Here is a 57,671-nt window from a genome sequence, read left to right on the forward strand (position 1 = left end):
GTCAAGGTTTTTTCGAAAATCACCTCATCAGACCAGGCCGGAATTGAGTTTGCAGCCGGTATTGGTGTCGGTACGGTCACCTCAGTGGGACTCAGTATTCCTCCGGGTGAACCGGCCATTAATCCGACCCCAAGGGAGATGATTACCCGGGAGATTAAAACGGTTTTAGCTTCTGAAGCCGCACGTCAGATCACGGATTTACCCAAAGGTTGGCGGGTCGAGCTGTCCATTCCCCAGGGTGTGGAACTGGCCAAACGAACCTTTAATCCCAAGCTGGGGATTAAAGGCGGACTGTCGATTATCGGCACTTCCGGGATTGTTGAGCCGATGAGTGAAGATGCCCTTAAGGCGTCCCTGAAACTGGAACTCTCAGTGCTCCATGCCAAAGGCTTTAAAGAAATCATCTTTGTCCCCGGCAATTATGGGAAAGACTTTTCCGAGGAACTGGGACTTTCTGAGGAGGTACTGGTAAAAACCAGTAATTATATCGGTTTTATGCTGGATGAGGCTGAACGGATGGGTTTTGATAAGATTCTGCTGATTGGCCATCTGGGAAAACTGGTGAAGCTGGCTGGGGGGATTTTTAATACCCATAGCAGTGTTGCCGACGGACGGATGGAAATTCTAACCGCCCACGCCGGTTTGCTCGGCGCAACCCAGAAAACGATGGAAAAAATCATGACCTCTAAAACCACCGATGAAGCAACCGATTTAATTCTGAGCAAAAATTTGCCGGACTATTTTGATCATCTGGCCGAGGTCATAAAGAAAAAGGTCACCGATCGGGTTTATGGCACCATTGAAATGGAAGTGGTGTTGTTTTCCAAGATCCATGGCTTTTTAGGACAAAGCAAAGACGCAGAAGAGTTGAGGAAACGATTATGTACCCATTAAAAATTATTGGACTGGGACCGGGACATCCGGATTATATACTGCCGATCGCATTAAAAGAAATTGAAGCGGCAGAAGTGATTCTCTGTGGCACCCGCCATGCTGAAAGTTTTGATGCCAGTGGTAAAGAAATGCTTTTTATCGGCAAGGGAACCCCCCTAAGTGAGCTGATGGAAAAGGTTGCCCAGGTATACAAGACTAAGAAAACCGCGCTGGTTGTTTCCGGTGACTGCGGCTTTTATAGTCTGCTGACCTATGCCAAAAAAGTAGTACCGGAAAAGGACATTGTCTGCATCCCCGGGATTAGTTCGTTGCAGTATTTTTTTGCCAAACTGGCAATGTGTTGGGAAGATGCTAAGCTGATGAGCCTTCATGGCCGGGATCAGGATTTGGCGGCAGCTCTGGCAAAAAATAAAAAGCTGGGCATTCTTACTGACAAAAATAATAATACTGCGTTTATTGCCGGGATTCTTAAATCAGTCGGTTGTGAAAACAGCTTGCTTTATGTTGGTGAAGAGTTATCCTATCCTAATGAGAAAATAACCCGCTTAACCGTAACAGAAGCCCTGAGCTATCAGGAGGAAGGGCTGGCAGTCGTGGTGGTCATCAATGAGTAAGATAGCAGGATACAAGGACGAGGCCTATATTCGGGGTAAGGCACCGATGACTAAACGCGAAATCCGCATCCTCACCATTTCGTTGCTGGGGATAAACCCCGGCGATGTGGTCGTAGATATCGGCGCCGGCACCGGGGGTCTCACTATGGAAGCAGCTTATGCCGCCGACCATGGTAAGGTCTATGCTGTGGAAGCCAAAGAAACGGCGCTGGAACTGGTAAAAAAGAATAAAGAACATTTTAATGCCAACCATGTGGTCATTATCCCCGGTAAGGCGCCAGAAGTGCTGGCTGAAATTAAAGAGCCAGTGGATCGGGTCATCATTGGTGGTTCCGGCGGTAATATGGAAGGCCTGTTTCAGTGGTGTAAGGCCAATCTCCGGGCCAGTGGTCGGGTCATTGCCAATTTTGTCACCCTGGAGAACGCCGCCCAGGCCACCACCCTGATGAACCAGTATTTTGAAAATGTAGAACTGGTTCAAGTGGGCATCAGCCGGGGCGAAGGCATTGGTGGTTTAACGATGCTAAAGGCCGCCAACCCGATTTTTATTATCACTGGGGATGCTGAATTAAATTAACGACTCAAAGGTTCAAAATGCTATTGACAAGAAGTGCAACCTGGTGTAAAATAAACTTAATTAAATAGTGAACTTGTCCTATATTCAAGGGAAAAAGGTGTAAATCCTTTGCTGTAATCGCAGCTGTAAAACATGATGACCGTCTCATAACCACTGTTAAGAACTTAACGGGAAGGGAGATGGAAAGTTGATTGTTGAGCCAGAAGACCTGTTTGTAGTGATTTCTTAACAACCTCCGATTTAGAGGGCTGTAAGAGCATTATATTTAAATTTGTAAGTATGATTCTTTTATCCTTCTCCACTGGAGAAGGATTTTTTTTCGTCTTGTTGTCGACAACGATTGCAAGCGAACCCAGGAAGTGTGTGATTCTTGGGAGTTGGTTAATTTCTCCTAGCCAAAAGTAGAATCTCTTCGAATAGAAGGACATCTCCAAGTCAGTATTTAATTCCCTTCCTCGGGGATGGTGTGTGACATCCCCGAATTTACCTTGCTTTCATTAATTTACATTTTTGATAGAATATTATTCCTCATTTCTGCTTAGATTTTTCTGGCCAAAAATCTGAGTACCAATAAAAAAAGTGCATCCAGTTCTGGTTGTGCTTTTTTTATTTGCCTTTAAATAAAAAAATTTAAAAAATGCGTTTAAAATGGTATACTTGCATAAAAATAAGGATAATAATCAATAATCAGATAGGAAGGTCACAGATGAGAATTCACTATTTACAGCACGTACCCTTTGAAAATCCCGGCAGTATTCTAGTGTGGGCAAAAACCAATCAAAGTATTATTACCTCGACGCAATTGTATAACGATGAAGCACTGCCGGAGGTAAATGAATTTGACTGGCTGGTGGTGATGGGAGGTCCCATGAACATTTATGAAGAAGATCAATACCCCTGGCTGAAGGCCGAAAAAAAATTGATCAAAGCCGCCATAAAAGCTAACAAGGTGGTCCTTGGTATGTGTCTCGGCAGTCAGTTAATTGCTGATAGCATTGGCGGGAAGGTTGTTCAGAACAAGCAAAAAGAAATCGGCTGGCTCCCGATCACGTTTTCTAAAGAAGCCAAAGCGTCACCGCTGTTTGCATTTTTTCCGGACAACCCGGTGGTTTTTCACTGGCATGGTGATACCTTTGTCGAGCTGCCTGAGGCGGCCACGGTCATTGCCGCAAGCACCGCCTGCAAAAATCAGGCCTTCATTTATAACAAAAGAGTTTTTGGCTTTCAGTTTCACCTGGAAAACACCCTGCCGATTATTAATGATCTGATTGCAAATTGCGGCGATGAAATGGTTCCGGATGATTATGTCCAGTTGCCAAAAGAGGTCTTAGCCCATCCGGAATACATCCGTCAGGATAATCAGTGGATGGCCGCCTTTCTGACCCAACTAAAACAGATGGTTGAGGTTGACGATCTTTAATAAAAATTTTTGGCAAAAACAAATGACTGGTGAAAGAATGGGTAAATACCAAGCAAATGGTTTGCAAACATTTAGTTTTGAAAGGAATGTATGATGAAAAAGATAACATTGATACTGACAGCCCTTGGCTTAGCGCTATTGCTGTCAGGCTGCTCGCTGATTCCGAGCATTTTTGGCAATAAATCGGAGTCGGTAAAAAACCAGGAAATTACCTTAGCCTTATCATTTGGCGAAAAAACCGGCACCTATAACGGCCAATTGGTAAAAGGTTTGCCTCAGGGAACTGGCGTGTTTACGGTTTCCAATGATGCTGAAGTTGCCTGGACTTATGACGGTACATGGGAACAAGGCCATTTTCAGGGAATGGGAGAAACCGTTTGGGAAGATGGGTTCACACAGGAAGGTAATTATCAGAATGATCTTTTAAATGGGCCGGGACAAGAGTATCTTGATAAGAAGCTCTTATATGATGGCAATTACACCGATAATCGTTATGATGGACAGGGCACGCTTTACAATTATTATGGCGATATAATTTACGAGGGTAATTTTGACATGGGCTATTACGACGAGACGACTGTCCAGAGAAAGGCCCGATTGGATCCGTTTAAAGCTCAGACCACAGAGTTATCTTATGCCGATGTAGTTGAAACGGCTAAAAATGAAACCGGAAATAAGGTCAAGATGACGGGACGGGTTTATCAGGTTTATGAAAACTTTGAAAATCAACACTACTTCTGTGATTTTATCATGGATTTAAACGATGATCCTAATCAAATGGTACAGGTCTATTATCGCTTAAACTCTGGAGAATCCCCCTTTGTTGAAGGCCAAATGGTAACCGTATGGGGAACTGTTGAATACCTTTATACCGACACCACTGATGATGGTCAGCAATACTCCATCCCCAATGTGGAAGCCTGGAGTGTGGAATAAATTTTAGCGATACAAAAAAACTCCCCGTCATGCAATGGGGAGTTTTAACGTTATCGATAAGAACAAATCTGACAGTCGAATTTCAGATCGATTTTGAAATTGGGCTACTTTGATTTATAATGGGAGTTAAGCGGCAACAAAGCGGCAACAAAGCATCAGTGTTTTACTTTGCCCACGGTCAGAAAAGGATAGGATGGTTCGGTATGTATAAAATACTAATTGTAGAAGACGATCAGATTATAGCAAAAGCACTAAAAAATCATTTGGATAAATGGGAACTTGAAACCCAAATCGTTGCGGATTTCCATCATATTATGGATGAGTTTGTGGCCTATGATCCGCAGCTTGTCCTTTTGGATATCTCCCTGCCATTTTTTAACGGCTACCATTGGTGCAGCGAAATCCGCAAGCTTTCTAAGGTGCCGATTATTTTTATTTCGTCGACCAGTGATAACATGAATATTGTTATGGCAATGAACATGGGCGGCGATGACTTTATTGCCAAGCCCTTTGATCTGGCGGTGGTGGTGGCAAAGATTCAAGCTCTGCTTAGGCGGACCTACTCCTTTCAGGGCCAAGTAAGCCTACTGGAACATAAGGGCGCGATTCTAAATCTTAATGATGCCAGCATTATCTATGTGGATCAAAAAGTGGAACTAAGTAAAAATGAGTTTAAAACCCTTCAAATTTTACTGGAAAATAAGGGCAAGGTGGTCTCTCGGGATGTGATTATGAAACGGCTTTGGGACAGCGACTGCTTTGTGGACGATAACACCTTGACGGTAAATATTGCCAGGCTGCGCAAGAAATTGGAAACAGCCGGGCTGGCCGATTTTATTGCCACTAAAAAAGGCGTCGGCTATTTAATTGGGGATTAATCGAGGTGTAAAATGAAAATATTATTTGTATTGGGTGCTTACTTGAAAAGTCGGATTAGGGTAATGGTCGCCTTTGTCTTATTCATACTTGTCTTTGCCATGGTATATGCCCTGTATTATTTGCCGCTGGAGCCGATTGTTTATAGTACTGAACTGGTTATGGCTCTGGCCGTTGTTTTTGCCGGTCTGGATTTTGTGCAGTTTTATCAAAAGCATCAGCGCCTGACAGAGGGGATCAGTAGGGCCACCGCTGGGGTGGGGGAATTACCAAAGCCTCGGGATTTGCTGGAAGTAGACTATCAAACCCTGACCCGGGTATTGGCGGAGAATCGGGCTGAGCTGATCTCCCAGTTCGATAACCGGCAAACGGATATGATTGACTACTACACCTTATGGGCCCATCAGATTAAAACCCCTATCTCAGCAATGGGACTGTTACTTCAGACGGAGGAAGGTGATAGGGAACGCACCAGCACCTATGCCCAGGAACTTTTTAAAATTGAACAATACGTCGAGATGGTGCTCCAGTATTTAAGGCTTGAAAGTATGTCATCAGATTTGCTGTTGGTTGAGTATGATTTGGCAGACCTCATCAGACAGGCGGTGAAAAAATATAGCATTATTTTTATCAATAAAAAAATATCGTTGGAGTTGGAAGAAATGAATTGCCGTGTTCTAACCGACGAAAAATGGCTGATCTTTGTTCTGGAACAGATTATTTCAAACGCTCTGAAATACACCAATCAGGGGAAGATATCCATTTATTTGGATGAACATTCAGAAAAAACCCTAATTATTTCTGACACCGGTGTTGGAATCAGAGAAGAAGATATTAAACGGATTTTTGATCGGGGCTTTACCGGTTACAACGGCAGAATGGATAAAAAATCTACCGGCATCGGTCTTTACTTGAGTCAGCAAGTATTAAATAAGCTCTCCCACGTAATTACTGTAACCTCCCAGGTGGGAAAGGGCACCCGAGTCAGCATTGATCTGGCCACTAAGCGGTTTGAAGCCTTATAAGACAACCTTACAAAAGTGTAAGATTAGAAGTCGAAATGTAAGTCGAAGCGATGGCAGGGCAGCTGCGTTTCCTTTATACTTTAGTTGTCGATAAGAAAATTTCAAATCATAGAGGGAGAAAAATAATGCGATTACTCGAAGTAAAGAATTTAAAAAAGATCTATACCACCCGGTTTGGCGGGAATCAGGTACAGGCGCTGTCTAATGTTAGTTTCTCGGTGGAACAGGGCGAATACGTGGCCATCATGGGAGAATCCGGTTCAGGAAAAACAACCCTGCTCAATATTCTGGCATCGCTTGATAAACCCACCAGTGGGGAGGTGTTTCTGGACGGTAAAAATATTGTCACTATCAAAGACAGTGACATTTCGGCCTTTCGTCGGGATAATCTGGGTTTTGTCTTTCAGGACTTTAATCTTTTAGATACCTTTTCGATTCAGGATAATATCTTTTTGCCGCTGGTATTGGCTCAGAAAAAATTTGAAGAAATGAACAGCCGGATTAAGCCCCTTTCGCAGCGATTAGAAATCGAGGAACTGCTACAAAAATTCCCCTACGAGGTTTCCGGAGGGCAAAAACAGCGGGCCGCAGTGGCCCGGGCACTGATTACCGAGCCCAAACTGGTGCTCGCTGATGAACCCACCGGTGCCTTGGATTCCAAGGCGGCGATGAATCTGCTAAAGATCTTTTCAACCATCAATGACCTGGGTCAGACGATCCTGATGGTTACTCACTCAGTGGCAGCAGCCAGTCATGCCAACCGGGTGTTATTTATCAAAGATGGCGAAATATACAATCAGATCTATCGGGGTTCGATGAGTAACGACGACATGTATCAGAAAATATCCTTTACCTTGTCGATACTGGCAACCGGAGGTGAGAACCTTGAATAAGTTTTTTTATCCCAAGTTGGCGCTGGTCAATTTAAAGAAAAACGGGAACACCTACATCCCTTATATACTGACTTGTATCGGATCGATTATGGCTTTTTATACCATCGTTTCAATCCAAAGCAATAAGGGATTAGACGCAATGCAAGGTTCGGAAAGCTTGAAAATATTATTATTCCTCGGGATTATTGTTATTGGCATTTTTGCGGTGATCTTTCTCTTCTATACCAACAGTTTTTTGATTAAACGACGAAAAAAAGAACTGGGATTATACAGTATTCTGGGAATGGAAAAGAAGCATATTGCCAGAGTGTTATTCTATGAAACGCTATTTGTGACGGTAATCAGTTTGAGTTTAGGGCTCCTTGGTGGGGTCCTGATTGGGAAACTGATGTTTCTAATCCTTCTTAACCTTGCTCATATTAAAAGTCCACTTGCTTTTAAGATTGATCAAATGGGTTTGTTATATACGACGGTTGTATTTCTGGCTATTTTTGGCTTGACCCTATTAACTAATTTTTTGCAGGTAAAGCTTACCAACCCCATTGATTTATTAAGAGGTGGGGAGCATGGTGAAAAAGAACCAAAATCTTCATGGTTGATGACGCTCATCGGCGTGATTTCGCTGGGAATTGGCTATGCGATTGCTTTATCAGTGCAAGATCCCATTGAAGCGATACTGCTTTTCTTTGTGGCCGTTATTTTTGTCATCATCGGAACCTATGCTTTGTTTACAGCGGGGAGCGTCACACTGCTAAAATGCTTGAAGAAGAATAAAAAGTTCTATTACCAGTCCCGAAATTTTATTTCAGTTTCCGGGATGATTTATCGAATGAAACAAAATGCTGTCGGTCTGGCTAATATTTGTATTCTCAGCACCATGGTATTGGTCACGATCTCCACGACGGTATCCTTATACATCGGTCAGGAAAGTATGCGGCGGGATTACTATCCCATGGATGTGAGCTTTATTGGTGCGGCTGAAACCACCGATTTTTCGGAGATTGAAAAAATTGTTGTAGCCGAAAAGACCAGTGCCAAGGTAGAAACAACAAATGAACTGTCTTTTGATATGAGTACTTTTACGGCCTTTAAGGAGGGCAGCCATTTTCTGCCGGATATGGTAACGGATGAGAACTTGGATCTAACGTATTATAATACGATCAGTAAGATTACCACGGTACCGCTAGAAGATTACAACCGGATGACGAATCAAAACAAAACCCTGGCAGAAAATGAAGTAATGATTTTTTCAGCCGGTGAGAATTACCAGGAACAAACCGTGGTTTTTGGCGAAAATCTGTTTTTGGTGGTTGAACAGCTCGAATCAGTGCCGATGGACTTCAAAAAGAAATTGATTACCGGAAATAGCTATTATATCATTGTCAATGACGAACAGATGATGTCGACTATTTACACGGCCATGAATGCCAATAAAGACAATGCTGACAGTGAGTCACCAGCGATTCATCACGCCATGATGTTTAATCTCAGTGGCAGTGAAGATAATATTAACCATTTTTCAAAACAGGTGAGGGCTTCGGTTAGTCAGCTCAATCCGGATATTGAGATAAGAAATATTTATGAATCACTGGCAGAACTTTATGGAATATTTGGTGGTTTTTTATTCCTGGGTGTATTTCTGGGCTCCCTCTTTATGATGGCCACGGTGTTAATTATCTATTTTAAACAGATTTCTGAAGGTTATGAAGACAGCGAACGGTTTGTCATTATGCAGAAGGTGGGGATGGATAAAACCGAGGTTAAAAAAACTATTGGCAAGCAGATCTTAATGGTATTTTTTCTGCCCCTGGCCGGAGCCATCATCCACGTGGCTTTTGCCTTTCCGGTTATTACTAAAATGTTAGCCGCCTTCCGGCTGACCAATATACCCCTAATTCTTTTATGCACGCTTGTGGGGGTTGTTGTTTATGCTTTAGTGTATACTGGGGTTTATCTACTCACGGCCAGATCCTATTATAAGATGATTCATTAATAGTTACAACGATTGGTTAATAAGAATCCCTCCCAGTTCATTTAATTAAAAGATCAGTGTTGCCTATCGTAATAGGGGCAGTTAATGGGCCTTATTGAAGGTTTGTAAAAAAATAGAGAGAGGCATCAAAGCTACATGTAAAACTGCTTTTAGCCTTAATTCACTTAAAAAAAACTGTACATTTATCGTATCCATGTTATAATATAACCACAATTAAATAAAAATGTAAAAAATCATTTAGGATGAAAAATTTCATTGAGGGAATCTGGTTAGAATCCAGAACGATCCGGTCACTGTAATTAGTTATGTCTCCTTAAATTGGCCACTGGGCACGTTTTGTCTGGGAAGGCGAGGAGAATAAAAGCTATAAGTCAGGAAACCTACTAATATGATGTACTAAAGCGTCCTTCCAGGGAAAAGGGAAGTTAGTAACATTAACAAAAGTTGGTTCTTGGTGTGAATCATAGAATTGATGGATATGTGTAATGATAAAACCTTTTTTCCCATAGTTATTGTGGGGAAAAGGTTTTTTTTCGGTAAATTATCATAAAATGGAGGTTAGCATGGAGAAAATGAAAAAAACCATGACCGTTGTGGGAATCGCGTTTTTAATGGTTGTTTTGGCTGCCCAGCCTGTAAACGCTATGCATATTATGGAAGGCTTTTTACCCATTGGTTGGGCTGTTTTCTGGTGGGTGCTAGCCCTGCCGTTTATCGCCTTCGGACTCTATCAGGTTGGGAAGATATTCAAAGACAAACCTGAGCAAAAAGTTCTTTTAGCCATAGCAACGGCTTTTACCTTTGCCTTATCAGCGTTTAAACTGCCTTCGGTAACGGGGAGTTCTTCTCATATGACAGGGATCGGCTTGGGCGCGATCCTCTTGGGACCCTTTGCCACTGTAGTAGTTGGTACCATTGCGCTTTTGTTTCAGGCGCTGCTGCTGGCTCATGGCGGGCTGACAACTTTGGGTGCCAACGCCTTTTCGATGGCAATTGTCGGATCTTTTGTGGCTTACGGGATTTACAAAGGGCTGTCAAAAATCAATGTTCCCAAAGCCTTAACCGTTTTTTTAGCCGCCTTTATTGCCGATCTGGCAACCTATGTAACCACCTCCATCCAGTTGGGACTAGCCTTTCCGGACCCGGTCGGGGGGATTGTAGCTTCCGTTGTTAAGTTCTTAAGTATTTTTGCGATTACCCAGATACCACTGGCAATTATCGAAGGCATTTTAACCGTACTGGTGGTTAACGCCATTTACCAATATAAAGAAAAGGGGATTATTTCAAATGAAACTCTCACCGATAACTAAGGTTGTTCTGATTTTATTAATTGGCGCACTGATTATTATCCCTCAGATTGCTTTGCCGGACGCTGAGTTTTCAGGCGCAGATGATGCTGCTGGAACAGCCATCACCGCAATCGATGAAAATTATGTGCCCTGGTTTGAAAGCTTGTTTGATCCCGGCGAGATGGAAGAAAAGCTATTCCTCTTCCAACAGATTTTAGGTGTCGGCGGTCTGGGAATCTGCTTTTTCTACCTTTATAAAAAGTCGAAAAAAAATGAAAAAGCCGATAAATCAGTGTAAATAGTAAGATAAAGCAGCACCGACACTTGTTACATCATGTTGTGACCTAGGGGTCAGACCCTGTGCATCAAGGCGGACACGGCGGGAGCCTGTCCGAGCTTGCAGCATACATCAGATTAACAATTGGTCGGTACGGGAGTTTGTCACCAACCTGAAGTCCGGCGACTTATATAAATATTAACTGCATCTTAGAAGGAGACAACCATGATTGATCGTTTTGCCCATACCAATAAACTAAACAATGCCAATCCTACTGTGAAGGTAGTGGTTTCGTTAGTCATGCTCCTTTCGGTTTTCTTCATCAATGAACCCCTGTATATGGCAGGGGTTTTTGGTGTTATGGTGGGGTGTACCCTATTGTGGGCAAAAATTCCGGTGCGGATTTATCTGCATACCCTGATTTTTGACTCCCTCTTTATTATCCCCGGAGCCCTGGCGTTATTGTTTACCATCGCCAGCGGAAGTCGTGGTAGTGGTGATTATTTATTTGCATTTAACTTTTTTCAGTTTACCATCGGTATCACTGCCACCAATCTGGTGCTGGCCAGCCTGGTTTTCTGTCGAGCGATGGCAGGAGTTTCCTGTATGCTTTTTTTAATTTACACAACCCCGGTGATGCAGATCGCCGGAGTCATGAAAAAAGCCCATATCAGCAATACTTTTTTAGAAATATTTGTTTTAACCTACCGCTTCATCTTTGATTACTGGGATAAACTTAAAGTCATGGCAACTGCCCAGGAATTGCGGTTTGGCTATCGCAATTTTAAAGTTGCCATCCAATCCATTGCAATGATGTTAAGCAATTTGTTTCTCATGGCCATTCAGAGCTACGAGGAGATGACACAAACCCTGGAATTAAAGCAATATCAGGGAGATTTTCATGTAAGCTATCGGAAAGGTCTGAAAAATGATTAAAACTAATAATTTGACATATCAATATCCGGACGGCACTAAGGCCTTAAAAAGTGTCTCTATTGACGGAAGTAAAGGGAATTGCATCGCCCTGATCGGTGAAAACGGAGCTGGAAAATCGACCTTGATGTCGGCGCTGATTGGGTTGATCAAACCAACGGAAGGAACCGTTTTTTTTAAAGAAGAACCCTTATCCTATAAGAAAAAAAATCTCTATGAATTTCGCAAATCGATTGGGCTGGTGATTCAGGAATCGGATAAGCAGGTCTTTTATTCCGGCATATATGATGATGTGGCCTTTGCTCTGAGGAATATGGGCATGGCTAGTGCGGTCATCGATGAGCGGGTGAAGGCGGCGATGGAAGCCACCGGCATCACACTTTTGGCCGATCGGCCAGTGCATTATCTCAGTTATGGGCAAAAAAAACGGGTGGCGATGGCCGGGGTTTTAGCCGTCGAACCGGAGATCATCCTGATGGATGAACCCACCTTAGGGCTCGATCCTAAAAGCAAGGCTGGGGTCAAAGCGATCATCAAAGGGGCACTGGCTAAGGGCATCAAGATTATTTTATCCAGCCATGATATGGATTTTATTTATGAATTTTGTGATTACACCTATGTGCTCCATCATGGCGGCGTGCTGGTAGAAGGTGAAACCACTGCGGTTTTTAAAAATACTGAAGCCCTGGAAACCGCCAGTTTGGAACAGGCAACCATGACCCGGCTGGAACAGTGTCTGGGGATTAAAGGGTTTCGCAGCATTGCTGCCCTGGAAGAAGCAATCAGAAATCAGAAAAAGGAGGTTCAAGTGGATGAAACTGGTAGTAGCGGGAATTAATCATAAGGATACACCTTTGGAAATTCGGGAAAAAGGGGCTTTTCTTCATCGCACCTTGAATGAGGCCATCCAGACCCTTTTGAATGAAGCGGATATAGCCGAGGTGATAATTCTTTCAACTTGTAACCGCAGTGAGATCTACGTCTCGACCCGAGACCAGGATGCGGCTGGGGAAATTTTAACCGATTTTTATCTTCATGAAAAATCAGCGGAACTGGCACCCTATCTTTTTGTTAAAAAAGAGCGGGAAGCGATGGTCCATCTCTATGAGGTGGTTACCGGTTTGGACTCGATGATTTTGGGCGAAGATCAGATTTTGGGTCAGGTCAAGGATGCGTTGGAAAAATCCCAGGCCATCAAGGGCTGTGGTAAATACCTGACGAAAATGTTTCGGGAAGCGATAACCTTTACTAAAAAAGTGAAAACCGATTATAAAATATCCGAAACCCCCTTATCCTTAAGCTCAACCGCGGTAAAGCATATCAAACGGGCGTATCCCGAGGATTATGGCGATAAAAAAATACTCATCATCGGGTCCGGGAAAATGGGTGTGCTGGCACTGCGCTATATGAAGGCCGAAGGCTTTTGTAACCCCTACATGACTAACCGTACCTTTCATAATATGGATCAGTGCGAGGCCATTCATGAAAACGTCCAGATGATCCATTATGAAGACCGCTATCAAGTCATTCCCGACATGGATGTGATTATTACTGCCACCGCATCGCCTCATGTTGTTTTGAAGGCCGCGGAAATGAAATCGCTGCGTAAACCGCTAACCGTGATCGATTTAGCACTGCCCCGGGATGTCGAAGAAGCCGTTGGCAGCTTACCTCAGGTAAAACTGCTGACCATTGATGATTTTAAAAATATGATGGATGAAAAAATGGCTTATCGGGTCAAGATTGCAAAAAAAATAGCGGCCGAAATTCAGGATGAAATCGATGGTCTGTTGTCCTGGGTGACCCACGCCAAGGTCGATAATATGGTTCGTGATTTAAACGAAACCTCCCGGCAACTGGCTGAGGAAACCATTGAAACCCTCTGCGGCCGATTAACCTTAAGTGAAAAAGAAGCGGTTTATTTGGCTAAGGTGATCCGCTCCAAATTTCGGGAAATGGTGATGCCGCCGATTAAACAACTAAAGTCACTGGAGTGTGAAGAACAAATTATTGGCATTGAAAAAACCGTGACCTATCTGTTCCCGGGAATTCAAGACAAAAAAACACAGGAAGATCAACAAAATGATGACACCGCTATTATTTAACTTGGAAAGCAAAAAGGTTCTGGTTGTCGGCGGTGGCAAGGTTGCTGCCAGACGGATTGTCACCTTGTTGGAAAACGGCATGCAGGTTATCGCGGTGAGTCCTGTTTTTTTGGAGTCGATCATTAAAACTGAGAATGGTCAGCTAACCCGGATTGATTCCGGCTATCACAAAGAGCAGCTCATTGGTGTCGATTTGGTAGTAGCGGCAACTGACAATCATGAGCTCAATGGACAAATTAAAAGAGACTGTGCGTCCCAAAAAATATGGTGCAATCGGGTCGATGATCCGAAGGATTCGGATTTTATTTTTCCTTGCGTTATTCGCCGGGGTGATTTAACCCTGTCGGTCTGTACCGAAGGGGCCAGTCCTTCTTTAACGAAGCACATTATCGACGATCTGGCCGACCGCTACGATGAAAGCTATACCGAAAAAACAGCCTTACTGCGATTACTGCGACAGGCTGTTTTAGCGGGTGATGGTGCGCCGAATGAAAAAACTGAAAAACTTAAAGAATTGTCCCGATGTTCCAATGCAGAACTCAGGTCAAAACTAGGAAATAACTGACAATTGGAGATAAGAGAAATGAATATAAAAGTTGGAACAAGAGGCAGTACTCTGGCCCGAACCCAAAGCCAGTGGCTGATTGATGTCCTGGCCAAAGCCCATCCGCAAATAAACTTCGAGATGGTGATCATTAAAACAAAAGGCGATCTGGTTCAGGATAAACCGCTTGATAAAATCGGTGATAAGGGATTGTTTACCAAGGAGTTAGAAGATGCGCTGCTATCCGGCGACATCCATATGGCCATTCACAGCATGAAGGATATGCCCTCAAAACTGCCCGATGGCTTAGCTTTGACGGTTCCAACCGTTCGGGAAGATCCCCGGGATGTCCTGCTGACGCCCCATCAGATTTCTTCACTGGATGAGTTGCCAAAGGGTGCGGTCGTAGCAACCGGAAGCAAACGCCGGATCAGTCAACTACAAAAACTGCGGCCGGATGTAGAAATCGTTGGCATTCGCGGAAATATCGATACCCGGATTCGCAAAATGCAGGAACAGCAGTTAGATGGTATTATTCTGGCCGCGGCTGGTCTCAAGCGGATTGGTCGGCTTAATGATAGCACCTATCAGACGGTAGCCTTGCCGGAGAACACCTTTATTCCGGCACCGGCTCAGGGAATTCTGGCAGTCGAAGTCCGGGAAGATAATGAGACGGTCAAAGAATTGATGGCTGCCATTAGTGATCACAACACGATCATTCAGATGAGTGCCGAACGCAGTTTTTTAAAGGCCTTAAACGGCAGCTGTCATATTCCGGTTGGTGCATTTTGTGAAATAAAAGCAGACACCATTGTGCTTTATGGACTTTATGGTTTGGAAGATGGTAGCCATGTGGTCACAAAGTCGATTGAAGGCACACCCGAGGAGGCAGAAAAGTTGGGAAAACAATTAGCAGCAGCATGTTATACCGCAGTGCATAAAAAAGTTGGGAAGGTTTATCTGGCTGGTGGCGGATGCGGAGATCCTGGTCTCTTAACCGTTAAAGCCAAGGCTATTTTAACCAAAGCCGATGTGGTGGTTTATGATGCCCTGGTCAATGAAAGCTTTTTAAATGATGCCCGAGCAGATGCCGAAATTGTTTATGTCGGCAAACGAGCTGGCAATCATGCCATGCGCCAGGAAGATATCAATGCCTTACTTGTCCAAAAAGGCTTAGAAGGCAAACTGGTATTGCGCTTAAAAGGCGGAGATCCTTATGTCTTTGGCCGTGGCGGCGAAGAAGGGGAAGACCTCTATGATGCTGGCGTCCCGTTTGAAGTGATTCCCGGGATTACCTCGGTTATCGGTGGACTGGCTTATGCCGGGATTCCGATTACCCACCGGGACTGCGTGTCTTCGTTTCATGTCATCACCGGACATTTAAAATCCAACGCCTATGATGGCTCATCGGATCTGGATTGGCCGGTGCTCGGTAAGTTAAAAGGCACCATCGTCTTTTTGATGGGCGTCAAGAATCTGGAAAAGATTTGTGACGAACTGGTTAAAAATGGCATGAATCCCGAAATGCCGGTGGCTGTGGTTCATCGGGCATCGACCCCCTATCAGCGGGTCGTAACCGGAAACCTGACCACCATCTACGACATTGCAACGGCAGCAAAAATCACCGCCCCCAGCCTGATTGTGGTCGGGGAAGTCGTCAATAAAAGGCAAAAACTGCGGTTCTTTGATCAAAAACCATTGTTTGGAAAAAACATTATCGTCACAAGGTCCCGGGAACAAAGTTCCCAGATGGTTGAAAAAATCACTGAGTTGGGTGGTAATGCGATTGAATTTCCAACCATCAAAATTGTCCCCATCAACGAAGCGGCCTGTGATGAAAAGGTAAAGTGCCTTAAGGACTACAGTCACATTATTTTTACCAGCATCAACGGCGTGGAAATCTTTTTTGACTCCCTGGCCCGCTGTGGCAAAGACGCCCGCGCCTTTGCCAATCTGCATATCACCGCCATTGGTGAAGGAACTAAAAAGGCCCTCTTAGCCCGGGGCCTCCAGGCCGATTTTGTGCCGGATAAATATGTCGGCGAAGAATTAGTTAGCGGGTTGGCGCCGTTGCTTAATAAAGACAGCCGGGTGCTGATTCCCCGTTCCCAAAATGCTCGGATCTATGTGGTTGAAGAACTAGCTAAAATCTGTCCGGTCGACGAGGTGAAAAGCTACGAAACCATCCGCGAAGATCACGCCACTGTTGATCCACTGGAAATGTTAAAGAACAAAGAAATTGATTATATTACCTTTACCAGTTCCACTACCGCCGAGTTTTTTGTCGAAAAAATCGGCGCCGCGCACATCAACGCGATCAACTCGGCAAAAGCGGTGTCAATCGGCCCCCAAACCTCAAAGAAATGCCTGGAACTGGGCATCGCTGTGGACATCGAAGCCGAAACATATACCATCCAGGGAATGCTGGATGCGATTTTGAAGGATGCTCAGAAATAAGATTTGAGTAAAAAAGCCGAGGTAGTACCGACAATTGTTATATCATGTTGTCTGCATCAAGGCGGACACGGCAGAGCCTGTCCGAGCTTGCAGCAGACAACAGATTAACAATTGGTCGGTACGGGACATGCAAATAACTAGAAGTAAATAGGAGGTCAGCAAGATGTTGCCAACACGATTACGAAAAAATACAGCGGTCAGGAATTTAATCAGAGAAACCCAGCTGTCCATGAATGATGTGGTTTATCCACTGTTTATCGTCGACGGAACTGGCGTGCGCAAAGAAATCGGCTCCATGAAAGATCAGTACCATCTGTCTTTGGATATGCTGGAGGCCGAAACCCTGGCGCTAAAAGAACTGGGCATCCGTTATGTCATTTTGTTTGGGGTTCCCGATGAAAAGGATAACGAAGCCACTCCCGCCTTTGTGGATGATGGTTTGGTTCAGGAAGCCATTCGGGTGATCAAAAAGGTTGATCCAAAAATGTATGTGATCACCGATGTCTGTTTGTGTGAATATAAAAGTGATGGCCATTGCTGTTTCTTTGAAGAAAACGGTGAGATCCGACGAGCCCAGACCTTAGAGACCTTAAGCAGAACGGCGCTCAGTCATGTCCGCGCTGGAGCCGATATGGTCGCTCCTTCGGATATGATGGATGGTCGCATTGACCATATGCGAGAAACCCTGAATCTAGCCGGTTATGAGTCGATTCCGATTATGGCCTACTCGGCTAAATTTGCTTCCAGTTTTTACGGCCCCTTCCGGGATGCCGCAAACTCAGCACCAGCCTTTGGCGACCGTCGCAGCTATCAGATGGACCCGGCCAATTCCCGGGAAGCCTTAAAGGAAATGGTTCTGGATATCGCTGAAGGTGCCGATATTGTGATGGTTAAACCAGCCATGCCTTATCTGGATGTTATCGTCCAGAGCAAGGAACTTTCCTATTTACCGATGGCCGCCTATCAGGTCAGCGGCGAATATGCGATGATTAAAAATGCTGTCGATGCCGATCTGATGGATCGTCGGGCGATCTTTGAAAGCCTGCTTAGTATCAAACGGGCCGGAGCCGATATCATCATCACTTATTTTGCCAAAGAACTGCAGGCCATGCTGAAGGATTATCAATAACAGCAAATCATTTATAAGTCATGAATCTATTGTTTAAGACAAACGCAGTACCGACAATTGTTACATCATGTTGTATGCCTCAAGGCGAACAGTTGCGAGCCAGCGACTGATTACTCGACGATTAGTGAATTAGCAACTGTACGAATTGCGCGCATACAACAGATTAACAATTGGTCGGTACGGTAGGGAGCGAACACCTGAGTTTTACATGATAGTGAAATAATTATTATTGGAGATATTATGAATCGAGAAAAATCAGAACAATTATTTATTGAAGCAGAAAAATATATTCCCGGCGGCGTCAATAGTCCGGTGCGGGCGTTTAAATCGGTGGACATGCCACCGGTTTTTATTGACCATGGCAAAGGTGCCAAGATTTATGATGTCGACGGTAACGCGTACACCGACTATATCTGTTCCTGGGGGCCACTGATTTTAGGTCACGCCTCACCGGTTTACTTTGAAGGGATTCAGGAAGCACTGGAGAAAGGCACCAGTTTTGGGGCCCCAACCGCCATCGAGGTTGAAGTGGCTAAGTTGATCACCGAAGCCTATCCGTCGATGGAAATGGTGCGGATGGTCAGTTCCGGAACCGAAGCCACGATGAGTGCCCTGCGGGTCGCCAGAGGCTATACCGGACGAGATAAGATCATTAAATTTGAAGGCTGTTACCACGGTCATGCTGATGGACTGCTGGTTAAATCCGGGTCCGGCACGCTGACCTTTGGAGTCCCGACCAGCTCAGGGGTGACCCCGGGAACGGCCAAGGACACCTTAGTAGCAACCTATAACGACATTAACAGTGTCAAAGCGCTCTTTGCCGAAAACCCTGGCGAAATTGCCGCTGTCATCGTCGAACCGGTGGCTGGGAACATGGGCGTTGTACCACCCGATCTGGATTTTATGAAAGGTCTGCGAGAAATTACCACAGCCGAAGAAACGGTGCTGATTTTTGATGAAGTCATCACCGGATTCCGTTTGGCTTACGGTGGGGCCCAGGAAGTCCTGGAGATTAAACCGGATATGACCACCTTAGGGAAGATCATCGGCGGCGGAATGCCCGTCGGCGCTTATGGCGGACGTCGGGATATCATGGCAACCGTGGCCCCTCTAGGCGGCGTTTATCAGGCCGGAACCCTGTCCGGGAATCCGATTGCCATGAAAATGGGACTCAACACCCTGACTTATCTGCGGGATCATCCCGAAGTTTATACCGAAATGGAAGAAAACGCCAAGCTGTTAGAAGCCGGCTTTAAGGCCAACATTAAAAAAACCGGGGTCAAAGCCCAGATGGTCCGTTTCAAAGGCATGACCTGCTGCTTCTTTACCGATGTGCCCATCGATGGCTACGCTGCCGTGATGACCTCGGATACCAAAGCCTATACCAAATATTTCAAAGCGATGCTTAATGCCGGTAACCTGATGCCGCCAGCCCAATTCGAAGGCATTTTCCTCTCCTCCGCCCACACCAAAGCGGACCTCGAAAAAACCATCGCTGACCATTATCAGGCATTAAAAAAAATATAAGTAAAAAAATGCAAGCATTAATAAGCTTTGCTGTTAGACCAAATACTTTGTTTTTTTAGGCGCCTAGAAATAGACATAATTGATCCAGCCTAAAGCTGTTGATAAAAATGATGTAGTACCGACAATTGTTACATCATGTTGTACGCATCGGAGCGGACACGGCATTGCTGTCCGATTCCGCGGCGAACAACAGATTAACAATTGGTCGGCACGGTAACATTTGACAAACCTTGCCGGTACGAAAACAGTTTAGTATTTAGGATCGTCAGCAAAGCTACCCCAAGTTCTATAATAACAAATAACATAAAATAGGAGAATCACTTAATGGAAAAGAAAGCATTACTGGTCATCAGTTTTGGTACATCTTACCCTGAAACCCGAAAAAAAACCATTGCAGCAACCGAAAAGCATCTACAAAAGGCTTTCCCGGACCATGATTTTTATCGCGCCTTTACCTCCCGGATGATCATTAATAAACTTAAGAAACGCGATGGTGAAGCAGTTGATGTTCCCCAGGAAGTTTTAAAAAAACTCAAGGCAGCCGGTTATACCCATGTGCAGTGTCAAACCACCCACATCATCAACGGCCATGAGTATGATATCACTCTAAAAGAACTGAAGGCCTTTGAAAAAGATTTTAAGTCTCTGACCCTGGGTCGGCCACTGTTAACCACAGTGGAAGATTATGAAGAGACAGTGGACATCGTGATGAAACAAATGCCCAAACTCAAAAAAGGCGAAGCCCTGGTCTATATGGGCCATGGCAGCGACCACCATGCCAATTCAACCTATCCGTGCCTGGATTATATGTTTAAAATGAAGGGCTATGAGGATGTTTATGTGGGAACCGTAGAAGGTTTCCCGGAGCTGGAAAACATTGTGCCATTACTTCAGGAGAAGAAATACAAAAAGATTTATTTGGCGCCCTTTATGCTGGTGGCTGGTGATCACGCCATTAATGACATGGCCAGTGATGATGAAGACTCCTGGAAGGCGGTTCTTGAAGAAGAGCGGTTTAAAGTGGAGTGTATCCTCGAAGGTTTGGGTGAATACACCGGCATTCAGAACATGTTTTTAGATCATTTAAAAAAAGCACAGCCCGTTACAGAAATGTAGGGACATTATAAAGTTTAGGAGAAATATTTGATGAATACAGTGTATATGGTGGGTGCAGGCCCAGGAGATCCAGAGCTGATTACCGTTAAGGGTCAACGAATTGTTAATGAAGCAGATATTATTATTTATGCCGGTTCTTTAGTCAATAAAGCCATTATTGCCGGTCACAAAGCCGATGCCGAAATTTTTAATTCCGCATCGATGACCTTAGATGATGTCATCGCCGTGATTAAACGGGGAACCGAAGAAGGCAAGAAAATTGCCCGGGTTCATACCGGTGACCCCTCCATTTATGGCGCTATCCGTGAACAGATGGACCGACTTGACGAACTCGGAATTCCCTTTGATGTGATCCCTGGAGTCAGCTCCTTTGTCGCATCAGCAGCAGCTCTTAAAAAAGAGTTTACCCTGCCGGATGTATCCCAAACGGTTATTTTAACCCGCCTGGAAGGTCGAACCCCCGTTCCGGAAAAAGAAAAGCTGGAAGATCTGGCATCGCATCAGGCTTCCATGTGTATTTTTCTGTCGGTCCAAATGATTGATGATGTAGTGGCACGACTCATGAAACATTACGCCCCAACCACCCCAATTGCCATTATCCAACGGGCAACCTGGGAAGATCAGAAAATTGTCATGGGCACCCTGGAAACCATTGCTCAGAAAGTCAAAGATGAAAATATTACCAAAACTGCCCAAATTTTAGTAGGTGATTTCCTGGGCGATCAGTACAGCTTATCCAAGCTTTATGATCCCAGCTTTACCCATGAATACCGTCAAGGAGTTTTGTAAAACCGTGAAAACAGAAAAATGGGCCATAGTCACCCTGTCACAAGATGGCGTGGCCCTGGCAAAGCGGCTGGCAGAACATCTGGATGACCGCGAATGCCACATCTACACCAAGGAAAAATATGCCAACGAAACCACCAAAATCATCACCACGGATATTTCTACCTTTATGGGCAGCATTAGCGGGGCGTATCAGATCATCTGTTGCATTATGGCAACCGGCATTGTCGTCCGGGCGATAGCCCCCCATCTAAAGCATAAATCCTCTGATCCGGGAATTCTGGTGATGGATACCAAGGGGGCGTTTGTAATTAGTCTGCTGTCCGGTCATTTGGGTGGTGCCAATGATGCCGCTCGGCTGGTGGCTAAACGCCTTTCGGCCCAGGCGGTTATTACCACTGGCACCGATGTGAAAGGAACCATGGCTGTGGATGTGTTGGCCCAGAAAATTAAGTGTGCGATTGATGATTTTACGGCTGCCAAAGACGTAACAGCCTTGATCCTAAATGGTGACCCGATTGCTTTAGTTAATCGGGAAAACTGTGATTTGGATGCGGTTATCCTGCCTAAGAACATCGAAACGGTGGCAGATTTAACCGAGCTAACGAAATATCTGGGCGTTATTATTACGACTTTGGATACAAAAAAAGCAGAATTGCCAATTCCCAGTGTTAAGCTGGTTCCCCGAAAACTGGTGCTGGGCGTAGGCTGTCGTCGGGATACCCCGGGAGAACGGATCATCGCGGCGATCCAGGAGACCTTAGCGTCTCTGAATCTTAATGTCAAAGGGATTAAATCTCTGGCCACCATCGGCTTAAAAGCCGAAGAAGCGGGAATTATCGAAGCCTGTGCCTTTTTCGCGGCTAAAAAAGTCATTATCCCCAATGAAATGGTGCAAATGGTCCAAAGCCGTTTTGAAGGATCGGATTTCGTTTTCAAAACAACCGGTTTATATGCCGTTTCCGAACCCTGTGGTTTTGTCGCCTCCGGATTTGGAAAATGCCTGCGGGAAAAACAGAAACTGGGCGGAATCACTCTATCGGTGTGGCTGGATGAAAATTAGAAATAAGAAAATTTACAAACAATAATTGCTTTGCTGTCTGTTTCGCACAAACGGATAAGAAAGCAGCACTGCACTATTGTAATAAAAACCTTGCTAAAAAAAGGAGAAAAGATGAGCAAAATTTATGTCACAGGGATTGGTCCCGGACTGTATGAACATATGACCGAGGCGGCAAAAGCCAGCCTGGCTGATGCTGATATTATTGTCGGCTACAAAACCTACATCGATATTATTGCCGATTTAATTGGCGACAAGGAAGTCCTTTCTTCCGGAATGCGGCGCGAAATTGACCGTTGTGAAAAAGCCTTGGAACTGGCTGAACAGGGCAAAAAAATCTGCCTGGTTAGCAGCGGCGATGCCGGTGTTTTTGGGATGGCCGGCATTATGTTAGAAATCGTTGAGTCAAAAAATAGTGATGTGGAAGTTGAAATTATTCCCGGTATTTCAGCCGCCAATGCGGCCGCTTCAACCCTCGGTGCACCGCTGATGCATGACTACGCCGTCATTAGTCTTAGCGACCTGCTCACTGATTGGGCAGTCATTGAAAAACGTTTGCACTGCGCCGGTGAAGGAGATTTTATTATTAGTCTCTATAATCCCAAAAGCAAGGGGCGGCCCCACAATATTGAAAGTGCCCAGAAAATTTTACTAGAATATAAAGCTCCGGAAACCCCAGTGGGAATTGTTCGTAATGCTAAACGTAAGGACGAGTCTTATGTGATTACAACCCTCAAAAAAATGCACGAAGCAGATATTGATATGTTTTCGATGGTTATCATCGGTAATTCCAAAACCTATGTGACTAGGGATCAACTAAAAATGATTACCCCGAGAGGTTATCAGCTTTGATACTGGTATTGGGAGGAACCCTCGACAGCCGCTTATTAACCAATCTTCTGCTTGAAGAAGGGAAGGAAGTCTGTTATTCGTCACTGACCAATATTGCTACCGATCAGATCTCTGAAAACCCCCTTCTGACCAAGATTTCAGGACAATTGGATGCCAGCACCCTGCGGGAAACGATTACCATTTACAATATTAATCTCTGTATTGACGCCACCCACCCCTATGCTCAGGAAATTTCTGAAAACGCCATTTGGGCTTGTGATGCCATGAATGTGGACTATATTCGGCTGGAAAGGCCGTCGAACATCGACGAAGGAAATGATAGTGTGGCCTACAATACCTATGAGGAAGCACGCGACTATTTAATCGGTGCGATGGGGAAAAGTGATAAGAATATTCTTTTAACCACGGGGAGTCGACAACTGGAAGCCTTTGAAGGCCTGCCCAAAAACCGAACCTATATCCGGGTATTGCCGACGGCCGGGGTTTTAGTAAAGTGCGAAAACCTGGGCTACAAGCCCCGACATATTCTGGCTCTACAGGGCCCATTCTCGGTTGAAATGAATGTCGCCACCATGAAAGAATACAAGATCGGCTTTGTCGTCACCAAAGATAGCGGCGATATTGGCGGCATCCGTGAAAAGGTTGAAGCGGCCCGACAAGTCAATGCCAAAATCCTATTTATCCGTCGCCCCGCCGTCGCCTATCCTCGGTCTGTCACCACCGTTGAAGACGCCGTTGTTTGTGCATTGAAAAATCATTAAAAATCAGGTTTAGACAGATATAGCATTAAAGATTTAATGTAGGGGCGATCAGTGATCGCCCGCACACTGTGCTTAGATAGAAAAAGGAGAAAACATGGCAAAAAATATTATGTTTATGGGTACCGGGTCATCAGTAGGAAAAAGTTTGATCACTGCTGCCATGTGCCGGATACTCGATAACCACGGTTATCAGGTGGCACCCTATAAATCCCAGAATATGGCGCTTAATTCATTTATCACCAAAGACGGCAAGGAAATGGGTCGAGCCCAGGTAGTCCAGGCGGAGTGCGCCCGGATGGAACCTCAGGTTGAAATGAACCCGGTATTGCTTAAACCAAACTCCGATGTGGGTTGTCAGGTTATTCTGATGGGAAAAGCTGAGTTTAATATGGATGCCATGGATTATCATGCCCATAAACCCAAATTGGTCGAAATTGTCGTTTCGGCTTATGACGCGTTGGCTGAGGGCAAAGATGTGATTGTGATCGAAGGCGCCGGCAGTCCCGCCGAAATCAATTTGCGGGATAACGATATTGTCAACATGGGACTGGCAGAATTGGTTGATACCCCGGTGGTACTGATTGGTGATATCGACAAGGGTGGTGTTTTTGCATCGATTTATGGTACAATTATGTTGTTGCAACCCGAAGAACGGGCCCGAATTAAAGGCTTTATCATCAATAAATTCCGCGGTGATGTGGAGTTGCTAAAGCCCGGCATCAAAATGATTGAAGAATTGGTTAATGTCCCCTGTTTGGGTGTTATCCCTTACAAGCGCTTTGTCATTGATGATGAAGATAGTGTCAGCGAACGGTTTGATAATAATTCCGAAGGCCTGATCACGATTGGGGTGGTCTATCTGCCGCATCTGTCAAACTTTACCGATTGCACCGCCTTTGAAATGCATCCTGATGTGAAGGTGGAATACTATCGTAACCAGCGCGATCTGCAGCTGGCTAACCCGGACCTATTAGTGATTCCCGGTAGCAAAAATACCATTGATGACACCTGTCATGTGATCAACAGTAAAATGGGTGATGAAATCCATCGGCTCCACGATTGCGGGGTACCGATTGTGGGAATCTGCGGCGGTTATCAGCTACTGGGTAAAGAAATCCGTGATCCTTTCTCGGTAGAGTCAACCAAAGGTAGTATTGATGGACTGGGACTTTTAAATATTGTCACCACCATTGAAGAAGAGAAACGAACGGTGCGAACAACCGGCAAGGTTTTAGGTAACTTCATGGGAATGGCGTTGGCTGACATGGATGTGGAAGGCTACGAAATCCACATGGGCACCAGCGAAGCACTGGATCAGGCTAAGCCTTTTGCAATACTTGCTGATGGCACCGTCGATGGGGTGATTGCCGAAGATGGCACGGTGATGGGAACCTACCTTCATGGGATCTTTGATAACGATGGATTAAGGGAAAAAATCATTGAAGCCCTGCGCGTGAAAAAGAATTTAGAAGCCGGTCCCACTGCCTTTGATTTTAAGGCCTTTAAAGAAGAACAATATGATCTTCTGGCAGAGACGGTAGAAGCGAGTTTAGATATGAAAAAAATAATGGAAATCATTGGAGAAATTAAAAAGTGAATCTAATTGAAGGACTTCCCCTGGGTTTAGGGGGAGGCTTTTGGTTTTTACTGATACTCTTTGGCGTGTTGCTGGATTGGCTAATCGGGGATCCCCCCTGGTTGCCGCATCCGATTATCGCCATGGGGAAAACCATTGGCTTTTTAAATAAAAAACTGAATCATGGCAAGCACAAAAGAGCAAAAGGATTTTTACTGCTATTTTTCGTTCTGGGTCTGACGGGCGCGATTGTCTTTGGCCTGCAGTGGGTGCTTTACAGCATTAATATTTATCTGTATATCATCTTTAACCTGTACTTGATTGTTACGTCTCTGGCGGCAAAAACACTGGCCATTGAAGTGCGTAAAGTGATGAGCGCCTTAATGGGTGGTGATATTGAAGTTTCCCGAACTCAAGTGGGTTATCTTGTCGGACGGGATACCTCACAACTCAAAGAAACGGAAATCATCCGGGCAACGGTTGAGACCACTGCCGAAAATACCATTGATGGGGTTTTAGCACCGATTTTCTATCTGTTGCTGGGAGCCCTGATTCCAGTGCCCTGGCTTAATCCGGTGATGCTGGTAATGCTCTACAAGGCGACCAATACGCTGGATTCGATGGTTGGATATATCCAGGAGCCATATAAGGATTTTGGCTATGCTTCAGCAAAATTTGACGATCTCATCAATTTTATTCCAGCCAGAGTCGGCAGCATCTTTATGCTCGTTGCCGGGATGTTTTTAGGATATACTTTTAATGACGGCTGTCGCATTTTCAAGCGGGATCGTCACAACCACAAGAGCCCTAACTCGGCCCATCCGGAATCGGTGGTGGCAGGGCTTTTAGGTATACAACTCGGCGGAACCAACCAGTATTTTGGTGAAACGCTGGAAAAGCCCACCATTGGGGATGCTAAATCGCCGCTGGAAATATTGGATATTCGGGAAACCATCACCATTATGTATGGCAGCGAGGTGGTCCTGATGGTTTTGGCCACCTTAATGGCGGTGATTATTTATTCGTTTTAGCAAACTGAAAAATCATTGAATTTGCAATCACTGCATTTAAATAGAAAAATTTAAATAAGAGAATGTTAATAATTGGAGAGTCGACATGAATAAACACGGCGGATATCAGGGCGAAAACAAAGAAATGCTGGATTTTAGTGTTAATATTAATCCCTTGGGAATTCCCAAGGGAATCCGGGAAAAGTTGATTGCCGGGATTGACGAGTTAGTGAAATACCCGGAGATCTCTGGCGTTTCGGCGATCGAGAAGATTGCCAATGATCTGGCGGTGCTACCGGAAAATATCATTCTCGGTAACGGTGCGATTGAGCTGATCTACCTTTTTGCCAGAAGCATGGGGCCGGGAAAGGCGCTGATTGTTCAGCCAACCTTTAATGAATATGAACGGGCCTTAAAGCTTTATGGCTGGGAGGTGGTTCATCATGTCGTAACAGAGCAAGATGGTTTTATCATCAACCCGGAAGCATTAGCGGCGGTCATTAAAAACGAAAAGCCCCAGGCGGTTTTTTTATGCAATCCCAATAACCCCACCGGTCGGGTTCATAGCAATGGTTTTATCAGAGAAATGTTAGAGCATTCGGCTCCGGAAATTAATTGGTTTCTGGATGAATCCTTCATGGATTTTTCTGAAGAAAGTGGCAGCCTGTTATTGGTTAAAGAAGCGAAACCGTCGGTCTTTATTTTAAAATCGTTGACGAAGTTCTATGCTCTGCCGGGACTTCGGATTGGTTATGGGGTCGGTGTTGCCCCAATGATTAAAAAAATGGAGCACTTTAAAGAACCCTGGACCATTAATGCCCTGGGGCTGATTGCAGCCACGGCTGTTTATGATGAAAAAGACTATGCCGCAAAGACTAAAACTTATATAAAGGGAGAAGCTCAGCGGGTATTTGAAGCTTTAAGTCAAATCAAAACACTGAAGGTTTATAAAAGCGATACCGATTTTCATCTCTGTCGACTGTTTACGGGAACTGCGGCGGAGCTGCAGATGGCCCTGGAAAAAGAGGGTATGTCGCTTAGAACCTGCGAAGATTTTATCGGTTTAGACAAATCATATTTTCGGATTGCGATAAAAAAAGAAGCAGATAATACAAAGCTTTTGACTTTTCTTAAAAACTGGAGGAATTAATTATGGGTCAGTTAATATTTATAACCGGCGGTGCCCGTAGCGGTAAAAGTACTTATGCCGAAAATTTAGCCCGGGAATCGGGCAAACCGGTCGCTTATATTGCCACTGCGATCGCCTTTGATGATGGCATGAAGGACCGCATTGCCAAACATCAGGCGCAGCGGCCAGATCATTGGGGAACCATCGAACAATATAAGGATTTTCAGACAATGACCGACAATCCCGTTTTTTTGCAAGCCGAGATTGTTCTTTTTGACTGTCTGACCGTGATGACTACCAATAATATGTTAGATTTTCCGGTTGATTATGACACTTGCGCGATGGAAAAGGTGGGCGAAATCGAAGGTGCTATTAAGATTGAAGTGGAAAAACTACTGGATGTTTGTCAGGATAAAACCCTGATTGTAGTCTCGAATGAGGTGGGTTTGGGTCTGGTGCCGGCCTACAAGCTGGGTAGTTATTTCCGTGATATTGCCGGCCGGATGAATCAACTGGTGGCCGGACGGGCTGATGAAGCCTATCTACTGGTTGCTGGCTTACCGTTGAAATTAAAATAAAAAACAGCAAAAGCCCATTTTTGGCGGCAATTACGGTTGCAGCTAAAAAGGGCTTTTGTTTTATCTGAAATAACAGGGGGTTAATAAAGATGGATCAAAAATTTTTACGAGCGGAGCTGTTAGGCTTGGTCGATGAGAAATACCGTAAATTTTCCAGCGGCTTGACGCCGGGAACCAATAATATTCTGGGGGTGCGCTTGCCAGCACTTAGGAAGATCGGCAAAAGAATTGCCAAAGCAGACTGGCGAAGCTATTTGGAAACAGCTCAGGTTGACAGCTTTGAGGAAACCCTGCTACAGGGAATGGTGATCGGGTATGCGGATGTGGAATTGCCAGAACGGCTGATGCTAATAAAAGACTTCATCCCAAAGATTGACAACTGGTCAATCTGCGACAGCTTCTGCACGGGTCTGAAATTCACAAAAAAGCATAAAGAGGAGGTATGGCTTTTCTTACAACCATACCTCAAGTCAAAAGAAGTTTACGAGATCCGTTTCGGGGTGGTGATGTTTATTACCTATTTTGTCGAAGACCGCTATCTGGAGCCGATGTTTCTAAACTTTAATGCCATTGACTGCGACAACTACTATGTAAAGATGGCCGTTGCCTGGGCGATTACCAGCTGTTTTACGGTTCTTCCGGAAATGACCATGATTTATCTCAAAGCTAATGATCTGGATGACTTTACCTACAATAAAGCCTTGCAGAAAATCACTGAATCGCGGCAGGTAAATCCTGACATAAAGGTACGGATTCGCTGTATGAAACGGAATAAGAAATAATTTTCGATCAATACTCAGATATCTAAACCGGCATTATATCCGGCGGTTGTGGCAGTGTAGAGGGTTCCCTGGCTGGTGGTGCAATCACCGATGCAGAAAACGGTATCAACAAGATTGGCAAATTTGGATACTTCCAGCAGGTTTGGTTTAACACCCAGGGAAAGAATCAGGGTATCAAAATCCACTTCTTTTTGACCATCGCTCCCTTCAACTAGAACGGCATGATCCACAGCCTTAATCAGTTGATGGCTCGCAAGGATGGTCACATTTTCTTTTTTAAGCAGCTGCAGCATAGCAGTCATCGGAATTGGTGAAGGGTCAAGCATTTTCTTTTCGCTGACCATTTCGACAATCGTGACATTTTTACCTTTCCGGGCCAGGTCCAAAGCGGTTTCACATCCAGTTAAGCCACCGCCAGCGATGACCACATTATGACCGACTTCAACCGATCCGGATTCGACATCACCGACCCAAACAACATCGCTGCCATCTAAACCGGGAATGGCGGGGATATTGCTTTCGGCACCGACGGCAATAATCAGGGCATCCGGGGACTCGGCCATGATGTTTTCAGGGGTTGCCGCGGTGGATAGTCGCAGCGAAACATTGGGGTGTTGGCTGGTCATGCGGATCGTCCAGGCCAGATAATTTTTAAGATCAGCCTTGAAATCCGGAGCAACCGCCAGCCGCAGGGTACCCCCGAGACAATCGCTTTTTTCAAAAAGAATGACCTCATGGCCATGGTCGCCGGCGGTTCTGGCCGCTTCCATGCCAGCTGGACCACCTCCGATGATGACCACCTTTTTCTTTTGATCCGCCAGTTTATTGATATCTTTTAATTCACATTCCCGGCCAGCCTGGGGGTTAACGGCACAGGCAACTCGGAGTGGTTCCATACCATGGGTACGATTCAGACACAGTACACAGCGGATGCAGGGACGGATTTTCGCTTCATTTCCGGTGCGGGCTTTGTTGACGCTGCTGGGATCGGCAATAACGGTACGGATCATCGCACACATGTCGGCTTCGTTGTTTTCAATGATTTCGGCAGCCAGATCCAGATCAATGGAACCAACGGTGGTGATCGGAATATGAATTCCCGCCGCTTTTTTAATACTGGCGGCATAGTGGGCATTATAACCACGTTTTAGATAGGTAGGCTGGGTGGTGATCGGAACCATTTCGTCATCCAGTAGCATCCCGGCGGAAACGTGAACCAGATCGATTTTGTCCTGAATAATTTTTATAAAAGCGATGGTTTCGTCCAATTCGACGCCGCCGGGAACCAGTTCAGCGGCACTCAGGCGAAATTCAATGGCCAGCTTATGGCCAACCTTACTGCGAATGGCATCGAATAACTCACAGGCAAAGCGGGCCCGGTTTTCGATACTGCCACCATATTGATCGGTGCGGTGGTTAAACAGGGGCGAGAAAAAATTGCTGACGAGAATACCATGGCCACCGTGGATCAGGACCATATCCATGCCCGCTTTCATGGCCCGCTCAGCGGCATTTGCAAATAAGGTTATCCAGTTTTTTATTTCTTCCTGGGACATTATGTCGATGGGCGATTTGCCTTCCTCGGGCAGATCATGACCCATGGCAAATCCCGCCAGTTCAATGGAGGCTTTGGCGCCATAACGATGGACCGTGTCGGCCAGAACCGCTAAACCGGGAACCACATTGTTGTCGCCGATGTTCACGCAGAAACCGTTCATGTGTCCAAAGGGCGGAGTGACCATCGAAATACCAACAGTGACAATCCCGGCACCACCTTTGGCCAGAGCCCGGGTCCATTCGATCAGCTCCGGGGTTACCAGTCCTTCCGGGGAAGCCAACCGCGGCGCCGCTGGAGCGGTTTCAATTCGATTTTTAACAAGCATATTACCAATTTTAATCGGGGTGAACATCTTTGCGTATTTAGAATTCATTTCAAACCTGCTTTCTTTTGTAAATCGTTTACTTAGATTAATTCTATCAGGAATATGAGCTAAAACAATGTCAATTCAGCAAAAAATAGTGAGTATTTTTTTTGCAAAATGACAACAGATTGATTTGCATTTTAAGTATTGAATACATATAATATAAACGAAAAGAAGCGATTTATAATTTTAAAAAGCAGGTTAGCGATGAAAGAAAAGAAAAACGCGAAAGACTCAAATCGAATTCGGGTGAAAAGTCATCCAGATGAACAGAAAACGACTCACATGATCAGAACCTTATGCATGCAAAAACGGCGTTTCGAACGAAAAAAAGCAAAATTGATGACGGCTCTTTTATCATGCGGAGGCCTGCAGCATATCATTGATATCGCTTATGAGGTATTGGGAAATCCGATGTTTGTCAGCGATATGGGCTACAATGTGGTGGCTTTTAATAAAAATGCCGAGGTTGGTGATCCATCCTGGCCTTCCACCGCGCCGGAAGAAGAATTTGATGCTTATGAACGGATCAAAAAACTCAATGACAGTGGTGTGTTTGAACGGCTTTATTCCAGCGAGAGCCCCTGCATTGAAGAATTTGATTATTCGCCAACCCGCTGGATGGCACATAAAATTGCAATCAATGATAAGAATATTGGACATATCGCCGTGGTTGAGGCCAAAAAAGCGTTTGAACCGATGGATTTTGGGCTACTTGAATTGCTGTGCAGTGTGGTAGCCAGTGAGCTGCAAAAGGAACCCATTCAGAGCAGTCAATTATATAGTGAGGTTGAGCATTTTCTGATCGGCATCCTTGAAGAAAGAATTTTTAGCGCAGAAATAATTCAAAAGCAGGGGAAAAAGCTGGGACTGTATGCAAAAGAGCATTTATGCCTGGTTACAGTCAGTTCAGAATTAAAAACAGAAAAGGGAATGTCGTTAAGCTATGTTAAAAGCATTATCAATCGTATCTTAGGAACTGAAAAATCAATTCTTTATCAGAATAAAATCACTGTATTGTTGACAAGTGATAAAAAAGAAGCGGTTTCTGACGGTGCCAAAAGTAAGCTGATTGAATTTTTAAACAGTAATCAGATGAAAGCTGGTGTCAGCCCTTATTTTCAGGATTTGGCAGGGCTTAAAAGCCACTACAACCAGTCCGTCAAAGCATTGGAATTAGGAATAGCGATGAATCCGGAGGAATCCCTTTATTATTATGAGGCATATGCCTGCTATCATTTATTTGAAATAGTGGCTGGTCAAACCGGCTTAAAAGACTTCTGCAATACGGCATTAACTGATTTGATGGGTTATGATCAGCAATACAAAACAAATTATTGTCATAATCTGTGTATTCATCTTCAGCATGACGGCAATGTGACAAAGACTGCCCGATATTTTAAAATTCACCGAAACTCAATGAAATATCGCATCAAAAAAATCGAAGAAATTATGGCAGTGTCACTGACAGATAGTGAAATAAAATTCTCATTGATGATGTCGTTTAAATTGCTGGCTTATTTAGGCGATGAAAAATTACTGAAGGCTTAAGCAATATATGAACATTTAAAGCGATCAGACTAAGTCCGAATAATCTAAAGCGATGGTGCCTACCAATTTATTAAATCATACAATGCGAAAGTCAAAGGGATCGATGTGGATCAAAGAGACCTATCTAAAACAGCCGATCGGCTCCAGTTGGCGACCGCGGTTACCGATACTAAGTGAATCCGATGGTCTAGCCTGTTTAACTGGCAAGACGCTTTTAGGGACTAAAAAAAAGTCCGCAGTGTCATATGGCTGCGGACTTTTTTTATGTGAGAGAAGACTTATAAATTTGCTTTTAGACAGCCTTACTCATACCGCAGTGCATCAATCGGATCCAGCTTGGCGGCCTTATTGGCCGGATAAAAACCAAAGAAGACGCCGATGGCCATCGAGAAACACAGGGCAATAATCATCGGACCAAAGGGTGGTGTTGACGGGAATTTCATTAGTGTGCTACCCAGTATCCCTAAGCCGGAGCCGAGCCCGACGCCGATCAGTCCGCCAATTAGGCAGATGATAATCGCTTCAATAATAAACTGACTGCGAATGGCTGAATTACGCGCCCCCAAAGCCTTACGGATGCCAATTTCCTTGGTTCGTTCGGTGACCGACACCAACATAATGTTCATGACGCCAATCCCGCCGACTAACAGCGAAATACCCGCAATAACCGAGATCCCCAGAGATAAGGTTCCAAGCATTCCCGTCGCTTCACTGGCCATGGCTTCCAGACTTTCAGCCTGAATGGTGAAATCAGATGACTTTGCCAGGGTTTTGATAAAATAGTCTTTGCTGATTTGAGAAAAGGCTGCGGAGTCGGTCCCGGAGGTTGCCATAATGGTAAAATTGGTGTATCCGGAAACATTGGCCGTTTCGCTGTTTAAAGCCATAGCGGTTGAAATAGGAATAAAACACTCAATGCGAGTTTCGTCACCCATATTAAACAGCGGGTTATCAATCACCAGTTTTTCATAAACGCCAATGACGGTATAGGTCTCATTGGTATTTTGGGTATCAACCTGAATTTCCATCCCTAGGGCATCACCATGAATACCAACCAGACTATTGCGAACGGTTGTATCAATAATGATGACATGGCGGTCGCCTTGCACATCGCGGGGGCTGATAAAGCGCCCCTGAACCAGTTTGACATTATTAACCATGCTATAGTCAGGGCTGACCCCAGTGAGGGTGACATTTCGGTGAATATAGCCTTTGCTAAGCTCACCAGCGCCCAGCGAACTGGAGGTACTGATGGCTTTAACCTCATCAGAATAGGCCGCTTTGAAGTTTTCCAATTCGTCCATGGTCACATAGTCGTCTTCTTGAAAGGTGGAGGCCACCTCATAGTTTTTGGCGGTTACATAAACCATAATATTTTTTCCGCCGATTTTATCCATCGTTTTGGTGACGGAGCCAGTCATCGCCGAACCCAGCGTGGAGATTGCCATAACTGAGGAAATCCCGATGATAATTCCCAGCATTGTTAAAAGAGCTCGCATCTTGTTGGCCCGCAGTCCCTCCAGGGCCAGCCGGATATTTTCAAACAGATTCATAGTAACCCTCCAATTGATATTGATCATTCTTGCGGTTATCGACAATGGAACCATCTCGAAGTCGGATGGTTCGTTCTGTTTCTTCGGCCAATTCGACGTTATGGGTAATTAAAATAATCGTTTTTCCCTGTTCCTGATGGAGCCGGTGAAAAATATCCATAACCAGGCGACCGGTATGAGTGTCCAGGGCTCCGGTCGGTTCATCGGCGAGGATGATGGCCGGATCGTTGGCCATCGCCCGGGCAATGGCCACGCGCTGTTTTTGTCCGCCGGATAATTCATTGGGCCGATGATGGGCTCGACCACTCATTTCCACCAGCTGAAGGAGTTCAGAGGCCCGTCGTGATCGTTCGCTCCGCGGCACTCCACCGTAAAGCATCGGCAGAGCCACGTTTTTTAAAGCCGTCGAACGGGGAATGAGATTAAAGGTCTGGAAAACAAAGCCGATTTTCTTGTTGCGGATTTTTGAAAGCCCATCGTCGCGAACATTTTCCATTGGCAGATGATCCAGATAATAGTGCCCTTTGGTGGGGCGGTCCAAGGCTCCAAGAATATTCATCAAGGTGGATTTACCGGAACCGGAAGCGCCGACAATCGATAAAAACTCACCTTCATAAACATCCAAATCAATACCGTGGAGAATTTCCAGTTCATTGGGGGTACCCAGATAATAAGATTTGACAATCCCCTGCATTTCAATAATTTTATTTCGCATCATTACACCGTCAATTCTTCAGTCACTGTCGTACCGGGCTGCACCGTAGTAACGGCCATACCGGGCTGGACCGTTTGGGGCTGGCTAATAATGGCGAGTCCATCGCTAAGTAGATCACCGGCGATTTCAATTAAAGAATCAGTTTCCAGACCCGTGGTGATGGGAATCGATTCGACTGTGAAAGAGCCTTGTTCGACAGGATTTTCTTTGGCAACATAGACGCAGGATTGACCGGAATCATTCATCACCAGAGCTTCAAAGGGAACACAGAAAACATCGGGACGTTCTTCGCTGATTATGCTTAAGCGGGTAGTCATTCCGATTTTTAATCCGGTGGTATCGGATGGAAGGTCAATTTCAACTTCAAATTCAGCCTTTGTTGCTGTTGAACTGGTGGCGGTTTCGGTTTTAATTGCTGTTGGCGCAATTTTAGTCAGGTTGCCGGGGAAAACGGTATCCCCAGTAGCATCCGATTTTACCAGCACCGGCATATTTTTGTGGATGTGATTTAAATCAGCTTCTTTAATCTTGCCTCGCACTTTAAGGTCGTTGGTGTCCTCAATGGTAAAAAGCTCACCATTGGCGGGGTTCCCTTTAACGGCGTTCATGGCGGTGATGGTTCCACTGGCTGTGGCCTTGACATAGCTGTAACTGTCACCTTCTTTGTTGTAGAGCTGACATAACCAATCATCTTTATCGACCCATTGACCAACCGAAACATAGAGTTTTTCGATTTTATCATTGCTGGTATCGCTGACTTTGACCTTGGTATAGCTTTCAATGACACCAGTGGCGGAAATGGTGTTTTGCAGGGTTGCTTTTGAAAGTGGGGTGGTTTTGACAGCAACCGCCGGGGTGGGTTGGGAATTGCCATAAACATAGGCACCTCCGCCGACCAATAGGGCTACCCCGATCACAACACATAAAATAATTCCTTTTTTCTTCATAACGTCTCCTCTTAACTCATTTTGGTACGAGATTAAAAAATAAATACTTGCGACTTTATTTAATTTTGTTGATTGTTTCTCCTAATTTTTGATGGCAGCGTATTTACTGATAGGATAGTTTAAGTATAAGCGTTAATTATGAAGATCAGGTTACTCAAATTCTTAAGAATTTTTGACAATAAAAAAGACCCCGAATTGGGGTCATCAATTGTTTTATCGTTACTGATGAATCGGCAGAATCAGTTCAACCTTGAACAGCTGGTTGAGTTGATAGTAGTCGATCCGTCCCTGATGGCGGGTGATTATTTTTCGGCAGGAGTCCAGGCTGGAACCTTCGTTCTCAATGACATTTTTGCCAGCAGCATCGGGATTATTTATGGTTTTATTGCGCAAAATAATGCAGAGTTCGTTTTTATTAAGGATCAGGCCAAAATCGACCGGTTTGTCGGGGTCGGCATACTTAATAATATTGGAAGTCAGATAGTCAAAAATGCGTTGGAGCTGTTCCAGATCAACCCACAGGGAGAAATCCCGTTCGATGCAATTTTCCTCGACAACATCGTATCCGGCTTCTTTTAAAGCCTGGCTGGAAGTGTTCAGAAGTTGATGAATCAGGGGTTTTCCGTTATAGACCTTGAACTGGTAGTAGCCCTTGCCATTATCGGTAAAGGCATGCTCAAAAAGATCGTCAATAAAACGGATGACCTGATACGCCTTTTTAAGAGCAATCTTAAGATAGGCTTCTTTTTTGGAAAAGTCACGTTCATCAGGGTTTTGAATCCGCTCAAGATAGCCGATGATACCAGTTAAGGGGGCATGTATTTCGTTTGAAACAGAGGTGATAATATGATGATTTTCCATCTTAGCAAGCGATTCAGCCTTGTTTTTAGCCTCATATAAATCATGAATCAGATTCACGTTATTGGCAATATCAGTGAGTTCGTTATGGTCCTGAAGTGGAATATAGGATTCAAAATTCTCAGCGGCGATCCGTTCGGATCCTTTTTGCAACGTTTTAAGGTAGCTTAATTTTTTGCGAATTAAATGGGACATGATAATAAAAACCAATAAATTGGGGACAAGTGTAAACAGAATGATAAAAAGCGGATGATAGCCCAAACGGGGTAACAATGCGAGGTTAAAATAAAAGCCCCAAACAAGTGCAACAACTAAAGTCAAACTCAAATATTTTATTAAGACCGAGACCAATTCCTCATCGGGTCGATTCTTACTGTTTTTTATTTTGATCGGGTCGGGTTTATCGTTTTTCAATTGACTATTCCTTTCAGCATGTTTTATTATACAATCATTGTAAACTGGAATGCGATTATAATCAACAAGAGCTTTAAATTAAAGCTGCCTTAAGTAAAATCAGCCTGGCGCTGTTCCGATTGAAGTAATTTGTAGGGGTTTGTCAGAAAATGGTTTAATTCCCGGTGGTTTTGGGATATAATAAAATGATATTATTATGAGGAGAAATTCAAATGAGTTTATACGATGCGTGGAAAAATTACATCGAAGAGAATTGTAGCACCCAGGAAGAACAAAATACCTTTTGGGAAAAATATTGTGCTGAGGAAAAGGTTCTGTATCAGAAGATTCTGGGCGAGAAAATTACAACCATTTCCGGTAAGGTAGAAGACCTGATTAAAGAAAGCAAGATGGTTCCGCCCCAATACATGGGTTTTCTCGATGGCATTAGCGACAGTCTAACGGCCCCTATTGATCTTGAGACCATTGACTTGGATTCAGAAGTCAAGCTGGAGATCGATTTTGCCAAACTTTATAAAAATATGCTGGCAGTTCCGGCAGAATGGCTTTATACTTTGGCGGAATGGGATAACTTTTTCACGGTGGAGCAGCGAGTTGAGCTGGAAAAAGAATACAAGCGATCAAAAACCGTGGTCAATGAGGTAAAGGTTGGTCGAAACGATCCCTGCCCTTGTGGCTCCGGGAAAAAATATAAAAAGTGTTGTGGACTATAAAAAAAAGAGCGAAAGCTCTTTTTTTAGTGGTTGATAACTTCATGAATATAGAAAACAGTAATCATTGAGAGGGCAATGTCCGGCGAAAATTTACTTAAAAAGGTTGACATTCGTTCCGGACTGAGATCACCCCGAATACTCAAAAAGACAAGATAAAAAGTAATGAAATTGTAACGTAGCAAACTGCTGTTGGCAGGGGTAAAAAAGGTTCCGATGATTTTAGGATTATCCAACAGATTGAGGTTTTCATCCAAAAGCCGGTTTAGTTCTTTAAGAATGGCCTGAATGAAAAAATCAATGGAATAGTTTTCCAGTCGTGGGACACCCACGCTTTTGCCGGTGATTTCCAGCATCGCAAGGCTGAGGGGCTGGTTTCTAAACGAGGTTTTCTGCAACAAGTTTTCCAGGGTTCTTAAAACATCGTTTTTCCCGGCGTCAGGTGATAGGCAAAGCAGCGCCAGCATTTTTTGCAACTGTTTCTGGTTTGATAGCGGTTGACCCAAGGTATTGATGAACTTCCTGAAAAAGGTGTTGCTTTTTTTTGTGTTCAGGTAAAAGTATCGGCCGTCGACTAGGCCAAAAACCTTTAAGGCATCCAGATAACCTAATTGGATATTCAGCTCGATTTGCCTGGAATCGAAGTCGAGGACGCCGCCAAGATATTCGGAGTTATTAACAGTAATGATTTTTGCTTGTTTATCCCGTACCCATTTACGCATTCCCGGAGCAGGGAATTCCACCGAAATAATCTGGTTGAAATGCTGTTCCAGCATAAAATTTATCGGGACATTATCAAAAAACCCCCCATCAAGATAGGTTTTACCATCAATTTCCAGCTTCTGAAAAATGGGTAGGGCAGCACTCGCCAGCAAATAGTCAATCAACTGACCGTTGGGAATGTCCTCTATCATTAGCTGACGTGGCTTCAGGCTGGTAATATCAACTGTTACCAGTCCGAACCGGATCGTTGAGCGGCGGATGGTGTCTTCACAGATCATTCGGGTAAGATTGTGTCGGAGCGGCGAAATATCCAAACCGTCTGAAAAAAGAGCGGCTAAAAAACCGGTTCTGAACACATCAAAACTTTCCTTTGACCACTTATCCACATAGGTATTGGTCATTTCTTTATTTAAATCAAGAACCTGGTTAATGGTCAGATTGGACCAGAATTCCATGGCAATTTCATAGTCATCCTGGGCAATCATAGCGGCGTTTAGCGCCCCGACCGAGGTTCCGATCACAGCCCCCAGGGAGTAATCAGATTCTCTGAGCGCCTTCCAGACGCCCATTTCAAAGGCGCCCTTGGCACCGCCACCACTAAGAACCAGGCCATACGGTTGTTGCGACATTTGATGTTCACCTCTTTGTTAATAAGAAATGTGTTGCTAAAGAATCGTTTGATTAGTAGTACATGCCGTCCATCAGACCACCCAGCATTCCCATGCCGCCGACTCCAATGCAGGTAATGCAGGCAAAAACCATCAGTACGGTAAAGGCCATCCCAATGATTGAACAAATCAGACCGGCCATTGCCATACCAGTGGGCAGACCCTGGAGCTTTCGTTCCTTCATGGCAATCATCCCAAAAATAAGACCGACGGCGCCGGTAAACAAACCACTACCGATAAAAGTGATAACACTGACAATTGAGATGATCCCCAGCGTCAGAGCAAGGATTGATTTAGAATCATAGGTTTCTGCAACCACTTCCGGATGACGTTCATCGTAGGGAGTCCGATTACGAACGATAAAGATGAAAATCGGTCCCAGGAAAGGGAAAATAATACTGAGGACCAGATAAAGGACCCGGTGATCCTTGTCATAAATACTGTAAAGCCAGAATTGAGCGGCATAATAGTAGAAGCTCAGTGCCAGTGATAACAAGATGCTCACAAAGGCGCCCAGATAAGGGATGAATCCAAGAACCATCATGACAATACTTAAGGCCAGACCCATTAGCGGAAGAAAGAGTTTGGCATAGGGAATGTGCCAGGTGCCGATAGAAACATCATCATTGATCAATTCACCCATCAGATAACTGCTGGCGAAAGGAATCCAGGCCAACCAGGGGTTATCCAAATTTCGGTTTTTAGCCATGGTATAAAGACCAAGTGAATTAAAAACGTAGCAAATTATGCCAACAACGAGACTGATCGCTAAAATAATACCGAGAACTGACATAATAACGGGCATGATCGCCCAAAAACTGTCAGGATGGGAAGAAATACCGCCCATATAACCATCATAAATATCCATAATAATACCTCCTAATAAGTTCGGATATACTGATTATACCCTAAAGTACGGTAAATATCTAATTTTTCAAGTGTTTTTGATAAAGGGTCTGGGGAATTTTAATGATAAAAAGTAATCCAAATGCAATAACAATCAGGCTGATAAACTGTGAGGTTGAGAGAAAACCGATGATGCCTCTGGGATCGGAGCGGAAAAACTCATTGATGAAACGAAAGATACCGGCAGCGATTAAATAAAAACCGGTTGTAAAACCAGGATTTCTGCTTTTCCACAATACCACCATCAGAACTAAAGTGAGTATAAAAAGAAAGGCCGATTCAGACAACTGGGCCGGAAACAGACCGATTCCGGAGGGTGGATAGGCGCCAACGGGATAATGGACAGCCAAGGGACCATCATAGGGAATACCATAACAGCAGCCATTGAAGAAGCAGCCAATCCGGCCGAAGGCCTGAGCCAGTGCTAGCGATGGCACTGCAATATCAAAAAACTTGATGGCGTCAAGTCGATAGACGCGAGTGTAAAGAAAACCGCCCAGGATTCCGCCGATCAGTCCGCCATAGAAGACGGCACCACCGGTGGCGAGTCGAATCAGGGCGGTCTCCGGGCTGGCGATCAGATTGGGCAAATCGACAATGATATACAGTAGCTTGGCCCCGATGATCCCACCGATGATGCCAAAAAGTCCGAAAAACATGGCATCCATCGTTGAGATATGATATTTTTTAGCAGTTGGAATGGCCAGTAGAAAGCCGCATCCGGTTCCAATTAAAAACAGGACCCCAAAGGTCGGGATGGTATATTGAAAGATATGAATAAGGGGGTACATAAAACTCCTTTCATTGGGAAGGGTGGGATAAAAATAATTAAATTTGATTCTCAGGTAAAAAAAATAGACGATGGCAGTCGTCTATTTTTTTGCTTGAATCAGCCAAACATCGCTGCGGTGCCCAATAGTCCGACACAGGCCACACAGGCGATCAGTACAAGTGCACAGAGGGCGAGGCCAATGATATTAAGGATCAAACCGGCAGTCGCCATGCCGTTTGGGGTAAACCCTTCCAATTCGCCGGCTTTGCGGATCTGGATGGCAAAGATTAAACCGATAATCGCACAGATAATACCAATAATGGTAAAATAACTAAACCAGATACTAACCAAGGATACGATTCCCAATACAAGGGAAGCAGTCGCCTTATTATTATACTGTTCCATGTAAGCCTCCTAAAGTAAAATTATTTCTCTCTTTAGAATACGCTTGTTGGGAAAAAATGTCAAGATTTATGAATCGCTTTTAACTTATCAACCAGATCAAAAGCGACGTGGTTGATCGTTTGGGAACCAGCCACAAGAACCAGATCATTCGGGCATAAGTTAGCGGTCAGATGGTTAACAATATCCTCAAAGGTCGAAATAGTGACCGTTGGGATACTGTATTTTGCTTCAATGGCTTTTTGCAGATCCTCGGAATAAACATCCCAGTCATTGTCTTCCCGGTCGGAATAAATATCGTTGAGAATAACATAGTCGGCTTTGGCAAAAGCGTCCACGAAATCATCAAAGAAAAAGAAGGTTCGGGAATAGGTATGGGGTTGAAAAACAACCCAGAGTTTATGGTGTTCATAATTGAGACAGGCGTCCACAACCACCTTTAACTCGGTGGGATGATGCGCATAGTCTTCATAAACGTTGATGCCGTTGACTTCGCCCCGGAACTCGAAACGACGTTTAGCACCGCTGAATTTTGCCATCGAAGCGATCGATATTGCGACTGGGATGTCAAGGAAGTCACCGCAGATAATAGCTGAAAGGGCGTTCAGAACATTATGCTGACCAGGGATGATAAGTTGATAATGGCCATAGAATTCACCCTTCTTATAGACATCAAAGCTGGGCTTACCAACATTGTCATAGGTAATGTTTTCGGGATACCAGTCATTTTTTTTGTTCAACCCGTAGGTGACTACCGGGCAGGCTAAGTCGGTGACGACATCGAGAACATCCTGGGAGTCGCCGTAGGCAATCATCAGTCCATCGGCCGGCAGGATTTTACCAAAATTAGTAAACGATTCTTTGATCTGCTTTAATCCGCCTTTAAAATAGTCCAGATGATCCTCTTCGATATTGGTAATGATGCCAATCGAGTGGGAAGTTGTCAGAAAACTGTCGACATATTCACAGGCTTCCACGACAAAGAACGCTTTGCCGTCAATCACGGCATTGCCGCCGAACTCATCAAGCTTGCCACCAATACTCAGGCTGGGTCGCAGATCGGCATCCTGGAGCAGGCAGGCAACCATGGAGGAGGTTGTCGTTTTACCATGAGTTCCGGAAACGGCGATGGTTTTATCAAAGATGTGGGAAAAGAGACCCAGGAAACTGGAACGTTCGATTTTAGGAAGATCCAGATCTGTGGCTTTCACCATATCCGGGTTATCGTCATGAATGGCGGCAGAATAAACAACACAATCGGTGTCAGCAGGAATGTTTTTATAGTCATGCCCGATATGGATTTTGACGCCCAGGCACTCCAATTTTTCGGTGTAGGATGAAGCAACCATATCAGAACCTTCAATGGAAAACCCCTGGGATAACGACATCGTAGCCAGGCCACTCATGCTACTGCCACCAATTCCAATGAAGAATAATTTATTAATCGGTCGGTTAAATTTGTTTTCGAGTTGTGCTTTCAAATTAATCAGCTCCTTTAACGGTAATAAAATCTTAATTATTTCTTAATGATTCAACGAAAAGTGTTGGTTGCCAAGTTAAGAATAGCTATGAAATAACCAAATTATTGGTCAAAATTGGGAAAAACACTTTGATCCGAATTATAACACAGGTGTTTCTATGGAGTAAAGATTAAAAAAAACTTGCACTTTTAATAAAATATGAATAATATTATAACTATTGAGAAAAATGTTCGGATTTAAAAAATCCATCATAGGTGTAAAATGAAAAAGAATGAAAGAATCAGCGTCATCACAAAAATATTGTCAGACCATCCCAACCAGGTTTTCAGTTTCAATTATTTTACCGATTTACTGGAAGCGGGTAAATCGAGTGTCTGTGAAGATGTGGCGATTGTAAAAAATGCCATCGAATTAACCGGTACCGGTTATGTCGAAACTTTTTCCGGGGCATCCGGGGGGATGGTCTATCATCCCCGGGTTACCAGAGAAGATGAGTTACTGATCCTCAAAGAAATTGCCGACTTGCTCCAATCCCCGGCCCGAAAAATTCAGGGTGGCTTTGTCTATTACAGTGACATCCTCTCGAATCCCCGCTATTCTAAAAATATAGGCCGGATTATTGCTTCAAAATATGGCGAAATGGGGATTGAATATGTGGTTACCACCGAAACCAAGGGCATTCCTGCAGCGATGGAAACAGCGCATTATTTAAATGTACCAATGGGCCTGATAAGGCGATCCAATCGGGTCACCGAAGGGGCAACCACCAGTGTAAATTATATCTCGGGGTCATCCAATAAGATTAATACCATGTATTTAAGTCGACGTATCGACCTTAAAGACAAAAAAGTACTGATCATTGATGATTTTATGAAGGGTGGCGGAACCGCCAAAGGAATGACCAACCTGATGGAGGAGGTGGGCGCCGAAGTCAAGGGAATCTGTGTTATTTTCGTGACCCGTTCCCCGGCCGAAAAATTGGTCGAACATTTCACCCCGCTAATCTGGATGGATGACGAAAATCTGGAAGCCGGATTGCAGGTTTCGCTCCATTTAGAAGACTGAAAGCGAAAAGCTAAAAACCCCCTCAGAACCCACCGTTAACACTAAAACAGAAGCTTAGATAAAAGAATTTTTTTGTATTTTCAAACCCTTTTTGAAAATAATAAGAATCGAAAAAAATTAAGGTTTTTGTTTTAATATAGTTGAATTTGTGTTAGTATATATCTAGAATTAGACATGTGACTTTATTTCAAAGGGGAGGCTTACGAGATGGAAATAACGGACGTAAGAGTACGGAAAACGTATCCAGAGGGAAAAATGAGAGCAATTGTCTCAGTTACTTTCGATGATCAATTTGTTGTTCATGATATTAAGGTAATTGAAGGCCAAAGCGGATTTTTTATTGCAATGCCCAGTCGAAAAACGCCGGACGGTGAATTCAAAGATATTGCACATCCCATTAACATGGGTACCCGTCGTGAAATGCAGGAGAGCGTCCTGCGAGCTTACGAGAAGGCCATAGAAGAGGATAACCAAGTAACCAATGAAGAAGAAGCAACAGTTGAACTAGAAGTAGATTACGAAGAAGAATAAAAATTTAAAACGTTTAAAAAAGGGGGAAGTGCTTCCCTTTTTTTGTTGTTAATGATTAGTAGTGGAGATGAAAATGAACGATTCAAAAACCATCATATTGGCAGCCGGCGAAGGAACCCGGATGCGGTCCCAAAAGCCCAAGGTACTCCATCAGGTATGTGGGGAGAATATTCTGGATTACGTGATAGAAGTCAGTAAGACGTCGGGCATTTCGGAGATTGCAGTGATTGTCGGCTTTCAGGCTGAGTTGGTCAAAGAAAGCCTGCCGCCACAGATCACTACCTATTTCCAGAAAGAACAACTTGGCACCGGTCATGCCGTTTTACAGGCACTCCCCTTTTTTGAAGCGCTTAAGGGAAATCTGGTTGTGTTGGTCGGGGATGCCCCACTGATCCAGGCAGAGACCCTGACCGGCCTGGTTCGGGCTCATGAGTCCGGAGGTTATGCGGTAACGGTCTTAACGGCAGAGTTTGATGAGCCCACCGGCTATGGCCGGATGATTAAAAATAGAAGTGGCGAACTGCTTAAGATTGTCGAAGAGAAGGATGCCAATCTGGTCGAAAAACAGATCAAAGAAATCAATTCCGGGATGTATTGCTTCGACGCTCAGGCCCTTGTCCTGGCACTGGCGCAATTAAAAACAGATAATGTCCAGGGTGAGTATTATCTCACCGATGTCATTGAAATTTTGCGGGAAATGGGAAAAACAGCAGGCACCTTTGTGACCCCGGATCCGGAAGACATTCAGGCGATCAATTCCCGGGTGCAGTTGGCAGAGGCAGAAGCGGTGATGCGAAAACGGATTAACCACAGACTGATGGATGCCGGCGTGACGATCATCGATCCGGCAACGACCTATGTGGGAGCCAGAGCAATCGTTGGTCAGGATACCGTCCTCTATCCCAGCGTTATTCTGGAAGGCGAAACCGAAATTGGCAAAGATTGTGTTATCGGAGCAAATTGCCGGTTAGTTGACGCAAAAATTGGGAATAAGGTTTCTATCCAGAGTTCCACAATATTAGAGAGTCGTGTCGATGATTACACCAACGTCGGACCCTACGCTTATATTCGTCCGGGTAGTCAGATTGGCAAGCATTGCAAGGTTGGTGATTTTGTCGAAGTGAAGAACTCCACCATGGGCGACGGCGCAAAGGCTTCCCATTTGACCTATATTGGCGATGGCGACGTCGGCGAGAATGTCAACCTGGGTTGCGGCACCGTTTTTGTGAATTATGATGGCAAAAATAAATACCGGACGATTGTAGAAAAGAATGCCTTTGTCGGGTGTAACACCAATCTGATTGCCCCGGTAACCGTTAAGGAAGGGGCTTATATTGCCGCCGGTTCCACCATCACGGACGACGTCCCGGAAGACAGTTTGGCGATTGCCAGAGCCAGACAGGTCAATAAGGTCGGCTACTTAAAAAAGTAATACAGGTTAATAAAAAAATAGAAAATAGAGAAGATTAAGAAGAGGTATAAAACGCATGGATGGAAAGTATAGTGGAATTAAGATTATTGCTGGGAACTCAAATATGGCATTGGCACAGGAAATTGCCGAATATTTAGAAGTTCAGCTATGTAACGCTGAGGTGGTCTCCTTTAGTGACGGGGAAATCGGCGTCAACGTTTTTGAATCGGTTCGTGGTGCAGATGTTTTTGTAATCCAGTCCACCGGAACTCCGGTGAATGAAAATTTAATGGAATTACTGATTCTCATCGATTCCATGAAACGGGCTTCAGCAGGGCGAATTAATGCCGTAATCCCTTATTATGGTTATGCCAGACAGGATCGTAAGGCGAAATCCCGGGACCCCATCACAGCAAAACTGGTGGCCAATTTATTAACCACAGCCGGTGCTGACCGGGTCATCACAATGGATCTTCACTCCAACCAGATTCAGGGTTTCTTTGATATTCCTCTGGATCACTTATCAGGCGGTGCCCTGATCACTGAATATTACAAAGAGAAAAAAATGGGAAATATGGTCGTGGTTTCTCCGGATGTGGGTAGCGTCAAGCGATCCAGAAAACTGGCCAGAAACTTAAACTGTCCCTTTGCCATTATTGATAAGGAACGTCCCCGTCCCAATGAAACCGCGGTGATGAATGTTATCGGCGATGTTAAAGGGAAAAACTGTATCATGATCGATGATATGATTGATACCGCCGGAACCATTACCTCCGGGGCCAACGCTCTTCTTGATCTTGGTGCCAATTCGGTCTATGCCGCCTGTAGTCATGGGGTATTTTCCGGGCCGGCCATCCAGCGAATTCAGGATTCTGCGATTGAGGAATTGGTCACACTCAATACCCTGTGTATTCCCAAAGAAAAACAGATTGAAAAAATAAAAATTCTTTCCACTGGAACTCTTTTCGGACGGGCCATTGATTATGTCCATTTTGGTCGATCGCTGAGCAAGCTTTTTGTGGGAAGATACGTATAGGATAGCCGATGCATCTGATTGTGGGATTGGGGAACATTGGTAAAGAATACCAGGGAACCCGACATAATATCGGTTTTGAAACCCTTGATTATCTCAGTGATAAAAAGGGTATCACGATCACCAAAAAAGAACAGAGCGGAGTAACCGGTGTTTATCGTGAAGCGGGGCAGAAGATTATGCTGGCCAAGCCGACCACCTATATGAACAATAGTGGTCAGTGTGTGGCCGGGCTGATGAATTTTTATGATATCCCCCTCGAGAACCTATTGGTGATCTATGATGATATCGACCTCGCCACGGGTGACGTGCGGATTCGGCAGCACGGCAGCGCCGGGACTCATAACGGCATGCGCTCGATTATTTCGCATTTGGGGAATCCCGAATTTTCACGAATTCGGATCGGCATTGGTCGACCCCGGCCAGGTTCTGAATTGGTTCACTATGTTCTGGGACGTTTTCCCAAAAGTGAATTTCCGGCCATTGAGAATGCCATAATGGAAGCCGCAAAAGGGGTGGATATTTTTGTCAAGGATGGCATTGATTTAGCGATGAACCGGATCAATGTGCGCAAAAAGATAGAAAAAACCGCAGAAAAAAAGACTGAAGAAATTCAGGAGAAACAAGAATAAAAGACAGCGATTAATACGTGAAAAAAGAATGAAAACAGGGGGCCCGGGTTTTAAACCCGGGCTATCCGTGTTTGAATATGAAAGAAGAAATCATGGAATTACTTTATCAAAACCTTTTGAAGGCCGAATCGATCCAAACGATAATGAACAACCTGGCCCCGGGAGAAATAATCAATCTCGCCAATGTCAATAACAGCTTTAAAGAAGTGCTTACCGGACTGATCTTAAGGCAACAGCGAAGGCGGATGCTTTTTGTCACAGCAACCGATTATCAGGCCCAGAAAACGGCCGAAAATCTGGCGAAAATTCTAGGAAAGCAAGTGCTTTATTTCCCGGCCGAGCCGATTCATGACTATTTTGCTGATGTACACAGCCAGGAAATCAATCATCAACGGTTGGTTGTGTTTGAAAAACTATTATCAAATCAGCGTTTTGTGGTAGTGATGGGGGCAGAAGCCCTGTTAAAGAAACAAATGCCCAGAGAAAAATTTCAAGGCCTTGGCTTTTCCCTGGCCGTGGAGGACAGTTGGGATCCCATCGTTCTGACTGAACGCCTTTTCTATCTGGGGTATGAACCCGTTTCGCAGGTGGAAGCCAGGGGTCAATTTGCCCACCGGGGCGGAATCATCGATGTTTTTTTAACTACTGGTGAGGAAGCCTATCGGATTGAATTCTTTGGCGATACCATCGAATCCCTGCGTACCTTTGATCCCCAAACCCAGTTATCAACCGATTCGATCGAGCAGGTTAGTATTCTGCCTGGTCGGGAAATTGTTTTAGATGAAGCCGAACGGGCTAAAGCAATCAAACAAATGGTCAAAAATTATGGCAGTGTCCCGGGTTATCAGACGTTGATCGAACGGATTAGCGAAGATCCCGGGGGCCATGATGAGATCCTGTTTTCCTTTATCAAGTCTGAGGGAATGCTACTCGATTATCTGGGAGATGCTTTGATTATTTGGGATGAACCGCCTCGAATCAAAGAATCCCAGGCCGTTTTTGTCAATAAACTACACAGTGATTTTCAGACCCTGGCAGATGAATGGCTCATGTTTCCCGAAGAAAAAAACAAATTCTATTCCTTTTCAAAAATTGAAAAGGCCCTGGAAGCGCAAACCCAGATAAGACTCCATCTTTTTTCATCGCGCGGCAAAAAAGGGCTCACGCTGGATTTGGGGGTCAAGGAAAACGATTCGTTTTTAGGCCAGATCCCTCTATTTATTGAATTTGTTCAAAAACAGCTAAAAAATGATGCCACCATCCATGTGCGGGCCCGGGATGAAGCGGGGTACGAAAAGCTCAAGAGTATTTTAACCGATGCGGATATTCACCGCTTTACCAATGCGGCGCAACCAGGTGTTCAACTGGTCACCGGCGAAATCAGCGGCGGCTTTGAATTGACTGGTGAAAAGCTCATTTGCATCAATCAAAGTGAAATTATTAAAGAATCCACCCGGGGGAAAAAACGCCGGCGCCAAAAAGGACGAAAGATCGATTCCTTTACCCAATTGAACCAGGGCGACTTTGTGGTCCATGATACTCACGGTATCGGGGTCTATCGGGGCATTGAACAATTAAAAATTGATGAGACCATTAAAGATTTGCTGGTCATCGAATATGCCAACGATGCCAAGTTCTATTGTCCGGTGGACCAGATGGATGCCATCCAGGTTTACGTGGGAACCGGGGAGAAAAAGCCCAAAATTAACCAGTTGGGTACCAATGAATGGAGTAAATCCAAATCCCGGGTCAAAGCCGCCGTTGAAGAAATGGCCGATGAACTGATCGCCCTTTATGCTAAACGGCAAAATTTAAAAGGCTATGCCTTTGGTCTCGATTCAAGCTGGCAGCAGGAGTTTGAGGACTCTTTTCCCTATGAGGAAACGAATGACCAGCTTCAGGCTGTGGACGAGATCAAAGAAGATATGGAATCAACCCGACCGATGGATCGGCTGCTCTGTGGTGATGTCGGGTACGGCAAAACCGAGGTCGCTCTACGCGCCGTCTTTAAAGCGGTGATGGAGGGCAAACAGGTGGCTTTTCTGGTACCGACCACCATTTTAGCTCAACAGCATTATCAGACCGCCCTGGACCGGTTTAAAAAATACCCGGTTAGCATTGGTCTGCTTAGTCGGTTCCGGTCAAAAACCGACCAGGATAAAACCTTAAAAGAACTGGCCGCCGGCCAGGTGGATCTGATTATTGGCACCCATCGGCTGTTATCAAAAGATGTTAAGTTCAAGGATCTGGGGCTGCTGGTGGTGGATGAGGAACAACGGTTTGGAGTGGGGCATAAGGAACGGATCAAACAGCTCAAAGAAAATGTCGATGTCTTAACCCTTAGTGCCACCCCGATTCCTCGAACCCTGCATATGTCAATGATCGGGGTTCGGGATATGAGTGTTATCGACGAGCCGCCGGCCGGTCGTCGGCCGGTACTGACTTACGTGATGGAGTACAATGAAGCCATCGTCAAAGATGCCATTTTGCGGGAACTGGCCAGACAGGGACAGGTCTATTTTGTTCACAACCGGATCCATGATATTTTTGAAGTTGCCCGCAAAATCCAGAAGCTGGTTCCCGAAGCCCGGATTGTGGTGGCCCATGGCCGGATGACCGGTCAGGAACTGGAAGACATCATGGTCGATTTTTTAGAACGGGAGTATGATGTGCTGGTGACCACCACCATCATTGAATCCGGACTGGATATTAAAAATGCCAACACCCTGATCATCGATAATGGCGACTATATGGGTCTGTCGCAATTGTATCAGCTCCGCGGCCGGGTGGGACGATCCGATGTCCAGGGTTATACTTATGTGACCCATCGGCCCAAGGTGCTCTCGGAAATTTCGCAAAAGCGTTTAAAAGCCATCAAAGATTTTACAGCCTTTGGTTCGGGCTTTAAAATTGCTCTGCGGGATCTGGAAATCAGGGGTGCCGGAAATATTCTGGGAGCGGCTCAGTCTGGCAATTTGGCCACCATCGGTTATGAACTGTATTGCCGGATTCTGGATCAGGCGATCCATGAGCGGCTGGGCAAAGAATTGGATTTCTCGGCCAGCGAGCTGTTAATTAACCTCAATGTCAGCAGTTATATTCCCGAAAATTATATTGCCGATGAAGAACTCAAATACGATATCTACAAAAAGCTCTCCTATGTGAAGTCGCGGGCGGATTACGACGAGCTGGAGGATGAGCTGTTAGATCGTTTTGGAGAAATTCCCGATGGGGTTTATAATCTGATGGCTCTGGCGATGATTAAGCACTTGGGCAGATCCCTGGGCATGACTGAAATAAGAGAACGCGGCAACAGTGTTTTATTCACCTTTGACAAGTCAAAGGAAATTCCCATTCCCGCTCCGGAACGGATGCAGACGCTGTTTAACACCTACAATATTAAGTTCAATGCTGGAAAAGAGGATCAGATTCGTTGGCGGATCGTTTTAAAACATGAACAGGATCAAGTCTATCTTAAAGCTTTAGGCGAATTTCTATCACAGTTGGTTTCACCAAAGAATTAAGGTAAAGTCCAGTTGTGGTATGTTAAACTAGGCAAGGTTTTAATTTGTATAATAATAAAGAAGAGGAGAACAATAAAAATGAAGAAATCTCGTATGATGGCACTGATGCTGACAGGTGTGATTTGTGTCAGTCTTTTCGCCGGAGGTTGCAGTTTGGTTAAGGTAAATCCGGAACAGGATAAGAAGGTGGAAATCGCAGTCATTGATGGAACCCCTTTGTTAAAAGAAAATTTTAATAATTACATGGCCTATTATAAAATGTATTTTGATGCCAGCGGCATGACCTTTCCCACCGAAACGGAGCTCACCGAGCTGAAAAAGGACATTCTGGATGATCTGGTTCGGGTTGAAACCCTCACCGCCAAAGCGAAAAAAGATGGGGTTACGGTCGATGAAACCGGTATTTCAGACAATGCCACCAGCATGTTGGAATCATTAAAAACAACCTTGGGCGAAGAAAAATACGCATCAATTTTAGAAACATATAATACTGATTCGGCATCATTTGAGGCATTTTTAAATAAATTTCTGCTGAATTACAGCTATGCCAACACCATGGAAACGAACTATAATAATACCTTAAAAGCTGATCCCGGCAAAGAATTAGATACGGTTGTAGGAACCGTTGGTGGAGATGAGGTAAAAAAAGATGTTTATAATTATCGTCTGGCCAATGAGGAGTTATTGACCTATTACCAGACCCAAAAGGCATTGGCTACCGATGATAAAACCATGAAAACGACCAATGAAACCATCTTTAATACCATTGCAGAACAAAAAGCCCTGGCTCAGTATGCAGAAGAAAAGAAATTGACAGCCGATCAGACAAACATCGACAGTTATGTTACTACCCAGGAAGCATTTGTCAATTATCTGTTACCAGGAGACGAGGCTTTGCAACAGTTTTTAGACACCAAGTTCTTAACCATTGCCCAGTTTAAAGCGTTTATGAAACAGGATGCCACCGCATCGGCGATTTCCAAAGCGGTTCAGAGCGATTTAGAAACAGCGGTTACGGTTACTGATGGCGAGATCAAAAAATATTACGATGAAAATAAAGCGTCCTATGATACCAGCACCGTTTCAGCCAAACATATTTTAGCGACGGAGCAGGCCTTGGCCGATCAGGTTTATGCCGAAGCCAAAAATGCCAAAACAGTGGAAGAATTTGATGCAATTATGACAAAATATCAGGATACCGATGGTATTAAAGAAGCAGCCGACCTCGGTGCTTTCACCAAATCCACGATGGTAACTGAATTTTCAGATGCCGCTTTTGGGATGGATGTGAACACCGTCAGCGAACCGGTCAAAACCGACTATGGTTACCACGTGATCTATCTTTATGATAAAAAAGCCGGTGAAACACCAAGTCTAGACGATAAAAAAGAAGAAATTACGACAACGTTAAAAAGTGAAAAAGTTACCGAAGAGTTTGACAAGCTTAAAGTAAAACTGGTAAATAAACAAAAAATTAAAATTAACGACATCATTACTCCGGCAGCCGCTTATCTGGAAGAGCTGAAAACCGAATTGAACGTTAAAGTTTACCAAAATAAAATCTAACGGCAAGTTAATCTAAATACAATTTAAAGATAAGACAAAAAGCACTGAGTTTCAGTGCTTTTTGGTTGTATATGGATAATTGATGAGATATAATAAAAAACAATCTGCAAAGAAGCATTAGTCATTTGCAACAACATACAAAAGAGGTTTATCTATGACAAAGCGATCATCAAATTACTTAAAAGGTGCCAGTATTCTGGTCGCAGCCGGGATTTTATCGCGGTTGTTGGGCCTCTTTTTTAAGATTCCCCTATACCAGATGGTGGGCAGTTATGGGAATGGGATCTATGGGAATGTCACCAGCATCTACAATTTATTGCTGATGGTTTCCACGGTCGGCTTTCCGGTGGCGATCTCAAAAATGGTGTCCGAGAGTATCGCTAAAAATGAATATGCAACTGCCCATCGGGTCTTTAAACTATCAATTTTAATCTTGGGGATATTGGGAACCTTGTCCAGTCTGTTTTTATTTTTTGGCGCCGAATGGATTATTGAAACAGCCAGCTGGACGGCAGAAAGCTATCCGGCGCTGGTGGCCATTGCTCTGGCACCCTTGTTTATTTCCTTTGTAGCAGCCTTTCGGGGCTTTTTTCAGGGTTTTCAGATCATGACCCCGACAGCGGTTTCACAGATTCTGGAACAGTTTGTCCGGGTTTTTCTGGGCGTTTTTCTATGTTGGGTTTTTGTCGGTCAGTTTGGTATTGGTCTGGGGGTTGGTGGGGCGGTTTTTGGTGCCACGATCGGCGGTCTGGTGGCGGCTATTTTACTGGCCTATCTCTACCGTAGCTTCGTGACCCAAAATAAACGGCTGCTAAAAACGAGAACCCGAAAACGGCAGCGTTCCAACCGGGCACTGCTGAAACGACTGGTCATTATCTCAATTCCGGTTACCTTGACATCGGCTTTAGTAGCGATGTTTTCCACTGTAGACTCGTTTATTTACGTGTCGCGGCTGGGAGTGGCTGGTATTGATGAAATAACCGCCACGATGATGTTTGGCGACTTTACCAATGCCGAGCAACTCATTAATCTGCCTTTGCTCATCAGTGGTAATCTGGCGGTGGCGATGATCCCGGCGATTTCCGAGTCCTTTGCGATGCATGACCGGAAAGCCATGAATCAAAAGATCTTACTGGCAATACGGGTTATTTTGCTGGTGGCGTTTCCTTCCTGTATTGGCTTGTCGGTGTTATCCTATGGCATCTTTGATCTGCTCTTTCCAGGATCGCCTTATGGCGGATTTATTTTATGCACCTTTGCCTATGCGACGATTTTTATGATGCTATCCAACACCTTTCAGAGTATCCTCCAATCAATCGACCGGTTTCGCATCCCGCTTATTAATCTGGGTGTAGCGATTATTATCCGCTTTATCACCGGTTGGATATTTCTGTCGATTCCTCTTTTCAATATTCAGGGGATTGTCATTAGTAGTGTGATTACCTTTATTTATCTGACTGCGGCCAATTACGCGTCGGTTAAGCGTTACACCCACATTAAGGTTGATTTTATCCACACGGCCCTGAAACCGCTGGTGGCGGCTATCGTGATGGGGATTGCGGTATTCTTTACCTACAAGGGGATCGCTTCTTTGTTGGGGGGATTTATGGGCCTTATGATTGCAGTATTCATCGGTATCTTCGTTTACTCTTTTGTGCTGATCTTAATCAAGGGGATAACGGAAGATGAAATAAAAGTACTGCCGGGAAGCCGAACCTTATTACGTTTTTTTCGCCGGCTAGAGCGACTGGTTCCGGGCCGCAAAAAACATCGGATCAGGCACCCGTAATCGATTCAGAAAGGAAATAAAAGCATGCACCAAATAGATATTGTTGGTTTGGGCCCGGGCAGTCCGGGCCAGATTACATTAGAAACACTACAATTATTAAAAGACGCCAGTCCCAATTTTTTTCGCACGGCGATTCATCCAGTAATGGATTTTATTGACAAAGAAGCCATCAGTTATCAGAGTTTTGACTGCTATTATGAGCAGGAAGGCTCCTTTTTAGGGGTTTATGATAAAATTGTAAAGACGCTGATCGATACGGCAAAAAAAACCGAAAGGTTGGTTTATGCCGTTCCTGGAAACCCACTTTTTGGCGAAAAAACGGTTGAAAAACTAATCGTTGCGGCCAAAGAAGAAGGCATCGACTATCGGATTTATCCCGGTGTCAGCTTTGTTGATGTGGCCCTGAACAGTCTGGAAAAGGATCCCATTGAGGGGCTAAAACTTATCGACGCCTTTGATTGCGTCAAGAATCCGCCAGATCCCCGGATTGGGACCTTGGTGACTCAGGTCTATAACCAGCACATGGCTTCAGAGCTTAAGCTGCAATTAATGGAGATTTATGATCCCGAAAAAAGGGTAGTCCTGCTGATCAATGCCGGGATTCCCGGCCAGGAAAAAATAATCGATATCTGTCTCTATGAGCTGGATCGGGTAGCTGCCATCAATCACCTGACCAGTCTGTATATTCCCGCCGAAAACAAAGCTTATCAGGGGTTTTTGGGCACCATTGAGATGATGAAGACGCTAAAGGGCGAAGGTGGCTGTTCCTGGGATCAGAGTCAGACCCATGAAAGCCTGAGAAGTTATCTGCTGGAAGAGAGTTATGAGGTTTTAGAAGCCATCGATAATCAGGATTGGGATAACCTGGCTGAAGAATTGGGGGATGTCTTATTTCAGATTATCTTTCACGCTGAAATAGCCAGTGAGGCTGGCCGCTTTAATATCAACCAGGTGATTAGCGGGATCAATCAAAAAATGATCCGCCGTCATCCCCATGTTTTTAGTGATAAGGCCAGCAGCTTTAATCCGGATCAGATTGAAACCAACTGGGACGCGATCAAACGGCAAGAAAAGGGTGAGACGGGTGAAAGCCTTGGACTGGCAGCGGAAATGAAAAAAATACCCAAAGCACTGCCGGCGTTGATGGAAGCTTATAAGGTTCAGAAAAAGGCTGCTAAAGTTGGCTTTGACTGGAAGGAACCCGTTGCGGCCCTTGAAAAAATCGACGAGGAAAGCCTGGAATTAAGAGCGGCACTTGAAGAAAATGATGCCCAAAAGATTGCAGAAGAGTTGGGCGACCTGCTTTTTTCAGTGGTCAATGTGTCCCGACTACTCAACCTTCAGCCGGAAATGGTGTTAAGGAAGGCGACAGAAAAATTCATCGATCGGTTTGAAAAAATGGAGAAAGTTGCCAGTCAAGAGAAAAAATCCTTAAGTAACTATACTTTTGAGCAGTTAGATGAGGCCTGGAACCGGTCGAAAGGGCTTTAACAGCGGAAAAAACGGAAAAAAGCAAAAAAAACTTGTAATTTGCAGGCGAACACGCGTATAATATTAAAATAGAATACTGGAAACTATCAGATGGAGGAAAAAATGAACAAATCAGAATTAATTGCCCAAATGGCAGAAAAATCGGATTTATCAAAAAAAGATTCAGAAAAAGCATTAGGTGCTTTTTTAGACACTGTGGTAGATGCCTTGAAAAATGGAGACAAGGTATCATTGGTAGGTTTTGGAACCTTTGAGGTTAGAGAACGTGCAGCACGTACAGGTCTTAACCCACGAACAAAAGAGCCCATCGAAATAGCGGCCTCTAAAGCCCCTGGCTTTAAAGCAGGCAAAGGCTTTAAGGATGAAGTAAATAAGTAAGAAAAGTTACAACAGAAGCCGGGGCAATGCTCTGGCTTTTTGTTTTATTTAGGGTTTTGTTTTAAGCTTTTTGATTTAAAATTAATGAGGAAACTATGAGAATTGATAAATTTTTAAAAAATGCCAGAATTATCAAACGTCGAACAGTGGGAAAAGACGCCTGTGATGGGGGTCGTATTTCCATTAATGACAAGCTCGCTAAAGCCGGGGATCAGGTGAAGCCTGGGGACATTATTACCATCCGTTATGGTGATGGAGAACAAAAGGTGGAGGTTCTTGAATGCCTGGAACATGCTCCTAAAGATAAAGCAGGAGAGATGTATCGGGAATTATAAATTGCTCCACCGGAAATGAAGAAAAAAATGAATGAAAAAACGAAAAGTTTGATCAGACGTCGAATGATTATTGCCTTGGCAATCATTGTGGCGATCGTATTTACCGCCTACATCTATCTGGCCAATGCCATAAAAATCTACGAACTGGATCAGCAGAAGATTAACATTGCTCAAGAAATTGAAAACGAAAAAATTAGAAGCAATCAATTAGATGAACAGGTTAAACAAATGGGCAGCAAGAATTATGTGGAAAATTTTGCGCGTAAATATCTTGGTTTGTATTATCCAGATGAAACCATAGTGATTTTGGAAAGCCAGGAAAATGCTGCAGAAAGTGATGGAAAAACAGTTGAACAATAAATGTGAAAGTACTTTAGATGGTGCAGAACTTGATCAGATGGTAACAAAAGAAAAAAAACGGCATCTGGCCGTGATTGATATTGGGACCAATTCGACCCGGATGCTAATCTTTCGAAATGACCATGGGAAATTGGTTCGCGTTAATAAATCCGTTCGTTATACCAGGATGGGCCAGGGTGTCAATCAAACCGGGCGGCTTCATCCCGATGCGGAAAAAAGAAACTTAGAAGCGCTGGAAGAGTATAAAAACATTGCCGCTGATTATGACGTCGAAGAATTTTATTTGTTTGGCACCAGCGCCATGCGGGATGCTGAAAATACTGTTGCTTATCTTGATGCGGTTAAAGAAAAGTTGGGCTTTAACATTGAGGTTATTTCGGGAGAAGCGGAAGCAGAACTTGGTTTTGTCGGGGTGTCACAGTGCTTTGAAGAAAAAATTCTGATCTTTGACATTGGCGGTGGCAGTACCGAATTGATCTATGGGGAAGACAATGAAATAAAAAGAATGATGAGCATTAATCTGGGGTGTGTCCGCTGTACCGAAGAATATCTTTTCTCTGATCCGCCAACGTTCCAGGAACTGGAACGGATGAATGAGCGAATTTATGCTGAGTTTGAAAAAAGAACAAAAGATTTTTTGCCAACCAAGCCTTATAAACTTATTGGCATTGGCGGAACCGCGACCAGTCTTTCGACGATCAAGCAGGAATTAAAGACCTACTGCAGCGAGATGGTTCATGAGAGCACCATTACCAAAGACGAGCTGGAACGCCTGATTGAGCGTTTGGCTGGTAA

Annotated in this window: 53 protein-coding genes and 2 riboswitches (2 of these 55 cut by a window edge); of the genes, 43 read left to right on the top strand and 10 right to left on the bottom strand. The window is 44.5% G+C overall.

All coding sequences use genetic code 11. The features are described from left to right. The 28 genes from cbiD to U2P91_RS08985 all read left to right on the top strand — a co-directional run. Positions 1 to 894, top strand: the 3' portion of a protein-coding gene (gene cbiD, locus U2P91_RS08850) for a cobalt-precorrin-5B (C(1))-methyltransferase CbiD (RefSeq protein WP_322519473.1). Its footprint begins 252 nt before the window's first position; only the last 894 of its 1,146 coding nucleotides appear in the window; its start codon lies off the left edge, out of view; it ends in the stop codon at positions 892 to 894. After that, positions 882 to 1,508 (top strand): precorrin-6y C5,15-methyltransferase (decarboxylating) subunit CbiE, encoded by a 627-nt coding sequence (gene cbiE / locus U2P91_RS08855; RefSeq protein WP_111888083.1) that lies wholly within the window; start codon positions 882 to 884, stop codon positions 1,506 to 1,508. Before cbiD ends, cbiE begins: the two co-directional genes overlap by 13 nt. Continuing rightward, entirely contained in the window at positions 1,501 to 2,085 is a 585-nt protein-coding gene (gene cbiT / locus U2P91_RS08860; RefSeq protein WP_111888082.1) for a precorrin-6Y C5,15-methyltransferase (decarboxylating) subunit CbiT, read from the top strand. Before cbiE ends, cbiT begins: the two co-directional genes overlap by 8 nt. 45 nt (positions 2,086 to 2,130) lie before the next feature. Next, a riboswitch (cobalamin riboswitch) is annotated at positions 2,131 to 2,316 on the top strand. A 475-nt stretch (positions 2,317 to 2,791) separates the two neighbouring features. Next, the gene (locus U2P91_RS08865) at positions 2,792 to 3,505 is read left to right on the top strand and encodes a type 1 glutamine amidotransferase (RefSeq protein ID WP_322519474.1); all 714 of its coding nucleotides are present in this window, start codon (positions 2,792 to 2,794) and stop codon (positions 3,503 to 3,505) included. Between the two features lie 93 nt (positions 3,506 to 3,598). Continuing rightward, the gene (locus U2P91_RS08870) at positions 3,599 to 4,441 is read left to right on the top strand and encodes a hypothetical protein (RefSeq protein ID WP_162624491.1); all 843 of its coding nucleotides are present in this window, start codon (positions 3,599 to 3,601) and stop codon (positions 4,439 to 4,441) included. Positions 4,442 to 4,644: 203 nt separating this feature from the next. Next, positions 4,645 to 5,319 (top strand): response regulator transcription factor, encoded by a 675-nt coding sequence (locus U2P91_RS08875; protein ID WP_111888079.1) that lies wholly within the window; start codon positions 4,645 to 4,647, stop codon positions 5,317 to 5,319. 12 nt (positions 5,320 to 5,331) lie between these two features. Continuing rightward, positions 5,332 to 6,342, top strand: a complete 1,011-nt coding sequence (locus U2P91_RS08880) for a sensor histidine kinase (protein WP_322519475.1) — start codon at positions 5,332 to 5,334, stop codon at positions 6,340 to 6,342. 125 nt (positions 6,343 to 6,467) lie between these two features. Beyond that, on the top strand, positions 6,468 to 7,235 hold the full coding sequence (locus U2P91_RS08885; RefSeq protein WP_111888077.1) for an ABC transporter ATP-binding protein: 768 nt from the start codon (positions 6,468 to 6,470) through the stop codon (positions 7,233 to 7,235). Next, complete coding sequence (locus U2P91_RS08890) at positions 7,219 to 9,228, top strand: FtsX-like permease family protein (protein WP_416173381.1); 2,010 nt, start codon at positions 7,219 to 7,221, stop codon at positions 9,226 to 9,228. The genes U2P91_RS08885 and U2P91_RS08890 overlap by 17 nt, the downstream gene beginning before the upstream one ends. A gap of 221 nt (positions 9,229 to 9,449) precedes the next feature. Next, positions 9,450 to 9,631: riboswitch (cobalamin riboswitch) on the top strand. A 169-nt stretch (positions 9,632 to 9,800) separates the two neighbouring features. Continuing rightward, entirely contained in the window at positions 9,801 to 10,538 is a 738-nt protein-coding gene (locus tag U2P91_RS08895; RefSeq protein WP_111889732.1) for an energy-coupling factor ABC transporter permease, read from the top strand. Then, positions 10,516 to 10,815: an energy-coupling factor ABC transporter substrate-binding protein gene (locus U2P91_RS08900; protein ID WP_322519476.1), complete on the top strand. Its 300-nt coding sequence runs from the start codon at positions 10,516 to 10,518 to the stop codon at positions 10,813 to 10,815. Before U2P91_RS08895 ends, U2P91_RS08900 begins: the two co-directional genes overlap by 23 nt. 204 nt (positions 10,816 to 11,019) lie before the next feature. Then, positions 11,020 to 11,730, top strand: a complete 711-nt coding sequence (cbiQ, locus tag U2P91_RS08905; protein WP_111888074.1) for a cobalt ECF transporter T component CbiQ — start codon at positions 11,020 to 11,022, stop codon at positions 11,728 to 11,730. Continuing rightward, positions 11,723 to 12,565: an energy-coupling factor ABC transporter ATP-binding protein gene (locus tag U2P91_RS08910; RefSeq protein WP_111888073.1), complete on the top strand. Its 843-nt coding sequence runs from the start codon at positions 11,723 to 11,725 to the stop codon at positions 12,563 to 12,565. The genes cbiQ and U2P91_RS08910 overlap by 8 nt, the downstream gene beginning before the upstream one ends. Further along, on the top strand, positions 12,540 to 13,832 hold the full coding sequence (hemA, locus tag U2P91_RS08915; RefSeq protein WP_111888072.1) for a glutamyl-tRNA reductase: 1,293 nt from the start codon (positions 12,540 to 12,542) through the stop codon (positions 13,830 to 13,832). Before U2P91_RS08910 ends, hemA begins: the two co-directional genes overlap by 26 nt. Then, positions 13,810 to 14,397 (top strand): precorrin-2 dehydrogenase/sirohydrochlorin ferrochelatase family protein, encoded by a 588-nt coding sequence (locus U2P91_RS08920; RefSeq protein WP_111888071.1) that lies wholly within the window; start codon positions 13,810 to 13,812, stop codon positions 14,395 to 14,397. Before hemA ends, U2P91_RS08920 begins: the two co-directional genes overlap by 23 nt. An 18-nt stretch (positions 14,398 to 14,415) precedes the next feature. Next, the gene (gene hemC / locus U2P91_RS08925) at positions 14,416 to 16,833 is read left to right on the top strand and encodes a hydroxymethylbilane synthase (protein WP_111888070.1); all 2,418 of its coding nucleotides are present in this window, start codon (positions 14,416 to 14,418) and stop codon (positions 16,831 to 16,833) included. Between the two features lie 163 nt (positions 16,834 to 16,996). Next, entirely contained in the window at positions 16,997 to 17,962 is a 966-nt protein-coding gene (hemB, locus tag U2P91_RS08930; protein WP_111888069.1) for a porphobilinogen synthase, read from the top strand. 240 nt (positions 17,963 to 18,202) lie between these two features. Beyond that, positions 18,203 to 19,489: a glutamate-1-semialdehyde 2,1-aminomutase gene (hemL, locus tag U2P91_RS08935; RefSeq protein ID WP_111888068.1), complete on the top strand. Its 1,287-nt coding sequence runs from the start codon at positions 18,203 to 18,205 to the stop codon at positions 19,487 to 19,489. A 324-nt stretch (positions 19,490 to 19,813) separates the two neighbouring features. After that, positions 19,814 to 20,605, top strand: coding sequence for a sirohydrochlorin cobaltochelatase (locus U2P91_RS08940; protein WP_111888067.1), 792 nt, complete (start codon positions 19,814 to 19,816; stop codon positions 20,603 to 20,605). Positions 20,606 to 20,632: 27 nt separating this feature from the next. After that, positions 20,633 to 21,394: a precorrin-4 C(11)-methyltransferase gene (cobM, locus tag U2P91_RS08945; protein ID WP_204355386.1), complete on the top strand. Its 762-nt coding sequence runs from the start codon at positions 20,633 to 20,635 to the stop codon at positions 21,392 to 21,394. Between the two features lie 4 nt (positions 21,395 to 21,398). Further along, entirely contained in the window at positions 21,399 to 22,454 is a 1,056-nt protein-coding gene (locus tag U2P91_RS08950; protein ID WP_111888065.1) for a cobalt-precorrin 5A hydrolase, read from the top strand. 111 nt (positions 22,455 to 22,565) lie between these two features. After that, on the top strand, positions 22,566 to 23,303 hold the full coding sequence (gene cobJ, locus U2P91_RS08955) for a precorrin-3B C(17)-methyltransferase (RefSeq protein ID WP_111888064.1): 738 nt from the start codon (positions 22,566 to 22,568) through the stop codon (positions 23,301 to 23,303). Further along, positions 23,300 to 24,064 (top strand): precorrin-6A reductase, encoded by a 765-nt coding sequence (gene cobK, locus U2P91_RS08960; protein WP_111888063.1) that lies wholly within the window; start codon positions 23,300 to 23,302, stop codon positions 24,062 to 24,064. The genes cobJ and cobK overlap by 4 nt, the downstream gene beginning before the upstream one ends. A gap of 94 nt (positions 24,065 to 24,158) precedes the next feature. After that, entirely contained in the window at positions 24,159 to 25,661 is a 1,503-nt protein-coding gene (locus U2P91_RS08965) for a cobyric acid synthase (protein ID WP_322519477.1), read from the top strand. After that, complete coding sequence (gene cbiB, locus U2P91_RS08970; protein ID WP_242988463.1) at positions 25,658 to 26,671, top strand: adenosylcobinamide-phosphate synthase CbiB; 1,014 nt, start codon at positions 25,658 to 25,660, stop codon at positions 26,669 to 26,671. Before U2P91_RS08965 ends, cbiB begins: the two co-directional genes overlap by 4 nt. An 85-nt stretch (positions 26,672 to 26,756) precedes the next feature. Further along, positions 26,757 to 27,800 carry a threonine-phosphate decarboxylase gene (locus U2P91_RS08975; RefSeq protein ID WP_322519478.1) on the top strand — a complete coding sequence of 348 codons (1,044 nt, stop codon included), beginning with the start codon at positions 26,757 to 26,759 and terminating at the stop codon, positions 27,798 to 27,800. Positions 27,801 to 27,802: 2 nt separating this feature from the next. Then, positions 27,803 to 28,357 carry a bifunctional adenosylcobinamide kinase/adenosylcobinamide-phosphate guanylyltransferase gene (gene cobU / locus U2P91_RS08980; RefSeq protein WP_111888060.1) on the top strand — a complete coding sequence of 185 codons (555 nt, stop codon included), beginning with the start codon at positions 27,803 to 27,805 and terminating at the stop codon, positions 28,355 to 28,357. Between the two features lie 89 nt (positions 28,358 to 28,446). Beyond that, a complete protein-coding gene (locus U2P91_RS08985) occupies positions 28,447 to 29,139 on the top strand; it encodes a DNA alkylation repair protein (protein ID WP_111888059.1) in 693 nt (230 codons plus the stop codon). Between the two features lie 14 nt (positions 29,140 to 29,153). Here the strand turns inward: U2P91_RS08985 and U2P91_RS08990 are convergent, their stop codons facing one another. Further along, the gene (locus tag U2P91_RS08990; protein WP_322519479.1) at positions 29,154 to 31,070 is read right to left on the bottom strand and encodes an NAD(P)/FAD-dependent oxidoreductase; all 1,917 of its coding nucleotides are present in this window, start codon (positions 31,068 to 31,070) and stop codon (positions 29,154 to 29,156) included. A gap of 198 nt (positions 31,071 to 31,268) precedes the next feature. On the opposite strand from U2P91_RS08990, the gene U2P91_RS08995 reads away from it, so the two are divergent. Next, positions 31,269 to 32,612, top strand: coding sequence for a PucR family transcriptional regulator (locus U2P91_RS08995; RefSeq protein WP_111888057.1), 1,344 nt, complete (start codon positions 31,269 to 31,271; stop codon positions 32,610 to 32,612). Positions 32,613 to 32,914: 302 nt separating this feature from the next. Here the strand turns inward: U2P91_RS08995 and U2P91_RS09000 are convergent, their stop codons facing one another. From U2P91_RS09000 to U2P91_RS09015, 4 genes are all read right to left on the bottom strand, one after another. After that, positions 32,915 to 34,165: an ABC transporter permease gene (locus U2P91_RS09000; protein ID WP_162624490.1), complete on the bottom strand. Its 1,251-nt coding sequence runs from the start codon at positions 34,163 to 34,165 to the stop codon at positions 32,915 to 32,917. Beyond that, complete coding sequence (locus tag U2P91_RS09005) at positions 34,152 to 34,883, bottom strand: ABC transporter ATP-binding protein (protein ID WP_111888055.1); 732 nt, start codon at positions 34,881 to 34,883, stop codon at positions 34,152 to 34,154. Before U2P91_RS09005 ends, U2P91_RS09000 begins: the two co-directional genes overlap by 14 nt. After that, positions 34,883 to 35,827 carry an efflux RND transporter periplasmic adaptor subunit gene (locus tag U2P91_RS09010; RefSeq protein ID WP_111888054.1) on the bottom strand — a complete coding sequence of 315 codons (945 nt, stop codon included), beginning with the start codon at positions 35,825 to 35,827 and terminating at the stop codon, positions 34,883 to 34,885. Before U2P91_RS09010 ends, U2P91_RS09005 begins: the two co-directional genes overlap by 1 nt. Positions 35,828 to 36,046: 219 nt before the next feature. Continuing rightward, positions 36,047 to 37,099, bottom strand: coding sequence for a sensor histidine kinase (locus tag U2P91_RS09015; protein WP_111888053.1), 1,053 nt, complete (start codon positions 37,097 to 37,099; stop codon positions 36,047 to 36,049). 212 nt (positions 37,100 to 37,311) lie between these two features. Between U2P91_RS09015 and U2P91_RS09020 the strand changes: the two genes are divergently transcribed. Then, a complete protein-coding gene (locus tag U2P91_RS09020; RefSeq protein ID WP_111888052.1) occupies positions 37,312 to 37,812 on the top strand; it encodes an SEC-C metal-binding domain-containing protein in 501 nt (166 codons plus the stop codon). A gap of 23 nt (positions 37,813 to 37,835) precedes the next feature. Here U2P91_RS09020 and U2P91_RS09025 read toward each other — a convergent pair whose 3' ends face one another. From U2P91_RS09025 to murC, 5 genes are all read right to left on the bottom strand, one after another. Continuing rightward, the gene (locus tag U2P91_RS09025) at positions 37,836 to 39,161 is read right to left on the bottom strand and encodes a patatin-like phospholipase family protein (RefSeq protein ID WP_111888051.1); all 1,326 of its coding nucleotides are present in this window, start codon (positions 39,159 to 39,161) and stop codon (positions 37,836 to 37,838) included. Between the two features lie 52 nt (positions 39,162 to 39,213). Further along, positions 39,214 to 40,068 (bottom strand): DUF4190 domain-containing protein, encoded by an 855-nt coding sequence (locus U2P91_RS09030; RefSeq protein WP_242988462.1) that lies wholly within the window; start codon positions 40,066 to 40,068, stop codon positions 39,214 to 39,216. Between the two features lie 58 nt (positions 40,069 to 40,126). Then, on the bottom strand, positions 40,127 to 40,897 hold the full coding sequence (locus tag U2P91_RS09035) for a prolipoprotein diacylglyceryl transferase (protein ID WP_111888050.1): 771 nt from the start codon (positions 40,895 to 40,897) through the stop codon (positions 40,127 to 40,129). A gap of 98 nt (positions 40,898 to 40,995) precedes the next feature. Next, complete coding sequence (locus U2P91_RS09040) at positions 40,996 to 41,283, bottom strand: hypothetical protein (protein WP_111888049.1); 288 nt, start codon at positions 41,281 to 41,283, stop codon at positions 40,996 to 40,998. 59 nt (positions 41,284 to 41,342) lie between these two features. Continuing rightward, on the bottom strand, positions 41,343 to 42,761 hold the full coding sequence (gene murC, locus U2P91_RS09045; protein ID WP_111888048.1) for a UDP-N-acetylmuramate--L-alanine ligase: 1,419 nt from the start codon (positions 42,759 to 42,761) through the stop codon (positions 41,343 to 41,345). A gap of 261 nt (positions 42,762 to 43,022) precedes the next feature. Between murC and purR the strand changes: the two genes are divergently transcribed. From purR to U2P91_RS09110, 13 genes are all read left to right on the top strand, one after another. Then, positions 43,023 to 43,826: a pur operon repressor gene (gene purR / locus U2P91_RS09050; protein ID WP_111888047.1), complete on the top strand. Its 804-nt coding sequence runs from the start codon at positions 43,023 to 43,025 to the stop codon at positions 43,824 to 43,826. 207 nt (positions 43,827 to 44,033) lie between these two features. After that, on the top strand, positions 44,034 to 44,357 hold the full coding sequence (gene spoVG, locus U2P91_RS09055) for a septation regulator SpoVG (RefSeq protein ID WP_111888046.1): 324 nt from the start codon (positions 44,034 to 44,036) through the stop codon (positions 44,355 to 44,357). A gap of 73 nt (positions 44,358 to 44,430) precedes the next feature. After that, positions 44,431 to 45,789, top strand: a complete 1,359-nt coding sequence (glmU, locus tag U2P91_RS09060; protein WP_111888045.1) for a bifunctional UDP-N-acetylglucosamine diphosphorylase/glucosamine-1-phosphate N-acetyltransferase GlmU — start codon at positions 44,431 to 44,433, stop codon at positions 45,787 to 45,789. 55 nt (positions 45,790 to 45,844) lie between these two features. After that, complete coding sequence (locus U2P91_RS09065; RefSeq protein ID WP_111888044.1) at positions 45,845 to 46,804, top strand: ribose-phosphate diphosphokinase; 960 nt, start codon at positions 45,845 to 45,847, stop codon at positions 46,802 to 46,804. Positions 46,805 to 46,812: 8 nt separating this feature from the next. After that, the gene (gene pth / locus U2P91_RS09070; RefSeq protein WP_111888043.1) at positions 46,813 to 47,433 is read left to right on the top strand and encodes an aminoacyl-tRNA hydrolase; all 621 of its coding nucleotides are present in this window, start codon (positions 46,813 to 46,815) and stop codon (positions 47,431 to 47,433) included. Between the two features lie 92 nt (positions 47,434 to 47,525). Beyond that, positions 47,526 to 50,957 (top strand): transcription-repair coupling factor, encoded by a 3,432-nt coding sequence (gene mfd, locus U2P91_RS09075; protein ID WP_322519480.1) that lies wholly within the window; start codon positions 47,526 to 47,528, stop codon positions 50,955 to 50,957. A 78-nt stretch (positions 50,958 to 51,035) separates the two neighbouring features. After that, complete coding sequence (locus U2P91_RS09080; protein ID WP_322519481.1) at positions 51,036 to 52,523, top strand: peptidyl-prolyl cis-trans isomerase; 1,488 nt, start codon at positions 51,036 to 51,038, stop codon at positions 52,521 to 52,523. Positions 52,524 to 52,677: 154 nt separating this feature from the next. Next, positions 52,678 to 54,312 (top strand): putative polysaccharide biosynthesis protein, encoded by a 1,635-nt coding sequence (locus tag U2P91_RS09085; RefSeq protein WP_111888041.1) that lies wholly within the window; start codon positions 52,678 to 52,680, stop codon positions 54,310 to 54,312. Positions 54,313 to 54,336: 24 nt separating this feature from the next. After that, the gene (gene mazG / locus U2P91_RS09090) at positions 54,337 to 55,803 is read left to right on the top strand and encodes a nucleoside triphosphate pyrophosphohydrolase (protein ID WP_322519482.1); all 1,467 of its coding nucleotides are present in this window, start codon (positions 54,337 to 54,339) and stop codon (positions 55,801 to 55,803) included. A gap of 90 nt (positions 55,804 to 55,893) precedes the next feature. Beyond that, positions 55,894 to 56,181 (top strand): HU family DNA-binding protein, encoded by a 288-nt coding sequence (locus U2P91_RS09095; RefSeq protein ID WP_305781823.1) that lies wholly within the window; start codon positions 55,894 to 55,896, stop codon positions 56,179 to 56,181. Between the two features lie 95 nt (positions 56,182 to 56,276). Then, complete coding sequence (locus U2P91_RS09100; RefSeq protein ID WP_111888038.1) at positions 56,277 to 56,516, top strand: RNA-binding S4 domain-containing protein; 240 nt, start codon at positions 56,277 to 56,279, stop codon at positions 56,514 to 56,516. A 27-nt stretch (positions 56,517 to 56,543) separates the two neighbouring features. Further along, positions 56,544 to 56,876 (top strand): septum formation initiator family protein, encoded by a 333-nt coding sequence (locus U2P91_RS09105; RefSeq protein ID WP_162624489.1) that lies wholly within the window; start codon positions 56,544 to 56,546, stop codon positions 56,874 to 56,876. After that, a protein-coding gene (locus U2P91_RS09110; RefSeq protein ID WP_242988461.1) for a Ppx/GppA phosphatase family protein crosses the window boundary here: on the top strand, positions 56,854 to 57,671 show its 5' portion. Its footprint extends 181 nt past the window's final position; 818 of the gene's 999 nt are visible here — the first part of the coding sequence; it begins with the start codon at positions 56,854 to 56,856; its stop codon lies beyond the right edge, outside the window. Before U2P91_RS09105 ends, U2P91_RS09110 begins: the two co-directional genes overlap by 23 nt.

It is taken from the genome of Acetobacterium sp. K1/6, assembly GCF_034438075.1.
GTDB lineage: Bacteria > Bacillota > Clostridia > Eubacteriales > Eubacteriaceae > Acetobacterium > Acetobacterium carbinolicum.

What these genes read in the sequence shown, in the direction of transcription:
- cbiE (WP_111888083.1), top strand. Translation starts at nt 882, where the DNA reads ATGTACCCATTAAAAATTATTGGACTGGGACCGGGACATCCGGATTAT.
- cbiT (WP_111888082.1), top strand. Translation starts at nt 1,501, where the DNA reads ATGAGTAAGATAGCAGGATACAAGGACGAGGCCTATATTCGGGGTAAG.
- U2P91_RS08865 (WP_322519474.1), top strand. Translation starts at nt 2,792, where the DNA reads ATGAGAATTCACTATTTACAGCACGTACCCTTTGAAAATCCCGGCAGT.
- U2P91_RS08870 (WP_162624491.1), top strand. Translation starts at nt 3,599, where the DNA reads ATGAAAAAGATAACATTGATACTGACAGCCCTTGGCTTAGCGCTATTG.
- U2P91_RS08875 (WP_111888079.1), top strand. Translation starts at nt 4,645, where the DNA reads ATGTATAAAATACTAATTGTAGAAGACGATCAGATTATAGCAAAAGCA.
- U2P91_RS08880 (WP_322519475.1), top strand. Translation starts at nt 5,332, where the DNA reads ATGAAAATATTATTTGTATTGGGTGCTTACTTGAAAAGTCGGATTAGG.
- U2P91_RS08885 (WP_111888077.1), top strand. Translation starts at nt 6,468, where the DNA reads ATGCGATTACTCGAAGTAAAGAATTTAAAAAAGATCTATACCACCCGG.
- U2P91_RS08895 (WP_111889732.1), top strand. Translation starts at nt 9,801, where the DNA reads ATGAAAAAAACCATGACCGTTGTGGGAATCGCGTTTTTAATGGTTGTT.
- U2P91_RS08900 (WP_322519476.1), top strand. Translation starts at nt 10,516, where the DNA reads ATGAAACTCTCACCGATAACTAAGGTTGTTCTGATTTTATTAATTGGC.
- cbiQ (WP_111888074.1), top strand. Translation starts at nt 11,020, where the DNA reads ATGATTGATCGTTTTGCCCATACCAATAAACTAAACAATGCCAATCCT.
- U2P91_RS08910 (WP_111888073.1), top strand. Translation starts at nt 11,723, where the DNA reads ATGATTAAAACTAATAATTTGACATATCAATATCCGGACGGCACTAAG.
- hemA (WP_111888072.1), top strand. Translation starts at nt 12,540, where the DNA reads ATGAAACTGGTAGTAGCGGGAATTAATCATAAGGATACACCTTTGGAA.
- U2P91_RS08920 (WP_111888071.1), top strand. Translation starts at nt 13,810, where the DNA reads ATGATGACACCGCTATTATTTAACTTGGAAAGCAAAAAGGTTCTGGTT.
- hemC (WP_111888070.1), top strand. Translation starts at nt 14,416, where the DNA reads ATGAATATAAAAGTTGGAACAAGAGGCAGTACTCTGGCCCGAACCCAA.
- hemB (WP_111888069.1), top strand. Translation starts at nt 16,997, where the DNA reads ATGTTGCCAACACGATTACGAAAAAATACAGCGGTCAGGAATTTAATC.
- hemL (WP_111888068.1), top strand. Translation starts at nt 18,203, where the DNA reads ATGAATCGAGAAAAATCAGAACAATTATTTATTGAAGCAGAAAAATAT.
- U2P91_RS08940 (WP_111888067.1), top strand. Translation starts at nt 19,814, where the DNA reads ATGGAAAAGAAAGCATTACTGGTCATCAGTTTTGGTACATCTTACCCT.
- cobJ (WP_111888064.1), top strand. Translation starts at nt 22,566, where the DNA reads ATGAGCAAAATTTATGTCACAGGGATTGGTCCCGGACTGTATGAACAT.
- U2P91_RS08965 (WP_322519477.1), top strand. Translation starts at nt 24,159, where the DNA reads ATGGCAAAAAATATTATGTTTATGGGTACCGGGTCATCAGTAGGAAAA.
- U2P91_RS08975 (WP_322519478.1), top strand. Translation starts at nt 26,757, where the DNA reads ATGAATAAACACGGCGGATATCAGGGCGAAAACAAAGAAATGCTGGAT.
- cobU (WP_111888060.1), top strand. Translation starts at nt 27,803, where the DNA reads ATGGGTCAGTTAATATTTATAACCGGCGGTGCCCGTAGCGGTAAAAGT.
- U2P91_RS08985 (WP_111888059.1), top strand. Translation starts at nt 28,447, where the DNA reads ATGGATCAAAAATTTTTACGAGCGGAGCTGTTAGGCTTGGTCGATGAG.
- U2P91_RS08990 (WP_322519479.1), bottom strand. Translation starts at nt 31,070, where the DNA reads ATGAATTCTAAATACGCAAAGATGTTCACCCCGATTAAAATTGGTAAT.
- U2P91_RS08995 (WP_111888057.1), top strand. Translation starts at nt 31,269, where the DNA reads ATGAAAGAAAAGAAAAACGCGAAAGACTCAAATCGAATTCGGGTGAAA.
- U2P91_RS09000 (WP_162624490.1), bottom strand. Translation starts at nt 34,165, where the DNA reads ATGAATCTGTTTGAAAATATCCGGCTGGCCCTGGAGGGACTGCGGGCC.
- U2P91_RS09005 (WP_111888055.1), bottom strand. Translation starts at nt 34,883, where the DNA reads ATGATGCGAAATAAAATTATTGAAATGCAGGGGATTGTCAAATCTTAT.
- U2P91_RS09010 (WP_111888054.1), bottom strand. Translation starts at nt 35,827, where the DNA reads ATGAAGAAAAAAGGAATTATTTTATGTGTTGTGATCGGGGTAGCCCTA.
- U2P91_RS09020 (WP_111888052.1), top strand. Translation starts at nt 37,312, where the DNA reads ATGAGTTTATACGATGCGTGGAAAAATTACATCGAAGAGAATTGTAGC.
- U2P91_RS09025 (WP_111888051.1), bottom strand. Translation starts at nt 39,161, where the DNA reads ATGTCGCAACAACCGTATGGCCTGGTTCTTAGTGGTGGCGGTGCCAAG.
- U2P91_RS09030 (WP_242988462.1), bottom strand. Translation starts at nt 40,068, where the DNA reads ATGGATATTTATGATGGTTATATGGGCGGTATTTCTTCCCATCCTGAC.
- U2P91_RS09035 (WP_111888050.1), bottom strand. Translation starts at nt 40,897, where the DNA reads ATGTACCCCCTTATTCATATCTTTCAATATACCATCCCGACCTTTGGG.
- U2P91_RS09040 (WP_111888049.1), bottom strand. Translation starts at nt 41,283, where the DNA reads ATGGAACAGTATAATAATAAGGCGACTGCTTCCCTTGTATTGGGAATC.
- purR (WP_111888047.1), top strand. Translation starts at nt 43,023, where the DNA reads ATGAAAAAGAATGAAAGAATCAGCGTCATCACAAAAATATTGTCAGAC.
- spoVG (WP_111888046.1), top strand. Translation starts at nt 44,034, where the DNA reads ATGGAAATAACGGACGTAAGAGTACGGAAAACGTATCCAGAGGGAAAA.
- glmU (WP_111888045.1), top strand. Translation starts at nt 44,431, where the DNA reads ATGAACGATTCAAAAACCATCATATTGGCAGCCGGCGAAGGAACCCGG.
- U2P91_RS09065 (WP_111888044.1), top strand. Translation starts at nt 45,845, where the DNA reads ATGGATGGAAAGTATAGTGGAATTAAGATTATTGCTGGGAACTCAAAT.
- pth (WP_111888043.1), top strand. Translation starts at nt 46,813, where the DNA reads ATGCATCTGATTGTGGGATTGGGGAACATTGGTAAAGAATACCAGGGA.
- mfd (WP_322519480.1), top strand. Translation starts at nt 47,526, where the DNA reads ATGGAATTACTTTATCAAAACCTTTTGAAGGCCGAATCGATCCAAACG.
- U2P91_RS09080 (WP_322519481.1), top strand. Translation starts at nt 51,036, where the DNA reads ATGAAGAAATCTCGTATGATGGCACTGATGCTGACAGGTGTGATTTGT.
- U2P91_RS09085 (WP_111888041.1), top strand. Translation starts at nt 52,678, where the DNA reads ATGACAAAGCGATCATCAAATTACTTAAAAGGTGCCAGTATTCTGGTC.
- mazG (WP_322519482.1), top strand. Translation starts at nt 54,337, where the DNA reads ATGCACCAAATAGATATTGTTGGTTTGGGCCCGGGCAGTCCGGGCCAG.
- U2P91_RS09095 (WP_305781823.1), top strand. Translation starts at nt 55,894, where the DNA reads ATGGAGGAAAAAATGAACAAATCAGAATTAATTGCCCAAATGGCAGAA.
- U2P91_RS09100 (WP_111888038.1), top strand. Translation starts at nt 56,277, where the DNA reads ATGAGAATTGATAAATTTTTAAAAAATGCCAGAATTATCAAACGTCGA.
- U2P91_RS09105 (WP_162624489.1), top strand. Translation starts at nt 56,544, where the DNA reads ATGAATGAAAAAACGAAAAGTTTGATCAGACGTCGAATGATTATTGCC.